Here is a 56,222-nt window from a genome sequence, read left to right on the forward strand (position 1 = left end):
GAGCTGGTCGCCCTGCAGCGCGCCAACATCACCGCCACCGCCGCCGGCATCGACGCCACGGCGCGCCGCGGCAACGCCATCATCGCCGGCCTGACCGCCGCCGCCGTGCTGCTGGGCGCCCTGTTCTCGTGGATGCTCACGCGCGGCATCACGCGCCCGATCCGCGAAGCGGTGCAGGCCGCCGAGACGGTGGCCGCCGGCGACCTGACGGTGCGCATCGGCGCCGGCCAGGATGCAAGCCGCCGCGACGAAACCGGCGCCCTGTTGCGCGCACTGGGCCACATGAACGACAGCCTGGCGAAGATCGTCAGCGAAGTGCGCAGCGGCACCGACACCATCGGCACCGCCTCCGGCGAGATCGCCGCGGGCAGCCTCGACCTGTCGAGCCGCACCGAACAGCAGGCCGCCTCGCTCGAAGAGACCGCGGCATCGATGGAAGAACTGACCGGCACCGTGCGCCAGAACGCGGACAACGCGCGCCAGGCCAACCAGCTGGCCATCACGGCATCGAGCGTGGCCACCCAGGCCGGCGACGTGGTCGGCCAGGTCATCGCGACCATGGGCTCGATCAACGAGTCCTCGCGCAAGATCGTCGACATCATCGGCGTCATCGACGGCATCGCCTTCCAGACCAACATCCTGGCGCTGAACGCCGCCGTGGAAGCGGCGCGCGCCGGCGAGCAGGGCCGCGGCTTCGCGGTGGTGGCGTCCGAGGTGCGCACCCTGGCCCAGCGCTCGGCCGCGGCAGCGAAAGAAATCAAGACCCTGATCGGCGACTCGGTCGCCAAGGTCGATGCCGGCACCAGGCTGGTGGACCAGACCGGCGAGACCATGGACCAGGTGGTGGCCTCGATCCGCCGCGTGACCGACATCGTGGCCGAGATCTCGTCGGCCAGCCAGGAGCAGATCCACGGCATCGACCAGGTCAACCAGGCGATCGGCCTGATGGACGAATCGACCCAGCAGAACGCCGCGCTGGTCGAGGAATCGGCCGCGGCGGCCGGCTCGCTGCAGGACCAGGCCTCGCGCCTGGCGCAGCTGGTGAACGTGTTCAAGCTCGACGCGCGCATGGCGGCGCAGAGCGCGCCGAGCGCACCTGCCCTGTCGCGCGCGCTGGCGGCGCCCGGCAAATCGGCAGCGCGCAAGCCGGCGGGCAAGCCGGCGCGTCCGGCAGCGGGCAAGCCGGCGGCGCCGGTAGCCGCCGGCGCGGATGAATGGGAAACCTTCTAAGCGTCGTGCAGAAATAGCAAGCGCGCCCGGTCCAGCAATGGCCCGGGCGTTTTTTTTGGCGCTGTGCCCGTTACGTGTGGAAGATACCCAACGCCGCTCGCAACAGTTGCTCTGGTGACGTGATGCGTTCCCCATCGAGCGCCCAGCGCCAACCCAGGTAGTTCGGCAGGTAGCGCGAGGCGACACCGTAAAAGCGCCCGAGCCACTGTCGGAAGCGCTGGTGGTAAGAATTGACGTTCTGCACGTGGACGATGCCGCGCACACGTTCTCCAAGTCGCAGGTTCACGAACGCATGTGCGATCCCGGCTTCGCGCGCGAAAGCCCGGTAGGCGGGATGCCCGTCGGTCACCAGCAGCACATCCTTGTCGAGCCTGGGACCGAGGTGTCGGTGCAGTTGCCGCTTGGTGACTGCAGCGCGGCCCGTGATGAAGTCGAGGGTTTGACCGATGCGGTCGCGCGCCACCAGGATGCAGACGTGTTCGTGCGTGATGCCTCGCGTAGAGGCGACCCCACTGCGCCGCCGCGCAGGCCGGTCCAGCGTGCGCGAGCCCTTCTGCGACTCCAGTAAAAACATTTCATCGGCTTCGGCAATGCCCGCCAGGCGCTTGGCCCGGTCGTGCTTCGTGAGCGCGAGAAAACGGTGGCGCCAGCGAAAGCTGGTGTTGCGGTGTACGCCGACTGCCTTGGCGGCTGCGCGCACGCTTTTGGTTTCGAGCATCTTGTCGAGGTAATCGAGCCACTTGGCGCGGTGACGCAAACGCGACAAGGGCGTGCCGCTCAGCGCACTGAAGGTTTTGCGGCAGGCCCGGCAGCGGTAACGCTGGATGCCGCGGCAAAAGCCATGACGATAGGGATTTTCAACCAGGCAAGCGGGGCAGCATGGCTTGGACCGGGCTCGCATAATTGCCTCACAGACGCGCTCGAACCCGATCGCCGGTCGCAAGACACCCAGCAGTTGCGCGCGTTGGCGGCGCGTGAGCATTGGTATTTTTCGTAACCACTTGGTAAAACCCGCACCGTTCATGCCATCGCCCCGAGCTTGCCCCAATGACGGTTGGACCAACGTGGAGCTCGACAGTTCAATTTCTACACGTTTCGATGACAGCGCCTTTTTTTGGCAGTCCCTGGTAGCGCCGCCTGCACCCCGCCGAAGCAAGCGGCGCTACCTTTCGTGTTCCGGATGCGTCTTCTGCGTTACGGCAGTACTATTCGCAGCGCGTTGCCACTGCACCGCGCTCCCGATCGACTCGACCGTATGAATATGACCACCTCCCGCCGTCCCCGCCTCCTTCTACGCCTTGCCCTGTTCGCCCTGCTGCTGCCCGCCGCCGGCGCGCCCGCCCACGCCGGCATCCTGGACGAGGTGCCGGACATCGGCGCGGTGACCGACTACCGGCCGAAGATTCCGCTGCGCGTCTACTCGGCCGACAAGGTCCTGATCGGCGAATTCGGCGCCGAGCGGCGCGACTTCGTCCCGATCGCGAACATCCCTCCCCTGATGAAGGCGGCGGTGCTGTCCATCGAGGACGCGCGCTTCTACGAGCACGGCGGCATCGACTGGATCCGCGCACTGGGCGCGGCCAAGGCCAACCTGGCCAGCCTGGGCGGCGGCTACCGCCAGGGCGGCTCAACCATCACCATGCAGGTGGCGCGCAACTTCTTCCTCTCGCGCGACAAGACCCTGCCGCGCAAACTCACCGAGGCCGCCCTGGCCTACAAGATCGAGCAGGCCTTGTCGAAGGACCAGATCCTCGAGGTCTACATGAACCAGATCTACCTGGGCCAGCGTTCCTACGGTTTTTCCAGCGCGGCGCGCACCTATTTCGGCAAGCCGCTGGAGAACCTGAGCCTGGCCGAAACCGCGATGCTGGCCGGGCTGCCGCAAAACCCGTCGCGCCACAACCCGGTCGCCAACCCGGAGCGCGCCCAGCAGCGCCAGCACACGGTGCTGCGGCGCATGTTCGAACTGAAGAAGATCACCGAGGCGCAGTACCGGCGCGCCCTGGCCGAGCCGCTGAAGGTGCGCCAGGACGGCGGCGGGCCGGGTGCGGGAGCGGAATATGTGGCCGAACTGGCGCGCCAGGCTGTCTTCACGCGCTATGGCCAGGCGGCCTACGAGCGCGGCTACAGCGTCACCACGACCATCATCGCGGCGGAACAAAGCGCCGCCTACGACGCCGTGCGGCGCAATGCCATCGCCTACGACAGGCGCCATGGGTACCGCGGCCCCGAAGCCCGCATCAAGCTGCCGGCCCCGAGCGAAGGCCGCGAGGAAGCCATCAATACGGCCCTGCAGGCGCGTCCCGCGATCGCGGGCTTCGTGCCGGCCGTGGTGCTGGCCGCCTCGCCCAAGCGGGTGCGCGTGGCGACCCGCGACGAGGACAGCATCGAGATCAGCGGCGCGGGCCTGGCCTTCGCCGCCCCTGCCCTGGCCTCCGGCGCGAAAGCGCCGCTGCGCCTGTCGCCGGGCGCCGTCGTGCGCATCAGCCGGGCCGGCAAGGGGAGCTGGTCGATCAGCCAGGTGCCGCAGGTGGCGTCGGCCTTCGTCGCGCTCGACGCCCAGACCGGCGCTTACCGCGCGCTGGTGGGCGGCTTCGACTACCAGCTGCAAAAGCTTAACCACGTCACGCAGGCATGGCGCCAGCCGGGGTCCAGCATCAAGCCCTTCGTGTATTCGGCCGGGCTGGAACAGGGCTTCTTCCCGGGCACGCCCATCCTCGACGAGCCGCTCGACCTCTCCAGCGACAAGGCCTACGCCAACTGGACGCCGCGCAACGACGACGGCCTGTACCAGGGGGCGATCACGGTGCGCCATGCGCTCACGCATTCGCGCAACGTGGCCACGGTGCGCATGCTGCGCGCGCTCGACATGAACGATACCCGCAGCCACCTTGCCCGCTTCGGCTTCGACATGGCGCGCCATCCCTCGAACCTCACCCTGGCGCTGGGCACGGGCGCGGTGACGCCGGCGCAGCTGGCCGGCGCCTACGCGGTGCTCGCCAACGGCGGCTACCGCGTCGATCCGCTGCTCATCACCACCATCCAGGACCGCGACGGCAAGGTCCTGTTCGAGGCCCCGCGCCCGCGGCCGCGCCAGGACAGCGCGCGCGTGCTCGACGCCCGCAATGCCTTCCTGGCCGACAGCATGCTGCGCGACGTGGCGCGCGCCGGCACCGGCGCACAAGCCTCGCGCCAGCTGCAGCGCACCGACCTGGCGGGCAAGACCGGCACCACCAGCAACGCCATCGACGGCTGGTTTGCCGGCTACGGCGGCAAGATCGTCGCGGTCGCCTGGATGGGCTACGACGAACCGCGTTCGCTGGGCGGCCGCGAATTCGGCTCGACGCTGGCGCTGCCGGTGTGGATCGACTACATGCGCGTGGCGCTGGCCAAGGTACCGGAGCGCGCGCCGTTGGCGCCCGAAGGCGTGGTGCGGGAGGGAGAGGACTGGATCTATGCGGAATTTGCGGGGCAGGCGCCGCAGCCGGTCGAGCAGGCAGTTGCCGCGCCGGTGACCGAGCCGACGATGTAGGCGTGAGAGGTTTGCGGCCAGTGGTAGCATTCACCGTTGGCGGACTTCTCCGCATTGCCACCCGGCTTTCCGAAGGAGAACAGCACGGACCAGTTTACCGGCGCTTGCCTATGCGGCGACGTGCGCATCGTGGCCTCGGGGCGGCCCTACAGGGTAGGCATCTGCCACTGCCTCGACTGCCGCAAGCATCATGGCGCGCTGTTTTATGCAGCCGCCATTTTCCCGCACGAGGCCGTAAGGGTCGAAGGCGAGCCGCGCGACTATGCGGGACGCTGCTTCTGTCCCCGCTGCGGCTCGTCCGTGTTCTCAAGAAGCGACGACGAAGTCGAAGTGCACCTGGGAGCGCTGGACCAACCGGGCCAGCTGGTGCCAACCTACGAAAGCTGGGTCATCCGGCGCGAATCCTGGTTGCCGCCTTTTCCGATCGCCAGGCAATACGAGCGCAATCGCGCGTCCACCGGCCGTAGCGAGGCGTAAACAATGCGCCCCCTGCCCGTCCGCCTTTTCCCGCAACAAGACCTGCGGGCTGCCAATGAATCACCGCTGCCGACGTCCTGGTGCAGGCTGCGTCTGTCTTGCAAGGCGCCGCCAAGCTGAGCGTGGCGAGACTGCGGCTTGTCGCTTTTCAAGCGCTCAGCTGGTCACCATACGGTGGTCCCTGGCCCATTCGCGCAACGCGTCATTGAGACGGGTTTGCCACCCCTCTCCGGTTTCCTTGAATGCTTCCACGAGGTCTCGATCCAGGCGGATGCGCGTCGCCACTTTGGTGCCGCTGCCTGCCGGCCGGCCACGGCCGCGTGTTGGCTTGGCTACTGCCCATGCTTCATCGGTATAGGGAATTGCGTCCGGGTCCCGCATCGCTGCCCTGGTGATGGCAGTGTCCTCCGCTGGAGTAGGAAGAACTGTCCCTGGTTTAAGCTTCGGCATATCGTTTCACCGCCCTCAAATTTGCTTTACGCAGCTGGCAATGCGGCGGAGGTCGTCACGCTGCTAGCCTTGTCTTTCGCGGTATCGAACGCGATCCCCTCGATAATAATTGCTGATATTTGTATCTACAAATATTTATTCTTCAGGCTGGCTAACGCCTGCTCCACCAGCATCCAAGGCGGGTCGCGTACGTCGAGCGTGACGCCGCATTCATCCGGCTGCAGCGGCTCCAGGTCATGCAGTTGGCTGTCGAGCAGTGTGAGAGGCATGAAGTGGCCGGCGCGCGCGGCCATGCGCTGCGCGATCAGCGCGCGCTCGCCGTGCAGGTGGACGAAACGGACAAGGCCCTGGTCGCCTCGCAGGACGTCGCGGTAGATGCGTTTCAGCGCGGAGCATGCGAGCACCACTTCGTCGCCCCGCGCCCATGCATGCTCGATTTCCGCACGCAGCGCCTGTAGCCAGCCATGCCGGTCCGCGTCGGACAGCGGCCGGCCGGCCGTCATCTTCGCAATGTTGGCCGGCGGATGGAAGCGGTCGCCTTCGATGAAGCGCGCCTTCAGCGCCTGTGCCAGCTGCGTGCCTACCGCACTCTTGCCGCAGCCGCTGACGCCCATCACGACCCAGGCGCCGGGCCGAGCACCGCCCGGCGCGGACGAGCCCGTCATTGAGACTGCTTGATCCAGCGGTCGACTTTACGTTCAAGCACGGCAAGTGGAAGCGCGCCCTCGCCGATCACGACGGCGTGGAAGGCCGGCAGCGAGAAACGCGCGCCAAGGGCATCCTCGGCGCGCTTGCGCAATTCCTGGATCTTCAGCGAACCGACCTTGTAGCCAAGCGCCTGGCCCGGCCATGCCATGTAGCGCTCGATGGCACTGGTCGCAACCTGGTCGGTATAGCCGTTGACGTCCTTGAGGTAGTCGATCGCCTTTTCCCGGCTCCAGCCCTTGGCGTGCACACCGGTGTCCACGACCAGGCGGGCCGCGCGCAGCAGTTCGCTGTTGAGGTGCCCGAAATACTGGTCGGGTTCCCCGTACAAGCCCATCTCGCTGCCCAGGGTCTCCGAGTACAGCGCCCAGCCTTCGATGAACGCGTTGTTGCCGCCGAAGCGGCGGAAATCCGGCAGGGACTTCTCGACCTGGAGCGCGATCTGGAAGTGGTGGCCAGGCCGGCCTTCGTGCAGGTACAGGCTGGTCATCTTGGTGCGGTCGTACTGCTGTGCGTCATTCACGACCGACCAGAAAATGCCCGGACGCTTTCCATCGGTGCTGGGGCCCGTGTAGTGATCCGACGCCGTCGCCCGCGTCAGCTCCGGCTCCAGGCGCTGCTCCAGCGGCGACTTCGGCACCAGCTTGAACAAGGCAGGCAGTTTGGCGGCCACCGCCACGTCGAGTTTGCGATACACCTCGAGCACTTCGCTGTCGTCCTTGAACGGCTTGTACCTGGCCTGGTTAGCTACCCATTTCGGCAAGCCGGCGGCTGGTCCCTGGTAGCCCATTTTCGGGCCCACCACGGCGAACTGCTGCTGGATCCGCGCCACCTCGGCCAGTCCCATCGCGTGGATCGCGTCCGGCGTCAATCGGGTGGTGGTCGCATAGACGATGCTCTGCTGGTACCACTTGGCGCCGTCGGGCAGGTCGGACAGGCCGGATGTGGCGCGTCCCGCCGGCAGGTATTCCTGCTCCAGGAACGCCGCCAGGCGGGCCAGCGCCGGCTGCAGCCGCTTGGTGATCTCGCCCTGGTAGGCCTGGGTGAACCTGGCCTTGTCGGCTTGCGAGAAATGCTGCGGCAGATGCTTGATGCCTGCATAGAAGGGATTTTTCTCGATATCGGTCGTGGCAAGGTCGCGGTACTGCGGAATGGCGGACACGATCAGCGACTTCGGCAGCACGACACCGGTCTTGATGCCCTCGCGCATATTGACGATGGCCTGGTCGATCCATGGCGTGAGCTGGACCAGGCGGCGCAGCAGATTGTCGTAGTGCTTCGGGGTCGCCAACGGGAGCGCGCCCTTGCCGTCCGCCACCACGGCGAGATCCATCGCAACTGAGCCCATCTGGTTGATGGGCAGCAGGTGATCGGGGAACGACGCCAGGTCCAGCGTGGTCTGGAGCTCGTCGGCCAGGATGTCGCGGCTGACCTGGTCGCTCGTGCCGAGCCGGCCGGCATCGATCGCCGCGAGCCGCTTGGCAAATCCGCGGTACGCAGCATCGCGCCGGGCGCGCTCGCTCGGCGCGATGCTCATGCCGAGCTGGTCGTCGAAGCGGTTATCCCCGAAGTAGGTCGCGTAGAGCGGATCGAAACGGGCCTTGAACTGGTAGTAATCGTCGGCCAGCTTCTTCAGCTGCTGCGTCGCCGCCGCGCTGCTGGCCGGCTGCGCCGCCTGAGGCGCGGGCTTCGGCGTCGCGGCAAGGAGGGACGGCGCGCTGCAGGTGAACAAGGCTGCGGCGGCGATCAGGCTGAATCGTTTCGTTGAAATCATGGCAGGTGTGGACCGTGGTAAGGGTGAACGAACAAACGCCGCTCTGTCGCTGTTAAAGTGGCAAGCTAGCTATCAAAACCATTACAAACGAACACATTGGTTTCGTCCATGTATTTCCAAATTGTCTATCTTTCGCCTTCTTTTTGTCGCAGCGTGGCAACAAGCGCCAGTCCCAGCAGCATTTGCCGAGCTGATTCTGCCGATTAAGTAACTTGAGCCTGATTGAACGCGATCCTGTTTTCAGATTTTCCTGTTGAGCGAGGATGCACATGACATGCAAGCGCGTGATCAAACTGATAGTGATTTCAGCATTCCTGAGCAGCTTGTCAGGTTTCATCCCTCAGAAAGTGATCGATGTCGTACCAGGATCTGAAGACTGCGCCACTGGATGCGTCGCTGCTGCGGCAGGATGGCCAGTTGCCTATATCGTCGATGGTCATGGACTTTCACCGCATGGTTCCGCTGATCTTGTCGGCGTCCTGCTTGGATTCGACCGGCTCGACTACCCACAAGCAGTACGCAACTGGCTGATATGGTTTTTCCTTGTCGCCGTCATGCTCGCTCAATTCAAGCGCTGGCGAGATCGCGGCAGGTAGCGGATCGATATCGCTTTCGGAACGGAAGCGGACAGTACAATTGATCTGCTACCGGCCAGCCGCACGCGCTATCCTTTCCGCCTCATTCACCTTCACCATCAATACGTCCTGTCATGAAGCGTCGATCCATCGCTATCGTTTTCTGCTCCGCTCTTATAACCGGGCCTGCCCTGGCCGATCCCTGCGTGAAGGTGCGCCAGGGAGATGCCTACGCTTGCATGAAGTTTTCCTCATCCGAAAAACGTGCTGCCGCACGCCATGGCTTGCACCTGGCTGCCCCATTCGCAGCCAACAGGCGTGCGCTATTGAAGCGTGGATGGAATCTGGATAAGCAATGGCTGAGCGAAAACGATACTGGGCCTGCAGGTGGAAACGAGATGCGCTGCGGAAGCGGTCTGGATGCCGTGTGCCAAACGGCTTTCCGGAAAAATGAGCGGGTGCTCGTATTGACCCTCAGCGCTGTCAACGAAGGAAATCCTCTCATTGCAGCCGAGGAGATCAAGCAGGATTCCGGAGCGGGAGGATTCGCGAGGACGCTGACCACCCCTTCATTCGTCGTCCAGATCAAGCTGAACTGCGCGGAAGGTAACGTCACGTGCGATGACGTCACTTATGTGGGCACCAGCAAAAAGACCGGAAAAAACATCCGCTTACGCGGCAAGACAAAACACAGCCTGTGTGCCGACCAGGTCACGCCTTGCAGATTCCTGGCCTACGAATTCTGGAATGGACGGACTTCCTATCAGGTCTTCGACGATGGCAGGCTCTCTGTCCGGCAACAGGACAAAACGCTGCTTGAAGAACAGGGCAGATGGAAATGAGCCCCGCCCGGCATCACGATGGCGGCATCAGCAGAAATCCCGGCTCTGCGACCTGAGCTTGCCCAGCAGGTGCGACATGTCCACCAGCCGCTTGGCCACCAGGTGGCGCACCTCGCCCTGCTTCTGCCAGATCCCGTATACGCCCAGCAGCGGTGCGTTAAGCACCTCGCGCCGCTGCTGTTCGACCAGGGTCGGCCAGATGATGACGTTGATGTTCCCGGTCTCGTCTTCGAGCGTCATGAACAGCACGCCCTTGGCGGTGCCGGGGCGCTGGCGCACCGTCACCAGGCCGCAGGCGCGCGCCAGCTGGCCGTCCTGGAAATCCATCAAGGTGGACGCCGGCAGGAAGCGCTTGGCCAGCAGAGCCTCGCGCAGCAGCGCCAGCGGGTGGCGGCCGAGCGTCAGCCCTTGCGCGCGGTAGTCGCCGACGATCTCGTCGGCTTCGGACGGCGCGGCCAGCACCGGCGCCTCTTCGAGCGGCGTGGTCGGGCGCAGCAAGTCCTTGTCGGGCACCGCGCCCACCGCCTGCCACAAGGCTTCGCGCCGGTGCCCGGCCAGCGACTGCAGGGCATTGGCGCCGGCCAGCACCTGCAAATCGCCCCGGTCGAGGTTCGCGCGGCGCGCCAGGTCGGCCACGCTGTCGAAAGGCCGGATCGCGCGCGCATCCTCGATGCGGGCGGCGACCTCCTGCTTCAGGCCGCGCTGTAGCGAGAGCCCCAGGCGCACTGCCGGCTGGCGTGAACGGTCGCGCGGGTCGAATTCCTCCAGTCTTGAGTCCCAGGTGCTGATGGCGACGTCCGCCGGCCGCACCTCGATGCCATGGCGGCGCGCGTCCTGCACCAGTTGCGAAGGGCTGTAGAAACCCATCGGCTGGCTGTTGAGCAGCGCGCAGAGAAAGGCGGCCGGCTCGTGGCACTTGAGCCAGGAGCTGGCATAGGCCAGCAGCGCGAAGCTGGCCGCGTGCGATTCGGGAAAGCCATACTCGCCGAAGCCCTGGATCTGGCTGAAGATCGACTCGGCGAATTCGAGCGTATAGCCGCGATCGAGCATGCCGTGCACGATGCGTTCGTAATACTGCTGCAGTCCGCCCTTGCGCTTCCAGGCCGCCATCGCGCGGCGCAGCTGGTCGGCTTCGCCCGGCGTGAAGCCGGCGCCCAGGATCGCCACCTGCATCACCTGCTCCTGGAAGATCGGCACGCCCAGGGTGCGCTCGAGCGCCACTTTCATTTCGGGACTCGGGTAAACCACCTTCTCGAAGCCCTGGCGGCGCCGCAGATACGGATGCACCATGCCGCCCTGAATCGGGCCGGGGCGCACCACCGCCACTTCGATCACCAGGTCGTAGAAGCGGCGCGGGCGCATGCGCGGCAGCATGCTCATTTGCGCGCGCGATTCGATCTGGAACACGCCCACGGTATCGGCCGCGCAGATCATGTCGTAGGTGGCGGTGTCGTCGCTCGGGATGTCCTGCATCTCGAACAGGTTGCCGTGGCGCTGGCCGACCAGTTCCAGTCCGCGCCGCAGCATCGACAGCATGCCCAGCGCCAGCACGTCGACCTTCATCAGGCCGAGTTCTTCCAGGTCGTTCTTGTCCCACTGGATCACGCTGCGGTCGTTCATCGTCGCATTCTCGATCGGCACCAGGCGCGAGAGCTTGCCGCGCGCGATGACGAAGCCGCCCGGATGCTGCGACAGGTGGCGCGGGAAGTTCAGCAGCTTGTCGGCGAGCGTCGCCCACTGTTTCGCCAGGCGCGATTCGGGGTCGAGCCCGGCCTCGGCCAGGCGCGCGAGCAGGTCGGCCCGGCCATCGAACCAGTGGTGGGTCTTGGCGACCTTCTCGACGATGGCCAGATCGATGCCGAGCGCGCGGCCGCTGTCGCGCAGCGCGCTTTTCGGGCGGTAGCTGATCACCACCGCCGCCAGCGCGGCCCGGTCGCGCCCGTATTTGCTGTAGATGTACTGGATGACTTCTTCGCGCCGCTGGTGCTCGAAGTCGACGTCGATGTCGGGCGGCTCGTTGCGCTCCTTCGAGATGAAGCGCTCGAACAGCAGGCTGGCGCGGGCCGGGTCGACTTCGGTGATGCCCAGGCAGTAGCACACCGCCGAGTTGGCGGCCGAGCCGCGCCCCTGGCAGAGGATGTGCTGCGAGCGCGCGAAGCGCACGATGTCATACACCGTCAGGAAGTAGTGCTCGTAGCGCATCTCGGCAATGAGCGTGAGCTCGTGCTCGATCTGGGCCTGTACCTTGGCCGGGATGCCGTCGCGGAAGCGCCGGTGCGCGCCGATATAGGTTTCCTCGCGCAGGAAGCTGCTGGCGTCGTGCCCGGGCGGGACCACTTCGTCCGGGTATTCGTAGCGCAGTTCGTCGAGCGAGAAGGTGCACAGGCGCGCGATGCGCACCGTTTCGTCGAGCGCCTCGCGCGCATAGATGTTCGACAGGCGCAGGCGCGAGCGCAGGTGCTGCTCGGCGTTCTGCGCCAGGCCATAGCCGCATTCGGCCACCGGTTTTTTCAGGCGGGTGGCGGTGAGCGTGTCCTGCAGCGGTTTGCGCGAGCGCACGTGCATCACCACGTGGCCCAGCGCCGTGATCGGCAGGCCGTGCTGCCAGCCCACCTCTTCCACCGTCATGCGGTGCGCCTCGTCGAAGGCGCGGTGCAGCAGCGTCAGGCCCAGCCAGGCGCGCCCCGGGAAGGTGGTGGCCATCCACGCGGCCTGCGTATGCAGGCGGTCGACGTCCTCGGCTTCGTGGCCCGGATACTGGGGCAGCAAAATCGCCAGGCAGTCGGGCAGGTGCTTCAGGTGCGCACAAGCCGGCGCCGGATCGGCCAGGTCGGCCGGCGTGAGGAAGTAGGTCCCCTTCTCGCTGCGCGTGCGCCCCAGCGTAATGAACTCGGCCAGGTTGCCGTAGCCATTGCGGTTCTTGGCCAGCAGTACCAGCGAAAGCGCCGGGCTGCCGTCCGGGTTCGTGAGGTGGAAGTGGGCGCCGATCACCAGCGGCAGGCCGGCCTTCTTGGCCTCGGCATGGGCCCGCACCACGCCGGCCAGCGAGCATTCGTCGGTCAGCGCCAGCGCAAAATAATCGAGCTGCACCGCCCGCGCCACCAGTTCTTCCGCATGCGATGCTCCCTCCAGAAAGGAGAAGTTCGACAGGCAGAACAGCTCTGCATACGTGGGCAAAGCCTGGGGCGGCGGTGAAAACAAATCGGTCATCGGCATGCGGTCATCGAGCAGGCTACAATGCTGGATAGACTGACAATACTGTATAAAAACACAGTATAACCGAGCCGGCCCCTGCTACAAGGAAATCTCATGCAAGTTCGTGCGTTGACGTGTTTTGGCGAAGCACCCGGCGGGGGGAATCCCGCCCTGGTGATCGAAGGCGATGGCCTGGACGAAGCGGGCCGCCGCGCCCTGGCCCACACGCGCAACACCACCTGCGTCTTCCTCGATGGCGAGGTGGTCGATTTTTATTATCCGCACATGCGCAGCCCGCTCTGCCTGCACGCGACGCTGGCCGTGGCCCATGTGCTGTTCGCGCGCCATCCGGAGGCATCCACGCTGGCGGTGACGACCGCGATGCGCGGCCAACGACTGGAGCTGATGCACCACGGGGCCGCGTATTTCGTACGCCTGCAGCCGCAGGATGCCGCGCAGCCGCCATTGGCGCCCGGACTGCTGGAGCATCTGCTGGCGGCGCCCGGGTTCGCACCGGCGTCGGCGCCGCGCGTGGCCTCGGTCGGCAGCCCCAAGCTGCTGGTGGAGGTGGCCGACAGCACGGCGCTGCACGCCCTGCAGCCCGACCTGGCGGCCATCACGCAGTGGGGAAAGGAAGCCGGGATCAATGGCATCTACGCCTGGTGCCGCCTGCCTGACGGCAGCTACGAGGGCCGCAACTTCAACCACCTCGATCCGCGGCTGGAAGACAGCGCCACGGGGGTGGCGGCCGGCGCGCTCACCGCCCTGCTCGGCCACGGCCTCACGCTGCGGCAAGGCCGCGTCGCCAAGCAGCCCTGTCTGATCACGACCCGCGTGGAGAACGGCGCGATCCTGGTCGGCGGCCGGGCCGAAGCGGCCGTCATCGCCGTCGCGTGAAACGCGTTATGCTGAGTTGGGCGGCCGCGCTCGGCCAGGAGCAGACACTACCCAACAAATGATCGGTGCTCTCGCGTCCTTTGATCGATAGAACCAAACTAATACTGGTCAGCAAAATCCATGGCGACCAAGAGCAGCTTTCAAATCATGTTTGAACTCGGAGTACTCCAAAGCCTTGCGCACGAACTCGACGGCACCGAGAGCCTCCGCACGGGTTCGGTCGACCTCAAGAACTGAATTGGAAAGAACGATTACCGGCGTGCTCGACAGGCTAGGCTGCTTGCGCATTTGCTCCAGCACTTCAAAGCCATCGACTTTCGGCATTTTCAGATCAAGGAGCACCACATCGAATTCTTGGGCTGTCAGCTGGTTCAAGCCCTCAAAACCATCACAAGCGGCAACGATCTGATGTTCGATACTACAGTCAGCCAAGGCTTGCCTGGTCAACGCGACGTCCAACATTTGGTCGTCGACTAAGAGAACTTTTTTTCGCATACCCAATTGTAACAAGCAGGCCAGGATCGCCACGACTGCACACCTCATCAGTACACGCGATCGTTGCAGGCATCCGACGTCTCGACATTGGAAGGTGTGCTTTGGCTCGAAAGCGGACGCCGCGATACAGGTAGACGAATTCGTCGCCCTCCGGATGCATCTCCCAGTTCGGCCAGTCGCCAGTAAAGGCGTATTCACTGATGACCCAGCCCTGGCCGAGCTGCGCCAGGTCGGCTTCGGGCAGCTGCCAGATACGGTTACCGGGGATTTCCTGCGCGCCGCCGCCGGGCGCAAGCTGGCCACCGCCACTCGCGGACTGCATGGATACCGCCCATCCACCAGGCCGCCTTCCAAATTGTTGATAACCATGACGACTCAACGATCAAACAAAATTTGGTAAATACACGCCTTTTTACTGAAACGTTTTGTAGCAATCCTTACCGGACTGGCGCACCTGTGGTCTCGGATGTGCGGTGTAATGGGTACATCGAGATTCCACCGTGCCACCAAGGAGAACCAGCATGAAAACGAAACTGATTGCATCCGCATTGCTTGCCTTGAGCGTGGCTGCCAGCGGCAGCGCATTCGCTCAACGCGGCGACCATGGCTACGACCGCGACAACCGCGACGGGTATGCGCAGCGCCAGGACAATGACTGCTACGAGCGCCACCGCAACGACCGCGAACGCTACGATGGCCAGCGCCGCGATTACCGCGGTGCCGATGGCCGCGATTACCGAAGCAGCGATGGCCGCGACTACCGCGGCGGCGACGCCCGCCACCACGATCGCAGCGATGCCCGCGCCTATTACCGCGACGACCGCCGCGGCGGCGGTCCGCGCCACGACCTGCGCCGCGGCCAGCGCCTGGGCCATGAATACCGCGGCAACCGCTACGTCGTCAGCGACTGGCGCGCACGCCGCCTGAGCGCGCCGCCCCATGGCCATCACTGGGTTCAGGCTGGCAACGACTACGTGCTGGCCGCCATCGCCACCGGCCTGATCGCCCAGGTCTTGCTGGGCAATTAAACCCTGCCTCGGCACACGGGCCGCACCTTGCAACAGGGTGCGGTTTTTTTTCGCCCTAGTCGGCAGCGGCTGTTCCGCAGGAGGCAAGCTGGTATACACTTCCGCGCACTCTCACCGAGCCACTTCATCCCGCGGACATGAAAAAACTATTTGCCTACGCCCTTCCCTTGTTCCTGCTCGGCGCCGCCGCCACCGCGCGCGCCGATGTCGACTACCAGCTGCGCATCACGAACGCGGCCCAGCACCTGGCCGAGGTGCGCGCCAGCTTCCCGGCCACGCCAGGGACCACGCTGGACGTGCAGATGCCCAACTGGCGCACCGGCCGCTACAACATGCTGAACCTGGCCAATGGCGTGCGCCTGTTCAAGGCCTTCGATGCCAAGGGCCAGCCGCTGGCGGTGGCCAAGACCGACAAGGGCACCTGGCGCGTCACGACCAAGCCGGGCGACGCGGTCACGGTGCAATACGAACTGTATGCCAACATGCTGGGCGAGCGCACCCGCCACATCGACGACACCCACGCCTACCTTGATGCCAGCGGTGTGTTCGTCTATGCCGCGCCCTTCCGCAAGGAGCCGGTCAAGGTCAAGCTGGACGTGCCGCAGGGCTGGCAGTCGCGCTCGGGCATGGATGCGGGCGGCTGCGGCCACTGCTTCGTCGCGCCGAACTACGACGTGCTGATCGATGCGCCGATCGAGACCGGCATCCACGAGTTCCATACCGCGCAGGTGGACGGCCGCACCATCGAGCTGGCGCTCTGGGGCCAGGGCAACCACGACGGCAAGCAGATGATGCTGGATTTGAAGAAGATCGTCGCGGAGACCGCGAAGCTCTACGGCGGCAAGTATCCGTTCCAGCGCTACCTCTTCATCGTCCACGCCACCGACGGCGTGGGCGGCGCGACCGAACACGCCAATTCCACCGTGATCCAGAAATCCCGCTGGACCTTCGCGCCGCGCAAGCAATACCAGGACTTCCTGCGCGTGGCCGCCCACGAGTTCTATCACACCTGGAACGTCAAGGCCTACCGCCCGAAAGAGATGGTGCCCTACGATTACCAGAACGAGAACTACAACCGCCTGCTGTGGATCGCCGAAGGCCACACTTCCTACTACGACGAGCTGATCGTGCTGCGAGCCGGCCTGCAGAAACGCGACGAGTTCCTCGAGGCTTACGCGAAAGTGGTCGACGACTACCTGCACCAGCCGGGCCGCTTCCAGCAAAGCGCGGCCGACGCCAGCTTCGACGAGTGGATCGCCGGCGGCGGCGAGCGCGCCCGCAATGCCTCGGTCAACATCTATTCCAAGGGCCAGGTGCTGGCCCTGATGATGGACATCGAGCTGCGCCGCCAGACCGGCGGCAAGCGCGGCCTGGAAGACATGCACCGCCTCCTGTTCGAGCAGCACCCGACCGCTCAGGGCGGCTATGACATCGCCAACGTGCAGGCCGCGCTGCGCACCGTCAGCGGCCAGGACTGGACCGGCTGGTGGAAGCAGTACGTGGACGGCACCGCCGAGATCCCGTTCGACGCGCTGCTGGCCCAGGTCGGGATGCAGAAGATCGTCGACGTGCCGAAGGACCAGGAGCAAAAGCAGGAATGGTGGGCCGGCTGGACCCTGCGCGAAGGCAGCGACCCGGCGGTGGTCACCGTCGTCGAGCGCGACAGCCCGGCGTGGAAGGCCGGCGTGGTCTCCGGCGACACCCTGGTGGCGGTGAACGGCCTGCGCGTGTCGGCCAAGGACATCGGCGACAAGATGTCGCTTGCCAAGGCGGGCCCGTTCAAGCTGCACCTGTTCCGCCGCGATGCGCTGGTGGAGATGCCGCTCACGCCCGTGCTGCAGCCGAAAGGCAAGGCCAAGATCAAGGCCCTGGACAAGGCGACTGTCGCGCAGCAGGCGATGAATGCGGCCTGGCTGGGCGTGGCCTGGCCGAAGGGAGAAACCGCCGCCACGGCAGAACCGGCAAAGGCTGGCGTACCCGCGAAATAAGCCAGCCGCACGCCCATTCGTTCGGTCACACCGCGGTCCCGGCATATCACCGGCACCGCGGTTTTTTATCCGCCATCCATAATCCGCAGTAATGAAGCTGCAATGTTGTGTTAATGGTACAGAGTCATTGGTTGCTCCACGGATAATTGATTAGTATTCAATTTTGCCCTCGGAGATGTCTGTGCTCACACTGAAACTGTTACCGCGTTCGGTCCTGCTCGCCCTGTACGGCGGCGCCGCGCTCGCCGCCCTGATCCCAGCCGCCCATGCCCAGAGCACGGCATCCACCACGCCGACGGCGCCGGTCGCCGCGCCCGAGGCCATGCAGAGCGTGACCATCGTCGGCTCGCGCCGCGTGGGCAACGCGTCGTCCACCGACACCGCGGTGCCGGTCGATTTCATCCCGATGACCAAGGCCACCGAGCAAGGCGGCCAGTTCGACCTGGCCCAGGTGCTGAACAACGTCTCGCCGTCGTTCAACTCGACCCGCCAGACCGGCGCGGACGGCGCCGACCTGGTCGATTCCGCCGCGCTGCGCGGCCTGGGCTCGGACCAGACCCTGGTGCTGGTCAACGGCAAGCGCCGCCACACGACGGCCCTGGTCAACCTGTTCGGTGCGCGCAACCGCGGCAACACCGGCACCGACATGAACGCCCTGCCCCTGATGGCCATTCGTAATGTGCAGGTGCTGCGCGACGGCGCCGCCGCGCAATACGGCTCGGACGCGATCGCCGGCGTGATCAACATCGAGATGAAGAAGTCGCTGGGCTGCGAATCGGTGCTGGGCTACGGCCAGTACAGCGAAGGCGACGGCGAGAACTGGCTGGCTTCGGCCTATTGCGGCGTGGCCGTGGCCGGCGGCGTGCTGGGCATCACCGGCGAATACTACGACCGCGGGCGCTCGAACCGCGCCGAAGAAGGCAACCCGCGCATCATCGGCGACACCAAGGCGCAAAATAAAACCCTGTACGTGAACGGCGAATTCCCGGCCGGTCCCGGCAAGCTGTATGTCACCGCGGGCGCGCAGACGCGCGACGCCTCGTCGGCGGCCTTTGCGCGCGGCGGCCTGGGTTCGGACGACATCCCGTCGCGCAATTCGGCGGCCATGTATCCGGACGGTTTCGTCCCCTTCATCAACGGCGACGTCGACGACCGCTGGGGCACCGTGGGCTACCGCTGGCGCGTGGGCGAATGGAATGCCGACCTGTCGCAGACCTACGGCTACAACCGCCTGATGTACAACATCGCGAACACGCTCAACGCGTCGATCGCGAACCTGGACCTGACCCGCGGCGGCAAGGGCATCAGCGCGTCGGCCTTCGATGCGGGCGGCTTCTCGTTCCGCCAGGCCACCACCAACTTCGACGTCAGCCGCTTCTACGGCGGCGTCATGAACGGCATGAACCTGGCCTTCGGCCTGGAGCACCGCCGCGAGAACTACAAGATCTTCGCAGGCGAGCTTGGCTCCTGGATCGATGCCGACGGCGTGGGCGAAGGCGGCAACGCCGGCAGCCAGGGCTTCCCCGGCTTCCAGCCGGGCGACGAAACCGACGCCGACCGCCACTCCAGCGCCGGCTATGTCGACATCGAAACCGACGTAACCGACCGCTTCAAGCTGCAGGCGGCGCTGCGCCACGAGCGCTATTCGGACTTCGGCTCGACCACCACCGGCAAGCTGGCCGGCGCCTACCGGATCAACCCGCAGGTGCTGCTGCGCGGCTCGGCCAGCACGGGCTTCCGCGCGCCGTCGCTGCAGCAGGTGTTCTTCTCGTCGACCTTCACCGACTTTGTGAGCGGCCAGCCGCTGGACGTGGTGCTGGCGCCGAACGGCGGCAAGGTGGCCAATGCCGCCGGCATCCCGCAGCTCAAGGACGAGCAGTCCAAGAGCTACACGCTGGGCCTGACCTGGGCGCCGACCCAGGCCACCTCGGTGACGATGGACCTGTACCGCATCAACATCGACGACCGCATCGTGCTGTCGGGCCGCTTCGATGCCGACAACTACCCTGCCCTGGGCGCCACCCTGCAGCAGCTGGGGGTGGGCCAGGCCCAGTTCTTCGTGAACTCGGTCGACACCAAGACCCAGGGCCTGGACGTGACGGTATCGAACCGCATGGACGTCGGCGCCGGCAAGCTCAATACCTTCCTGGCCCTGAACTTCGGCAAGACCGAAGTGACCGGCGTGCATGCCCCGAGCGCGCTGGCCGGCTTCGAGGACGTGCTGCTGTCCGAGCGCGAGCGCCTGTTCATCGAGGAAGGCGCGCCGCGCCGCAAGGCCACGCTGGGCTTCGAGTACGCGCTGGGCAAGCTGGAGACCTCGCTGCGCATCGTCCACTTCGGCCCGCAGACCCTGGGCACCTTCTCGGGCCCGCCGGTGCCGAACCAGTACTACGAAGCCAAGACCTCGGCCGACCTGTCGTTCACCTGGGCGTTCACCGACAAGACCAAGTTCACGGTGGGCGGCACCAATATCTTCAACGTCAAGCCGACGGTGCAGGATGCGAACGAGACCGACAACGGCTTCAAGTACGAGAGCGTGCAGTTCGGCCTGAACGGCGCGGCGCTGTTCGCGCGCCTGTCGCACAGGTTCTGATGCCGGGCTGAGCCGGGGTAGCACAACGAAGGGCCCCGAATGGGGCCCTTTTTTCTGGCGCGCCGCGCCTGCGGCCCAATGGATGAGCAGCGTTCGCTTGGGCACAGAGCGCGCGCGCCCGGATGCGTATAATGCCTTCAATAACGCTCGTTAACTGCAATGCAACATTTAATTCAGTCCCGCGCCTGGGCGCGGCACGGATAGGCCGTCCATGAATACCCCTGTGAACACCCGCATTTCCACCGGCATCGCCGGTCTTGACGACATCCTCGGCGGCGGACTGACGCCCCAGCGCGTCTACCTGGTCGAAGGTTCGCCCGGCGCCGGCAAGACCACGCTCGGCCTGCAGTTCCTGCTCGACGGGGCGGCCAGGCACGAGCGCGGGCTGTATATCACGCTGTCCGAGACCGCCGACGAACTGCGCGCGGTCGCGGCCACCCATGGCTGGAACCTGGATGCGCTGTCGCTGTTCGAACTGGCCGACGATTCCGAACTCGATCTCGATGCCCAGCAATCGGTATTCCATCCTTCCGAGGTCGAGCTAGGCGAGACCACGCGCAAGGTCATGCGCCACGTCGACCAGGTCAAGCCGGTGCGGGTGGTGTTCGACAGCCTGTCGGAAATGCGCCTGCTGGCGCAGAACTCGCTGCGCTACCGCCGCCAGATCCTGGCGCTCAAGCAGTTCTTCGCCTCGCGCGAATGCACCGTGGTGCTGCTCGACGATAAAACCAGCCAGTCCGACCAGCACCTGCACAGCATTGCGCACGGCGTCATCAGCCTGGAGCAGATCGCCAAGGAGTTCGGCAAGGAACGCCGCCGCGTGAACATCATCAAGATGCGCGGCATCCGCTTCCGCGGCGGTTATCACGACTACCTGCTCGACACTGGCGGCATCACGATGTACCCGCGCCTGGTCGCAGCCGAGCACAATGCCGCATTCGTGCCGGCGGTCAGCTCGACCGGCTCCGAGGGTTTCGATGCACTGCTTGGCGGCGGCCTTATCCGTGGCACCAATACCCTGGTCGTCGGCCCATCCGGTATCGGCAAGACCACCCTGGCCACGCGTTGCCTGCTGTCGGCGCTCGAGCGCGGCGAAAAAGCGGCGTTCTACCTGTTCGACGAGGGTCTCGGCACCTTCTTCGCGCGCAATGCCAACCTCGGGATGGACCTGCGCCCGTTCATGGACAAAGGACAGCTGCACATCCTTCATATCGACCCGGCCGAGCTCTCGCCCGGCGAATTCGCGCAGATGCTGCGCAACGCGGTCGAGGTACAGGGTGTCGGCTTCATCGCCATCGACAGCCTGAACGCCTACCTGCAGGCGATGCCGGGCGAGCAATACCTGATCCTGCAGATGCACGAATTGCTGTCCTACCTGAACCAGCAGGGCGTGACCACGGTACTGGTGCTGGGCCAGCACGGGATCATCGGCGAGGTGAAGTCCGACGTCGACCTGAGCTACCTGAGCGACAGCACGGTGCTGCTGCGCTTCTTCGAATCGAACGGCCGCCTGCGCCGTGCCCTCACGGTCATCAAAAGCCGCGCGGCGCAACATGCGCTCACCATCCACGAGCTGCAGCTGACCCACGACGGCGTGCGCATCGGCGAGCCGCTCGAAGGCTTCGATGGCGTCTTGAGCGGCCTGCCCAGCTATCGCGGCTCGACCCCGATGATGGCCACCCCGATACATGCAGACAGCTAGTCCGCAAGACGAACGAATCCTGCTTCTCGCCCCGCGTGGGCGCGATGCGGAAGTCATGTGCTCGGTGCTGGCGCAGGACGCGGCACGCTGCGAGATCGTGCACAGCTTCGCCGAGCTGAGCGCCGGCATCGAACAGGGCGCCGGCACCGCAATCGTGGCCGAAGAGGCGCTGCACGGCATCGACCTTGGTCCGCTGTACGCCTGGCTGGGCCGCCAGGAACCCTGGTCGGACTTTCCCTTCGTGATCCTGCTGGCCAAGGCCATCGGCCTGCCGCAGGAAAGCGCGCGCGAACGGGTGGAAGAGCTGGGCAACATCATCCTGCTCGAACGCCCGCTCAACGCCCAGACCCTGCGCAGCGCCGCCAACTCGGCGCTGCGCGCACGGCGCCGCCAGTACCAGGCGCGCGACCTGCTGGCCGACCGCGAACGCAGCGCGGCCAGCCTGCAGCAAAGCCAGCACGCCCTGCTCTCGCTGAACGAAACGCTCGAATCGCGCATCGAGGAACGCACCCGCGCGCTGGCCCAGGCCAATGACCGATTGATGAACGAAGTGATCGAGCGCGAGCGCGTGCAGCAGGCCATGGTGCAGTTCCAGAAGATGGAAGCGATCGGGCGCCTGACCGGCGGCATCGCCCACGACTTCAACAACCTGCTCAACGTGGTCCAGGGCAGCATGGACCTGATCCTGCTGCTGTCGAAAGACGAGGTCGCGAAGGCGCGCGCCGAGATCGCGCGGCGCGCCTGCCAGCGCGGCGGCAAGCTCACCAGCCAGCTGCTGGCCTTTGCCCGCAACCAGAACCTCGACCTGCGCCAGTCCGAAGTCGGCGCCCTGTTCGACAGCGTGCGCGAACTGGTGGTGACCTCGGTGGGCTCGGCGGTCAAGCTGCATTTCGAGGTGACGCAGCCCTGCGCCAGCGTGCTGGCGGACGCCAACCAGATGGAGATGGCCTTGCTCAACCTGGCCATCAATGCACGCGATGCGATGGACGGGCATGGCGAACTGTCCTTCCACGCGGGCGACGCGGCGCCGCCGGACGGCTTGCTGCCGCCTGGCGACTATGTCCGCATCGCGGTCACCGACAGCGGCCAGGGCATGTCGCCGGACGTCATCGCCAAGGTATTCGAGCCCTTCTTCACGACCAAGGCGGTCGGCAAGGGCACTGGCCTGGGCCTGTCCCAGGTGTACGGCATGGCGCGCCAGTCCGGCGGCGCCGCGCGCATCCTCAGCCAGCCGGGCGCCGGGACCACGGTCGAGATCTGGCTGCCGGCCGCGCGCGGCCTGCACGAACCCGAGCAGCCGCTGCCGGCCGCCCTGCCCGAGACCCGGCAGGGCGCGCGCATCCTGATCGTCGAGGACGACAACTTTGTACGCGAATCGATGGTGTCCTCGCTCGAGGCCTTCGGCCATGTGGTGACCCAGGCCGCCGATGGCGAAGCGGGCCTGCGCGAGCTGCAGCGCGCCCGCCCGGACCTGATCATCACCGACTACCTGATGCCGGGCATTACCGGGGCCGAACTGATGCTGCGAGCACGCGAGGTATTCCCGGGCATCCCGATGATCATCGCGACCGGCTATGCGGACATGCATGCGATCGACGAGGTGCTCGGCAACGACATCCTGCTGCGCAAGCCCTTCCAGCTGGCCGAACTGGCGGTCAGCGTCGAACGCGCGCTCGAGCGCGCGGCCCAGGAAACACTGGCCCGCTGAGCGGCCGCGGCGCGTGCCGGGCAGGCGGCGCCAAGGCGACCTGGACGCCGTGAAAAACCAGTCTGTGCCACACTGGTCCCCACTTCATTCACACGCATCGGGGAGCAGGACATGGGTAGCGAAACGCAGATGCAGGACCAGAAGCAGGAAGCGCGCGCGCAGGACGAGCAGGCGCGCGACACCAAAGCCGGGGCCGACGACGTCGACGGCCTGAAAAACAAGAAACCGGAAGACCTGACGCCGGAAGAATTACGCCTGATGGCCGATACGATGCCGGGCGAAGGACCGGGCGACTGACATGTTCCTCTTCTTCTCGAACAAACTCGGTTGCCTCGGTTCCATCCTGGTGTCGGTCGTGCTGACGCTGCTGGTGCTGTTCCTGCTGGGCGTCTTCTAAGCGCCAGCCAGGAGGGGCGCCACCCGGCGCCCCTTTTTTACTTGCCGCCCTTGAGCGTGCGCACGTGGGCCAGCACGGCTTCTTCGCCGCCGGCGGCCACCGCCTGCGCCGCGGATTGCCCGCCCAATGCATCCTGCGGCGCTTCCATCCAGGCGCTGGCCGCATCGTCGCTACCCAGTATGCCGCGCACCGCGTGCATCACCGTGTAGTACGCCTGCGCCTTGCGCGATTGCTGCCCGAAACGCTCGCGCAGCGCCGCAAAGGCGTCCGGATCGAGTGGCTTGTCGTCTGCCATGGCCTGTCCTTATTTGGTGACGGCCAGCAGCGAACGCTTGCCGCCCTTGAAGGTGTACAAGGTGATGGTGCCGTCGCGGATGTCGCCGTGCGCGTCGAAGGCGATGGGTCCGGTCACGCCCTTGTACTGGATCCTGGCCAGCACCGGCAGGTACTTGGCCGGCGCCGGCGAACCGGCTTTCACCATGGCCTCGGCCATCGTCATCACCGAATCGTAGGCATAGGGCGCGTTGATCTGCACGTCGATGCCGAAGCGCTTCTTGTAGTCGGCGCGGAACTTGTCCATGCCGGCCTTGGCTTCGCCCTGCACGCCACCCGCTTCCGCACACACCACCTGGCCATCGAGCATGGTGCCGCCGGAGAGCTTGTGGGTCTCGTCCGAGCAGATGCCGTCGCCGCCCATCATGCGCACGTTCATGCCGAGCTGCTTCATCTGGCGCAGCATCGGGCCGGCCGTCGCGCTCATGCCGCCGAAGAACACCAGGTCCGGCTTGGTCGCGCGGATGCGCGTGATGATGGCGCTGAACTCAAGCGCCTTGTCGTTGGTGAACTCGCGCGCCACCACGCTGCCACCCTGCTGTTGCAGGCTGCGGGAAAACTCCGTGACCAGGCCCTGGCCGTAGGCGGTGCGGTCGTCCACCACGGCGACGCGCGTGGCCTTCATGCTCGTGATGGCGTAGCGGCCCAGCGCCTGGCCCAGCTGCACGTCGTTGGCCACCACGCGGAAGGCGGTGCGGTAGCCCTGGCGCGTGTATTTCGGACTGGTGCTCGACGGCGAGATCTGGGCAATACCTGCTGCGTGGTAGATCTTCGAGGCCGGAATGGTCGTGCCCGAGGTTTCGTGGCCGACCATGCCGTGGATCTTCGCATCCACCAGTTTCTGCGCCACGCTGGTGGCCTGTTTCGGGTCGCCTGCGTCGTCTTCGGCCAGCAGCTCGAAACGTACCTTCTTGCCGCCGATCGACACGCCCCTGGCATTGAGCGCCTCGATCGCCATGCGCGCGCCATTTTCGGTGTCCTTGCCAAAATAGGCCACCGGGCCCGTGACCGCGGCCGCGTGGCCGATCCTGACTACCTCCTGGGCCAGGGCCGGGGGGCTCACGGCAGCGGATGCCGCCAGCGCCGCCAACAGGACTGCTTGCTTCTTCATCGATTCCTCGTCAATTGATCCGTCATGGCCGGCGCGTGCAGCCGGCCCCAAGGCGCATTTTAACGTCAGCGCGCAGGGCCTGCCGGCAAGCCCATGCGCACGGCCTTCCCAAGTGACAATTCGATAGAATTCAACATGGAAACTCTTGTATCCTGCCCAGCTTGCATAAGAGAGGACCGGCGCCGCCAGGAACCCTCCACGCTCGCGGAGACCACCATTCCTACCCCATCCATCCCTCGCCTTGCATCCCTTGCGGCAAGCGTCCTGCTATCCCTCGTCCTGGTGCCTGCCAAGGCCGGCCAGCCCTCCCCCAACCATCCACCCTACCGTTGCGACAGCGCGGGACGCGTGGTGGTGTCGGCGACACCCTGCCCGGGTGGGAAAAAGCCGGCCGGGCCGGTACGCCGCCTTGAGCCCGCCGCAAAGAGCGAATGCAGGCGCCTGCACACGGCCATCCTCGAGTCGGAAGCGGCCGAGCGCGGACCGCGCTCGCCCATGATCGAATCGGTGCAGCAGGACCTGTTCATCCTGCGCAAGCGCTACGACAAGCTGGGATGCCAGGTCTAGTCGGGTAGGATTGCAGTCATCGGGGCATGCAGGCGGTCCAACCCTCAGTTACCCAGGAGTGAACGTGACGATTCGAACGGCATCCTGCAGTTGCGGCCAGCTCTCGGCCGAGGTGAGCGGCGACCCTGTCGGCAATTCGGTCTGCCATTGCCTGGCTTGCCAGCGCCGTACCGGCAGCCCGTTTGCGCAGCAGGCACGCTTCGCACGCGAACAGGTCACCACCAGCGGCGTATCGACGCAATACGTGCGCACCGGCGACGAAGGCACGCGCGCCCGTTTCCACTTCTGTCCGCAATGCGGCTCCACGGTCTGGTATGAACCCGAGGCGCTCGAGGGCTTCATCAGCATTCCGGTGGGCGCGTTTGCCGACCCGGCTTTTCCGGCCCCGACGGTGTCGGTCTATGAAGAGCGCATGCACGCCTGGATCGTGCCGCCGCCGGATGCCGAGCACTACCCCTGAGCGGGAAGTAGAAAAACGGCGCCGGCATGTCGAATCCGGGCCGCGGCGTTCGTCGTCACTTGGAGGGCCGTCCTCTGCTTGAAACAAGGAAAACGATCATGTCCACGCATACCGTCGAACTGCACCGCGTCTTCACCTCCACTCCCGAGCGCGTGTACCGCGCCTTCACCACCCCGGATGCCTATGCAAAATGGCTGCCTCCGCATGGCTTCGTCGGCACTGTGCACGAGATGGACAGCCGGGTCGGCGGGCGCTACCGGATGTCGTTCACCAATTTCACCAGCGGGAACAGCCATGCCTTCGGCGGCGAATACCTGGAACTCGAGCCGGGCCAGCGCCTGCGCTATACCTCCGTGTTCGAGGACCCGAACCTGCCTGGCCAGATGCAGACCACGGTCACGCTGCGCGCGGTCTTGTGCGGCGTGGAAGTGAAGATCAGGCAGGAAGGCATTCCCGCGATGATCCCGGTGGAAGCCTGCTATCTCGGCTGGCAGGAGTCGCTCGAGTTATTGGGCAAGCTCGTGCAGGCCGAGGTCAAGGACTAGCCCCTAGGCGCTCCTGAAGGCCACGGTCGCCGACAGGCCGCCCAGGCGCTCGGACTGCCCCAGCACCAGGCTGGCGCCGTGCCGCTCGGCGATGGCCTTGATGATCGCCAGTCCCAGGCCGCTGCCGGCGGCTTCGCTGCCGGCCACGCGGTAGAAGCGGTCGAACACGCGCTCGCGCTCTTCCGGCGGGATGCCCGGGCCGCTGTCCTCGACCGTCACCACGACCTTGTCGGCTTCCTTGCGCACCGAGATGTCGGCCGTGCCGCCCCCGGGCGTGTACTTGATCGCATTGTCGACCAGGTTGCGCAGCAGGATCTGCAGCGCGTCCGGCTGTCCTTCGACGATGGCCGGGTCGGCCTCGGCCCCTGCCACCTCGACGCCCACGTCCACGCCCTTGGCCGCGGCCACGCCGGCCAGGTCGGCCACGGTGCGACGCGCCAGGTCCGCCAGGTCGACCGGGCGGCTGGCCGCGCCGGTGGCGGCGGTGGCTTCCTGGCGCGCCAGCACCAGCAGCTGCTCGACCAGGCGGGTGGCGCGGTCGATGCCGGCGGTCAGGCGCGACACCGCGACCTTGCGCGCTTCAGGCGACTCGGCGCGGTCCAGGCTCTGCGCCTGCAGCCGCAATGCCGCCAGCGGCGTGCGCAGTTCGTGGGCGGCGTCGGCCACGAAATTCTGCTGGGCGTCGAACGCGGTCTGCACGCGCCCGAACAGCAAATTGAGTTCCTGCACCAGCGGCCGCACTTCGTCGGGCAGGCCGGCTTCGGACACCGGCGACAAATCGTCGGCCTGGCGCGAAGCGACCTGCTTGCGCACGCGCGCGACCGGATCGAGCGAGCCGCTCACCACCCACCACACGACCAGCATCAGGATCGGCATCATCACCGCGATCGGCCCCAGGGTGCGCAAGGCCAGGTTGCCCGCCATGTTGCGGCGTACGGCCAGGTCTTGCGCCACCTGCACGGTCTGGTTTTCGGTCTGGATCGAGAACACCCGGTAGACCGTGTTGTTGGCCTTGACGTTGGAGAAGCCCAGCACCGCGCGCTGCGGCAGCTGGGCGCGGGAAACGCTGTGGAACATCTGCACGCCGTCGGGGGACCACATCTGCACCACCATGTCGTTGCTGCCGCCTTCGGCCTGCACGCGCGCTTGCGCCTCGGTGTTCGACAGGGGCGTGCCCGAGCGCAGCGACAGCGCCATCTGCTGCATGTGGTAGTCGAAGATCTGGTCGGCGTCGTGCAGCGCGGTGCGGTAGGCAATCGAGGCCTGCGCCAGCGCGGCGATGGTGATCGCCGCCAGCAGATACCACAACAGGCGCCCACGCAGCGAGTGGGTCACCTTCCTTGGGGTGAACTTCATGCCTTCGGCACCATGTAGCCGACACCGCGCACGTTCTGAATCACGTCGCTGCCCAGCTTCTTGCGCAGGCCGTGGATATAGACTTCGACCGCATTGCTCGAGACTTCGTCGCGCCAGCTGTAGAGCTTTTCCTCGAGCTGGGCGCGCGAGAGCACGGCGCCGGGCCGGGCCACGAGCGATTCGAGCACGGCCCATTCGCGCGCCGACAGCGAGACCGGGGCGCCGTCCACCAGCACTTCGCGGGTGGCGGGATTGACCGTGAGGTTCTTGTATTCGAAGATGGGTTCGGCGCGCCCGGCGGCGCGGCGCAGCAGGGCGCGGATGCGCGCCAGCATCTCGTCGAGGTCGTAGGGCTTGAGGACATAGTCGTCCGCGCCGGCATCTAACCCGGCGATGCGCTGGGCCACCGAGTCGCGCGCGGTGGCGACCAGTACCGGCGTGCGGTCCTTGCGGGCGCGCATGGTGCGCAGCACCTCGAGGCCGTCCTTGCGCGGCAGCCCCAGGTCGAGCAGCACCAGGTCATAGTTCTGGTTCTGCAGCAGGGCCGTGTCGGCCATTTCGCCGTCCTTGACCCAGTCGACGGCGTAGTGCTCGGCCCTGAGCAGGTCGAGCACTACTTCGCCGATCATCGTATCGTCTTCCACCAACAGTAGCCGCATGAATTCCCCGTTCTTGAAACGCCTGCGGGCAAAGGACGCTACGCTTCCTTAACCAATCCGCACAGGAATGAAGATTCTGTCACTCCCGCGCTGGATCAGCAAGGCCACTGACTTGGAAGCCTTCGCCACCACGTCGCGGACCTGGTCGAGCGAGTTGACCGCCCGGCCGTTAACTGAAATCAGTACATCGCCCGGCTCGACGCCGGCGATCGCCGCCGCCCCCGAGCTTTCCTCGATCACGAGGCCGGACGCGATACCGCTCTGGCGGCGCTCGATCGGCTCCAGCGGACGCAGGGCCAGGCCCAGTTTCGCGCTGTTGTCGGGCGTCGCCGCCAATTCTTCTTGCCCACGCTTGGCCTTCTCGGCGGCGTCGCCCAGGGTCGCATCGACCCGTACCAGCTTGCCGTCGCGCCAGACGTCCAGCGCCACGCGCTCGCCCGGACGCGCCAGGGCGATGATGCTCGGCAGGTCGCCCGAGGACACGATCGACTGGCCGTTCACGCGGCGGATCACGTCGCCCGACTTCAGGCCCGCCTTCTCCGCCGGGCCGCCGCGCTCGACGCTGGAAATCAATGCGCCTTCGGGCGACTCGAGGCGGAAGGAATCGGCAAAGGCCTGGCCGACTTCCTGCACGCTCACACCGAGCTTGGCATGCTGCACCTTGCCGGTGGCGACGATCTGGTCCTTGATCTTGACCGCCGCGTCGATCGGGATCGCGAACGACAGGCCCTGGTAGCCGCCGGTCTGGCTGTAGATCTGCGAATTGATGCCCACCACTTCGCCGCGGGTGTTGAACAGCGGACCGCCCGAGTTGCCGGGGTTGACCGCGACGTCGGTCTGGATGAAGGGCACCGCGCCGTCCTGCAGCGAGCGGCCGGTGGCGCTCACCACGCCGGCGGTGACGGTGCTTTCCAGGCCATAGGGCGAACCGATGGCCAGCACCCACTCGCCCGAGGCGAGGTTGCGCGATTTGCCCAGCGGCGCCACCGGCAGGTTCTTGGCGTCGATCTTCAGTACGGCCACGTCGGTGCGCGGGTCGGAGCCCAGGACCTTGGCGCGGAATTCGCGGCGGTCCTGCAGCTTGACGGTCACTTCGTCGGCGCCTTGCACGACGTGGGCGTTGGTCAGGATGACGCCGTCCGGGCTTACGATGAAGCCCGATCCGGCGCCGAAAACGGGAGCTCCGCGGCCGCTCGAGCGCGGATCCTGGAACTGTCGGAAGAAGTCGTAGAGCGGATGGCCCGGCGGCAGCTGAGGCATGTTGCCGCGCGCGGCCGTCTTGGTGCCCCCGACGACGCGGATGTTGACCACCGCCTTGCCGTTGGTGGCGGCGATGCGGGTGAAATCAGGAAGGGTGACCGTCGGCGCCGGGACGCCCGCGGCAACGGCGGGCGCAGGCAGGACGGCCGGCGCCGGTGCAGCCACGGCGGCTGGCGCGGTCTCGGCTGCAACGTTGTTGTGGTTGACGGCTAGCGCACCGACCGCTCCGCCGACGACGCCCGCGGCACACAAGGCCAGCGTGAGGCGTTTGGCAGTGATGACAGTGACGGCACCTTCGTTACGCATGTATGTGCTCCTGATGAAAATTGGTTGACCGATGATGGTGTCTATCGATGGGTGTATCTTCGCAAGGCTGGCTTAGACCATGCTTAAGCTGGCAAGCCTGGAGGCTTAGGGTGGCCTTAACAGGAGTCCCATCGTCAAAAAGGGCGCCCCGCGGGACGCCCTCTTTCAAACTACTGCCCTGCTTTATGCAGCGTCGCGCTGTTCCAGCGTCTGCACGTTGGACACCGCGCCGTTGGCGTCGCCAATCGCGATCTTGCGCGGCTTGAAGGCCTCGGGCACTTCGCGCACCAGTTCGATGGTGAGCATGCCGTTGTCGAAGGACGCGCTGGTGACCTTCACGTGGTTCGCCAGCTGGAAGCGCTGCTCGAAATCGCGGGCTGCGATGCCACGGTGCAGGAAGGTGCGCTGGGTCTCGTCCTTCTGCTTGCGGCCGGTGACGTGCAGGGTGTCGCGCTCGGTCACGATTTCCACTTCGTCGCGGGTGAAGCCGGCAAGGGCCATCACGATGCGGTATTGGTCTTCGCTCACCAGTTCGATGTTGTACGGCGGGTAGCTTGGCTCGCCGCGCTGCTCGAGCAGGTTGGCCAGGCGATCGAAACCGATGGCGGAACGGTAGAGGGGAGTCAGGTCGAAAGTACGCATGATCAGTATCCTTGTAAGTTAAGCGATAAGTTGCCGGACCTCATCGTGAGCATCCGGTGACTCCAATCTAGTGCCATGCCAAGCCACTTTCAAGGCTTACGAAATATGGATTTTTAAGCTATTTTGCAAATTTTATTTGCAACGCAATTTTTGACTTGAAATCGGCCTTCAGGCCCGCCGCACGCGCCGGCCGAATTTGCGCTACCGTGACGCCCTCGGCCCAACCACCCTCTATCCCATGTTCTCGATCGTCCTCAACATCATCGGCACCCTGCTGCACCTGTACGTCGCCGCACGCCTGTATTCGATCGACGCGGTCCGCAGCCGCATCCCCGTGCGCGCGTGGATGGCGGGCGCGCTCGTCGTCTGGCTAGTGTATTTCGCCGGCGTGCGCATCGGCGACGAGGCGCTCGACTGGCGCTGGTGGCCCGGGCAGTTCGCCCTCACCTGGCTCGGCATCCTGGTGGTGATGGCGCTGCCGCTCCTGGGGGCGGACCTGCTCACCGGCTTCGGGTTCTGGTGGCGTGCCAACGTCCGGACCGTGCGCGCCGTTGCCGCCGTCGCGGGCCTGCTGCTGTCGGCCTTCGCCATGTACCAGGGCATGCGCGCGCCAGTCATCGTCGAGCACGAGGTGGTGATGACCGGCCTGCCGCGCGCCCTGGACGGCACCGTGATCGTGGCGGTAAGCGACATCCACCTGGGCGCCCAGCGCCGTTCGGAATGGCTGGCGCGGCGCGTGGAGCAGATCAACGCGCTGCGGCCTGCGGCGGTGCTGATGCTGGGCGACCAGGTCGAGGACAACCCGGTGGGCGAAGCGCAGCTGGCGCCTACCCTGCGCGGCTTGAACGCGCCGCTGGGCGTGTGGGCGGTGACGGGCAACCACGAGTTCTACGGCGACGCCGAAACGACCGTGCGCGAGTTCGAGCAAGGGGGCGTGCGCTGGCTGCGCGACCGCAAGGTGGAGCTGGCCCCGGGCCTGGTGCTGGCCGGGATCGAGGATATCGGCGCGCGCATGCGCCGCGGCGGCGGCCTGATCAAGGGCCTGGCGCGCACCCTGCCCGAGCCTACCGAGACGGCGACGATCCTGATGTCGCACATCCCGGCCGGCGCCGTGGTCGACGAAGCGCAGGCGCGCGGGGTGGACCTGATGCTGTCCGGGCACACGCATGGCGGGCAAATCTGGCCCTTCAGCTATGCGGTGCGGCACCGCTTCCCGAAGTACGTGGGCGCCTACGACGTCGGCGGCATGACCCTGTACGTCACGCGCGGCGCCGGCAGCTGGGGACCGCGCATGCGCCTGTGGCGGCCGGGCGAGATCGTCAAGCTGACGCTGCGCGCGCCGCGGTCCTAGTCGGGCAGGCGCGCATCGCTGCAGACCATCTGCTGCAGCGTTTCCTGGCTCAGGGCCGGGCTGAAATAAAAGCCCTGCATCTCGTCGCAGTCGTGCTCGCGCAGGAAGGCCAGCTGCTCGCGCGTCTCGACGCCTTCGGCGATCACCTTCATCTTGAGATTGTGCCCGAGCGCGATGATGGCGCGGGTGATGACGGCATGCCCGTCGTTGAGCACGTCGCCCAGGAAGGAGCGGTCGATCTTGATGAAGTCGACCGGGAATTTCTGCAGGTGGCTCAGGCTCGAGTAGCCGGTGCCGAAGTCGTCGATCGACAGGCGCACGCCAAGCGCCTTGAGCTGGGCCAGCGCTTCCATGGCTTCGTTCGGCTGGTCCATCAACTGGCTTTCGGTCACTTCGAGCTCGAGGTTGCGCGGCGCGACGCCGTGGCGCGCCAGGGTATCGGACAGGCGCTCGGCAAAATTATGCTGGCGCAGCTGGCGCGCCGACAGGTTGACCGAGATGACGAAGTCGCCGATGCCCAGCGCGTCCAGCGTTTTCAGGGCCCGGCACGCCTCCGCGATCACCCACTCGCCCAGCGGCACGATCAGGCCGGTGTCCTCGGCCACCGGGATGAAACGGTCCGGTGCGATCAGGCCCTCGACCGGGTGGTTCCAGCGCACCAGCGCCTCGGCCCCCACCACCCTGCCGGTCTTCAGGTCGACCTTCGGCTGGTAGCCCAGCACCAGCTCATGGTCGCGGATCGCGCGCGCCAGGTTCGCCTCGAGCATCAGGTGCTCGTGCACGATCTGGTTCAGGCGCTCGGAATAGAACTGGAAGTTGTTCTTGCCGAGGGTTTTCGCGTGGTACATCGCGGCGTCCGCGGCGCGCATGACCTTCTCGGCCGTGTCCCCGTCTTCGGGGAACACGCTCACGCCGATGCTGGTGCCGGGGATGATTTGCTGGCCACCCCAGGTGATGGGCGCGTTCACGCTGCGGCGCACCCGCTCGACCAGGTCGGCGATGCGGTCGTGGCTGGGCTGGTTGGCGATGACCAGCACGAATTCATCGCCGCCCACGCGCGCCACGGTGTCGTCTTCGCGCATGCTTTCGCGCAGGCGCCCTGCCACTTCGCGCAGCACCAGGTCGCCCGCGTCATGGCCGAAGTTGTCGTTGATGTGCTTGAAGTTGTCCAGGTCGAGGAAGGCCAGCGCGCCCAGCGTACCGTTCTCGAGCGCGCTTTCCACGGCGTCCTTGAGGCGCTCCTGCAGCAGCGTGCGGTTGGCCAGGCCGGTAAGCGGGTCGTGGTGGGCCATGTAGTGCAGGCGCCGTTCATAATGGCGCGCCTCGGTGATGTCGTTGATCACCGCGACGAAATGCGTGACTTCGCCGTCGACATTGGCCACCGGGTCGATGCGCAGGTCGTTCCAGAAGATCTCGCCGTTCTTGCGCCGGTTGCGCAGCACCGAGCGCACGCTTTGCTTGCGCTTGAGTGCCTCGCTGATGCGCCGGTGCTCTTGCACGTCGCAATTCTCGATGCGCATGAAACGCGGGTCGCTGCCCTTGATCTCGGCCAGTGCGTAGCCGGTGAGCGCCTCGAAGGCCGGGTTGACGTATTCGATGCGGTGCTCGCCGTCCTCGCAATGGGTGATCACGATGGCGTTGATGCTCGAGTAAATGGCGCGCTCGCGTACCCGCAGTCCATGCTCGGCCTGCTTGCGCGCGGAAATGTCGAGCCCGGTGCCGACGATGCAGGGCAGGTTGCCCAGGCTGGTGCGCGCGCAATGGAACAGGAAGGTGGTGCGCTTGCCCTGCGCGCCGATCAGCTCGGCTTCGTGGGAGGACTGGCCGGCCTCGAAGGCGCTGAAGATCTTCTCGACGATCATGGGTCGGTCGTGTTCGGCAAAGAACTGCTGGATGTCGGAGGTCGGCAGGTCCTCGCTCGACATCTCCAGCGCTTCTTCCAGCTGGTGGTTCCACAGCAGCAGGTGGCCGCTCTGGTCGATGACGTAGAACACGCAGGGCAGGTCTTCGATCAGGTCGGCGACCGGCAGGTCCTGGATCAGCGCGTAGCGCGCCTGGGCCTGGCCGGCGCGCGGGATCACGATGACGCTGAAGGTGCCGGGCTGTCCGGGGTCGAAGGATTGCTCGGCCACCAGCACCCGCACCGCCAGCCTGCGGCCGTCGGCGCATGTGAGCGTGCCTTCGGTCTCGACATCGGCGCGTTCGGCGATCGTAGGCGCGGCCCCGGGCGGGTCGTTGAAGGCGAGGATCGAGTCGAGCGTGCCGCCATGGATGTCGGACGCGCAGTAGCCGGCCAGCTTTTCGCAGGCCTTGTTCCAGCCCGCCAGCTTGCCTGCCGCATCGACCACGAAGACTGCCAAGGGCATGGGGGAGAGGTTCACGGTTCCGCCTGTATCGCCGCGCCGGCGCTTCCGCCATGGAACCGTCGGCCGGCAGCACCATCATACCGCAGCCCGTAAATACAAGGGCTGGCGGCTGTCCCTGCCGTGCGCGGGGTATATTTTCAGCTCGTCAACTAGAATGCGGCATGGCGCCGCAGCCGGCGGGCCCGACAAACAAAGGTGGAATGATGGGGGCGGCAATCGATCCGGGGGAAGTCCAGTTCAGCGCCATCCGGGCCCAGGGGCCGGGCGGCCAGAACGTCAACAAGGTGTCCTGCGCGGTGCACGCGCGCTTCGACATCGGCGCCTCGTCCCTGCCCGACCATGTCAAGGCGCGCCTGCTGGAAATGCACGACAGCCGCATCACGCGCGACGGCGTGGTGGTGCTCAAGGCCCAGGCCTCGCGCAGCCTCGAGCAGAACAAGGAGGACGCCCTGCAGCGGCTGCAGGCCCTGGTGGACCAGGCCGCCACGGTTGCCGTGGTGCGCCGCCCTACCCGGCCGACGCGCGGCTCGCAGCGGCGCCGGCTCGACAGCAAGACACGCAGCGGGCTGGTCAAGGCGCTGCGCGGCAAGGTGACAGAGTAAGTTTCCCGGCGCCTCAGGCGGCCGGTGCGTCCTTGCCGGGTTCCGGAGGGGCGTTCGGCCCGGCTTTCGCCACCATCACGGCGACGTTGCGCAGTTCGCGCACGATGCCGATCACGGTCGGCTCGAAGCGCTCGAACATGTAGCGCGTGGCCGCCTCGGGCGAGAGGCCTTCGGGGGTCTCGTGCACCAGGCGCTTCATGGCCAGCTCGCGCACATGGTAGGCAAACAGCAGCTCGTTATAGTCCATCGCAGGCTCGTCGGGTCAATGCAGAAAGTGCAACAATAGCATGCGCCGCGACTGGCGCGCACGCTGGCTACGGTTCACAATACGGCCATCCAGCCCATCCCTATTCCACCCAGCATGGACAGCTTCGACCTCTCTCCCGCGATGCTTGCCGCGCTCGACCATCCGGTGTGGTCGGCGCTCGGCAGCGGCCACCGTGCGCTGGCAGTCGGCGCCGGCCTGGCGCGGCGCTATCCGCGCGAATACGGCCCCTTCGCCGCGCTGGCCGACGCCAGCCCGGCCGCCTGGGAAGCATTGGGCGCGCTGCTGGCGCCGGGCGAAGCGGCGATGCTGGTGACGGCCGCCGAGGTCGCTGCCGCGCCCGGCTTCACGGCCACGCCGCTCGACCCGGTCTGGCAGATGGTGGCCACGCGCGACCCCGGCCCGGCCAGGGCCCGCTTCGAGGTGCTGGGCGAAGCCGATGCGCCGGGGATGCTGGCCCTGGCCACCCTGACCAATCCGGGGCCGTTCGCGGCCCGCACCCACGAGCTGGGAGAATTCCTGGGCGTGCGCGAGAACGGCATGCTGGCGGCCATGACGGGCGAGCGCATGGCGCTGAGCGGCTTGCAGGAAGTCAGCGCCGTATGCGTGCACCCCGATCACCGCGGCAAGGCTTATGCGCGCGGCCTGCTGGTCGACAAGATGCGCCGCATCGTCGACCGCGGCAGCATCCCCTTCCTGCACGTCTACCCGAGCAACCGCGGCGCGGTGGCCTTGTACGCATCGCTGGGCTTCGCGGTGCGGCGCCAGCTGTACCTGGCACGGGTGGCGCAGGCCGGCTGAAATCCCCATCCGTGCGACAATTGCGGATGATGACACTCAGCGATTACCAGGCCCTGTTCCGCGCTTCTCCCTACCTTTATCTGGTGATGGCGCCGGACCTGACGATCATCGGCGCCAGCGGGGCCTACCTGCGCTCGATCCAGCGTACCGAGGAGGAGCTCGTCGGGCGCTATCTGTTCGAAGCCATACCGGCCGACCCCGACAATCCGGACTCGACCGACGTCAGCGAAATCAAGGCCTCGCTGCTGCGCGCCCTCGCCAAGGGCGAGCCGGACACGACGGCATTCGTGCGCTATGCGGTCGAGGTCGACACGCCCACCGGCAAGCAATTCGAGGAACGCTACTGGAGCACGGTGCACACGCCGGTGCTGGGCGAAGACGGCCGGCCGATCATGGTCGTGCAGAACCCGGTCGACGTGACCGAGCTGTACCGCTTCGACGAGCAGTCCCAGGTGGCCAGCCTCCAGCTCACGTCCCCGAGCAGCGACCATGCCGAGAATTTCAACCGCGCCCAGATGCACGAAGCCCTGTCGCGCATCCTGAACAACGAGCGCGAGCACCTGCGCAGCCTGTTCAACCAGGCGCCCGGCTTCGTCGCCGTGCTGATGGGCCCGAAGCATGTGTTCGAGATGGTCAACGAAGCCTATTACCAGCTGGTCGGGCACCGCGAGCTGATCGGCAAGGCCGTGTGGGAAGCGCTGCCGGAAGTGGCCGGCCAGGGCTTCGAGGAATTCCTCGACCGGGTATATACCACGGGCGAACCCTGGGTAACCCGCGCCATGCCGCTTGCGGTCCAGCGCGAGCGCGACGGCCCCATCCTCCAGCGCTATATCGACCTGGTGTACCAGCCCTACCGCGACCAGTACGGCACCACGATCGGCATCTTCGCCCAGGGCTATGACGTCACCGATACAGTCGAGGCCCAGGCCGCCCGGCGCGAAAGCGACCAGCGCCTGCGCGACGGCATGGATGCGACCAAGATGGTGGTGTGGGACTGGAACCTGGTCACGGACGAGCTGGTCTATTCGGAGAACACGCCCCTGGTGCTGGGATTCACGCCCTCCGCGATGGGCAAGGTCTCGCAATACATCCACGCGGAAGACCGCGCCAAGGTTGCCGCCGCCCACCAGCAGGCCCTGGAGGGCGGCGGCGCCTACGAGGTGGTGGTGCGCGTCATCCGTCCCGACGACGGGCGCCAGATCTGGGCCGACAGCCGCGGCAAGGTGCAGTACGACGCCGAAGGCCGCCCTGCGCGCATGCGCGGCGTGACGGTGGACGTGACCGAGCGCTACCAGGCCGAACTGGAGCTGCGCGACGCGAACCGCAAGAAGGACGAATTCCTGGCCATGCTGGCGCACGAGCTGCGCAATCCGCTGGCGCCGATCAGCACGGCGGCCGAAATGCTGCGCATGACGGCCGGCGGCGACGCCCGCACCCGCAAGGCGAGCGAAGTCATCAGCCGCCAGGTCAAGCACATGACCTCGCTGGTGGACGACCTGCTCGACGTCTCGCGCGTCACGCGCGGCCTGGTGCAGCTGGAAAAGGAAGCGGTCGACGTCAAGGCGGCGGTATCGAGCGCCGTCGAGCAGTCGCGCCCGCTCATCGAGACGCGCCACCATTCGCTGACGGTGCGCCTGGAGGCGGCGCATTCCACCGTCCATGGCGACCGCACCCGGCTGGTGCAAGTGATCGTCAACCTGCTCAACAATGCCGCGAAATACACGCCCCAGGGCGGCGCGATCCTGCTCACCGTGCAGGCCGAGGCGGGGATGGTCCGGATCAGCGTGGCGGACAACGGCATCGGCATCGACAGCCGCCTGCTGCCGCAAGTGTTCGACCTGTTCACCCAGGCCGAGCGCACGCCGGACCGCGCCCAGGGCGGGCTCGGCATCGGCCTGGCGCTGGTGAAAACCATGGTGACGCTGCACGGCGGAACGGTCACGGCGGACAGCCGCGGGCCGGGCCTGGGCAGCACCTTCACCATTGCGCTGCCGGCCTTGGCCACGGGCCGGGACGGGCAGCCGCTTGCCGCCGGCGGCGGGGATGCCGCCAGCGTCCTGCCGCGGCGCGTGTTGATCGTCGACGACAACGTGGACGCCGCCGAATCGCTGGCGGTGCTGCTCGAAGCGCAAGGACACCAGGTTGCCGTGCAGTCGCATCCGCACGACGCGATCGCCGCCGCAAGACAGGATCCGCCGCAGGTCTTCATCCTCGACATCGGCTTGCCGGAAATGGACGGCTATGAACTGGCGCGGCGCCTGCGCGCCGACCCGGCCACCGGCCAGGCCCTGTTCGTGGCCCTGACCGGTTATGGCCAGGCGCACGACCGGACCCTGTCGCGCGCGGTCGGCTTCGACCATCATTTCGTCAAACCGGTGGAACTGGAAAAGCTCAACGCCATCTTTGCAGCCGTGCGCGATTGAGGGCGGGAACTGCCCGTGGCTTGGCGCAGCATGCGCCGCTTCGGCTTCAGGTCTGCAGCAGCTTGATGAGCTGGTCGATGCGATAGGGCTTGGCGATGAATAACTGCTTCATGGCCTGGCTGTCGACCATGTTGGGCGCCATATAGCCCGAGGCCAGCACGATCTTGACTGCCGGGTAGCGCTGGCCGATCCGGTCCGCCAGTTCAAGGCCGTTCATGCCGGGCATCATGACGTCCGACACGACCGCATCGATGTCGGGATGCCGGGCAAGCAGCTCGAGTGCCTGCGCGGCGGAATAGGCAACCAGGGCATCGAGGCCGTGTGCCGACAACAGGATTTCGGCCAGGTCCGCGACGTCTGCCTCGTCGTCGACGACCAGTACCTTGCGGATGGCGCCGGTCTTGTTTCCTTCACCTTGCTGGGACGATTGCCCGCCCCAGGATGAGCTGGGCGGGGGCCCTGTGCCGCTCGACATGCGACTGTTCAGTGATCCAAGCACGCGACCTCCACTGATGTCTCGGTTGTCCGCACACGGTGTGCGAACACATGCCCCCAGTATCGGTCAATGCGGGTGATCGCGGCGCTCGCTTAGCGCTATGTTGAGCGGCAGCATTGAACAAAGCATCGATATGCGTGGCGCATCGAACGCTACCCGAACAAGCCATGCAGATACCAGCGCGGCTCGGCCTCCTCGCCGGCGCCCACCATGCGCTCGCGGTAGATCCAGTACAAGGCATGGTCTTTTCCTTCGGCGATGAAATAGTCGCGCGTTTGCGTCTCGCTCCACCAGCCGGCCTCGATGCGTTCGGGGGTCGAGGCGACCTTCAGGGGCGAGCCATAAAACGGGCGGTGGTCGCGCATCAGCAGGGCGATCGGCTTGGCCAGCAGCCAGCTCGGACGCGGCAGGCTGTGCACGTCCGGCGGCAGGCGCGCGGCGCGGTCGGCCGCGCGCACCTTTTGCTGCACCGGCACCCATTCGTTGGCGACCTCGGGGCGGTAGTCGGCCTGCGGCAGCGCCTGCAAGACATTGTCCGGGCCCAGGCGCGCCACCAGCAGTTCGAGCATGCGCATCCGGTCTTCCTCGGTGCCGCCCGGCTCGGGAAACAGCGACTCGGTCGGCGGCGCCATCGCCCTCACCTGCTGCGCTTCCAGCACCAGCCCGATGACCGGGGCCGGCAGTTCGAGCTTGGCCAGCCGTTCCTTGAGCAGGCGCACCAGGTGCTCGTCGCGCCAGGTCGGTTCGGCCAGCAGGATCTCGAGCGGAGTGGGCGCCATGGCCACCCGGCCGCGCTCGTGCTCGATCAGCAGGGTGATGCGCTCGACCGCGAGCTGGCGCGCACACAGCCAGCCGACCAGCTGCAGCACCAGGTGGTGGGCGCCGGCCAGCAGCAGGTCGGCCTGCTCGATGCGGTCGAACAATTCGAGCCGCGCGCGGAAGCTTTCGGGCGGCACGATCCATTCGAACAGCTCCGGACACATGCCGTAGGCCGCATCGAGGGTATCGAGCAGCGCCCGCCCGCAGCGCCGCTGCAGGCCGGGACGCGGCAGGCGCCGCAGCTCGCCCAGGCGCTCGCAGCCGATGCCGTCGAACCAGGCAAGATAAGGCCGGGCCGGGAGCAGCAGCGCCACCGGCAGGCGGTCGAGGCGGCGCTCGAGCGTGGCCATCTTGACCGTGCGGCAGCCCCGCCGGGCAGCGCCTGTCCTGGCGCCGCCATGACCACTGCCGCCATTGCCGCCGGCCCCGCTGCCGGCATGAGCACCCGCGCCAAGGCCACCGTGGCGCGCCAGCAGCCAGGCCGCCCGCGCCGTCGGCGCGCAGCTGACCGAAGCGGTAAAACCCAGCGCCCGCAAATTGGCGCGCACCCGCGCGCACAGGGCGCGGATGCCGCCGAACAGGCGCAGGCTGGCGCCGATGTCCATCAACAGCGTCGCCTCTTCGTCTTGCGCCACCTGCGGCGTGTATTGCAGCATCGCCAGCGCGACTGCATTCAGGGCCTCGGCTTCGCGCGCGGCGCTGCGCTCGTACAGGCGCGCTTCGGGCAGGAGCATGAGCACCCCGCCGCGACGCATGCCCGGCAACACGCCCGCCGCGCGCGCCGCAGGCGACAGCGCCAGCACGCGTTCTTGTTCCAGCACGACACTGCCCGGGTCACTGCACCAGTTGGGGCTGAAGACTTCGAGCGGTAACTGGGGCAGGGACAGGCCGATCCACAAACGCATGTCGTTGCAGTAAAGAAGGAGTGAGGGGCAGGAACAGCGGCGCGTCGCGCTGCGGTCCCCGGCGTTTGACGAAACCGATATTCATGCCGCCGGCCGCCGGGCGCAGCGCGAGGCGCAGAGGCGCAGGCGAAGCGTCTTGCGCCGCGGCCAGCGGGCGGAGCATGAAAAACAGGGTTTCGCCGCTTTGGGCCGCCATGTGCAGGCGGCGCAGGCTTTCGCCGCGCGCATGGCCGGCCCAGAACAGCAGCGCGCCGCAACTGCCGCTGCGCAGCACCTGCTCGGCCGCCCACAGCGCGTCGGCGCTGCGGGTGGTGCGGATCCAGAGCAGTTGCGAGGGCGGCAGGCCCAGCGCGGCCAGCGCCAGGGCTTGCGGTGCATGGGGCGGCTGCAGCAGGACGATACGGCGCTCGGCGCAGGCTTGCAGGGCCGGGCGCAGCAGGCGCATCTCGCCGATGCCGGGCTGTTGTTGCAGGAGCTCGACGAGCGTGCCGCTGGGCCAGCCGCCGCCGGGCAGCTGGGACGACAGCGCCGCATGCCCGGTATCGACGCAGCGCGTGCCGGCATGGGCCAGTTGCGATGCACGCCAGAGCGAAGGATGCAGGGACTCGGGCGCCGCCAAATGAGGTGAGCAGTTCATGATGATCTAACAAAGTACTGTATAAACGTACAGTACTCGTTCGTTCTGGATTTGGCAAGACGTATTCATTTTGGACATACCAGTCGGGCCACTGGTATTGACAAAACTTAAACGCATGCGGCCCTGCGAAAACCCGGCCGTGGCAGCGAAACATGAAATAATGGCGGCTCGTCCATTTACATCCAGACAATGATCAACCTGTCTTCCGGATTCCACGGAGTCCGCCCATGACCACGCTCCAGCTCGTCGGCGCGGTCCTGTTCGCGATCGCCCTGGTCCATACCTTTTCCACCAAATTGTTCCACTCGATGGCGCGGCGCCATCCGCGCCATGCCGGCCTGTTCCACCTGCTGGGCGAAGTCGAGGTGGTGTTCGGTTTCTGGGCCTTCGTGCTGGTGCTTGCCATGGCACTGCTGGCCGGCGCCGATGCGGCCATCGGCTACGCCGAAACCCGCCAGTACACCGAGCCGCTGTTCGTGTTCGTGGTGATGGTGATCGCCGCCTCGCAGCCGGTGCTCGACGCCGTGCGCGACCTGCTGGTCATGCTGGCCCGGCTCGCTCCCGTACGCACCGAAGTGGCCCTGTGCTGGCTCGGCCTGGCGCTGGTGCCCTTGACCGGATCCCTGATCACCGAGCCCGCGGCCATGACCCTGGCCGCCCTGATGCTGGCGCCCCAGGTGTTTCGTCAAGGGATTCCCGAGCCCCTCAAGTACAGCGCGCTGGGCGTGCTGTTCGTGAACGTCTCGATCGGCGGCACCCTCACTTCCTACGCCGCCCCGCCGGTGCTGATGGTGGCCGGCGCCTGGGGCTGGGACAGCGCCTTCATGGCCAGCACATTCGGCTGGCGCGCGGCGGTCGCGGTAATGTTCAACGCCACCGTCGTCACGCTGCTGCTGCGGCGCCATCTCACCCCGACCGACACGGTCGCCGACGTGCGCATGCCCTGGCTGGTGTCGGCCGTCCACCTGGCCCTGCTGGCCGGCGTGGTGCTGCTCGCGCACCACCCGGTGCTGTTCATCGGCCTGTTCCTGCTCTTCCTCGGCTATACCCAGGCCTACCCGAAACACCAGTCGCCGCTGATCCTCAAGGAAGGCTTGCTGGTGGGCTTCTTCCTGGCCGGGCTGGTGGTGCTGGGCGGGATGCAGCAATGGTGGCTGCAGCCGCTGGTGTCCAGCCTGGAGCCCACTGCCCTGTTCTTCGGCGCGCTGGCCCTGACGGCAATCACCGATAATGCAGCCCTGACCTATCTCGGCTCGCTGATCGAGGGATTGTCGGACCAGGCCAAGTACATGCTGGTGGCCGGCGCGGTCGGCGGCGGCGGGCTGACCGTGATCGCCAACGCCCCCAACCCGGCCGGCGCCGCCCTGCTGCGCGCCGGCTTCAATGACGGGTCGATCGGCATGGGTGGACTGTTCCTGGGGGCGTTGGGCCCCACCTGCGTGGCGGCGGCCATGTTCCTGATCTAGCCTGGGGGAGTAAGCAATGGACGACGACATCCTGGTCGGCAAGGCCGGCACCATCGAACGCTGCTGCCGGCGCGCGCGCGAGGAATACGAAAAGGACCCGACCACGTTTGTCACCGACCTGACGCGCCAGGATGCGGCCACCCTCAACGTGATCCGCGCCTGGGAAGCCGCCATCGAGATGGGCGACTACGTGATCGGCAACGCCAGGCTGGGCCTGCCCCACGACGAGCGCAAAGTCATCACCCTGCTGGCCGAGCACGGCTGGATCGAGGCGCTACTTGCCGAAGACCTCAAGCGCACCGGCGAATTCTGCCGCGCCGAATGGGATTACCAGGAAGCGCCGCTGCCGGCCCTGGTCACCATCATCAAGCGCGGGCTGGACGATTTCACGGTGTATGCGGCGGCGCTGGTGAGCGGCGCCACCACGGCCTAGGCGCCACTGCCAGCCGGGACGCGATGAACCTGCACGAGCCGCACTACGCCTTACAGGTCCTGCCCGGATGGCATCCGATGCGTGCCTGGCGGCGGCGTCTGGTGCGCAAGGGCCATCCCCTGCCCGTCGTGGTGAACGGCGACGCCCTTGACCTGCAACTGGCGATCGGCCCCTTTACCCTGCTGGCCACCAGCTACGATTATTTCGAAGGATGCCAGCACTGGCTCTACCTGCTGCGCTGGGACGGCACCCCGGTCGACCAGTTGCGCATGCCCGACCAGTTCGGCGATATCCAGGACGTGCTGGTCCTGAACGACAATGAACTGTCGCTCGGTTATTTCGGGACCAACGACCGCTGGCGTCTTACCATCAGCGAGCAGGGTTTTCGCTCGTTTGCGCCCCAGGCACTGCTGATGCGGCCGAACCGTTTCCTGTTCGCCCGGCGTCACCTTTCCACGCAGAAGACGGCGGGCATTCCCTGGTCCTGTCCGTCGCCCGGATTGCCTCCGGGCGCGTAACACACTGCTGTCCAGCTCCCGCAGGCTCCCTACGTCAAGCCTGGGGCTCGTGCACGTCGTCCACTTCCACATCCTCGGCGGCAATCTTTTCATCGGCCAGCGCGTGGTCTTCCTCGTCCGCCGCCAATCCCTCCTGCTCGGCGCCGCGCGCCATGTCGTAGGTGAGTTCGACCAGCATCGGGAAATGGTCCGAGCCGAAATAAGGAAGCCGCTGGATATGCGACAGGGTGAAATGCTCGCTGTGGAACAGGTGGTCGAGCGGCCAGCGGGCGAACCAGTAATCGGCATGGAAGGTATTGAACATGCCGCGCCCGATGCGCGGATCGAGCAGGCCGCTGATCTTGCGGAACAGCCGGGTGGTGGTCGACCACGCCACGTCGTTCAGGTCGCCGGCGACGATCACCGGGATATCATGCCCGGCCTCGTCCACGCTTTTCGCGACCACCAGCAATTCCGCATCGCGCTGGGTGGATTCCTCATGCTCGGTCGGGCTGGGCGGCGTCGGGTGCAGGAAATGCATGCGCACCTTTTTCCCGCAAGGCAGCACCACCAGGGTATGGATCGAGGGGATATCGTCCTCGACCAGGAATTGCAGGGCGCTGTCTTCCAGCGGAAAACGGGAATACACGTGCATGCCGTACAGGTTCTCGAGCGGGCACTTGACCGAATAGGGATAGTCCGGCTCCAGCACGTCCAGCTTTTCCTGCCACCATGCGTTCGTTTCCAGGGTGACGAAGATATCGGGCTGGTGCTCGCGGATCAGGGCGATCAGGCCATCGGTATTCCGGTTCGGCATCAACACATTCGCCGTCAAGATACGGAACTGGCGGCTGATGTCCGTCTTGACGGCCACCTTGACCTCGAGCGGGAACGCTTTGGTGTACGGAATGATCCACCAGGCCTGGTATGCCAGGCAGGCAGCGTTGACGACCAGCAGCAAGTGGTTGGCAGGGTCTTCCCAGCCAAGAAAGGCGAGCTGGCCGGCCAGCACGGCCAGCGACAGGATCGCCAGTTGCAGGCGGGGAAAATCCCAATCGCGAATCCACCACACTGGATTGCGTAGCAGCGGCAGCAGCGTCGCCAGGACGATCACGGCAACCAGGGTCGCGAAAATAGGTAGCATGGCAGTCTCGGAGGCAGTTAATCAGCTCATCACACAATGCGATGCGCCGAGTATGCGGCGTCCCGATACGGCAGTCTGTGCGCTAGCGTGCGTAAACGCATACGATTATTCAAATGCCAACTTGTTGGCCGCGCCCTGCTCCCGTCTGCTTACAGCTACTTACATAAACCACCCCAGCCTGCCTTCTCAAGAGTGCACCGGGCTTGTACCATAGGCGCGATCCGGTTTTTTTCCTCGAAAGATGTCCATGAACTTCAGCCATTTCTCCCGCGCGCTCTGCCTGGCAGCCTTCGCAGCCGCCTGCGCCATCCCGAGCCACGCCACCAGCTTCACCTCCTCGGCCTCCAGCGCGGGTTCGGCCTCGTCGGGCAGCATCTCCGATTCGATCGGCAGCTCCAGCAACAGCTCCGGCGACGACAACAAAGTGGCGGCCGGCGCATACCGCGTGATCGACGTCGCCCAGGCCCCGGGCAAGGTGGCCACGACCCGCATGACCCTGCGCGCCGTGGCCGGCCCGGCGCGCGAGTTTTACCTCGACGTGCCGAACCGCGCTCTGGCGCAGCGTACCGTCGCCACCGGCGAGCTGGTGCAGGTCAGCGAGCGCGTCTACGGCTATGAATTCGCCCACGCCGACACCAGGCGCTCCTTCTTCCTGGCCCTGCAGGACGACTGGTACCGCGACCTCGCCTCGCGCAAAGTCACGGGCTGATGCTGCTGCGCGCTGCCGCTGCTGCGCTCCTGCTGGCCGCGAGCGCAGGCGCAGCGGCCGGGCTGCCCACCTTCTGCGAGCGCTCGCTCGACATCAGCGCCGCCGACCAGGACCGGGTGCTGCGCTTTGCCGGCGCCGTCAAGGGCGAGCTCGAGCGCTCCGGCGCCGGCGTGGCGCTGATCGCACGCGCCGGCCTCGACCTGAGCCGCTTCGGCCAGCTGTATTCCCACGCCGGCATCGCCCTGCGCGACAATCCGGGCGGCCCCTGGGCCGTGCGCCAGCTGTACTACGCCTGCGACGAATCGCGCCCGCGCCTGTTCGACCAGGGCGTGGCCGGCTTCGCGCTCGGGGCCGATGCGCCCTCGCGCGGCCATATCGCGCTGCTGTTCCTCCCCGAACAAGACGGCGCCCTGCTGGAGGCCGCCGCGCTGGACAAGCGCCTGGGCCTGTCCCTGCTCTCGGGCCAGTACAGCGCCAATGCCTATGCCTACGGCACCCGCTACCAGAACTGCAACGGCTGGGTCGCCGAGCTGCTCGCCAGCGCCTGGGGCCGCCTCGACGGCCGGGAGCATGCGCGCGAGGGTGCGCAGGCCTGGCTGCGCACCCAGGGCTATACCGCCGGGCCGGTCAGGATTCCCTCGCACTGGATGATGTTTGCAGGGCAGTTCGTGCCGCTGGTGCACATGGACGACCACCCGGTAGAAGATGCGCACGCTCTCGCGCTGCACGTGAGCGTGCCGGCCTCGATCGAGGACTTCGTGCGCCGCCGGGCGCCGCAGACGCGGCGCGTGGAGCTGTGCCATGACAGCAACCGCATCGTCGTGCGCCGCGGCTGGGAGCCGATCGGCGCGCGCTGCGAGCCGCAGCCGGGCGATGAAGTGATCAGCCTGGCGCAATAAGGCCAGCCGGCGCGGCTGTTTATTTGCCGGCGAGATTCAGGATGTTGCCATCCGGGTCTTTCAGCCAGGCGACCTTCATCCCGCCGCCGATGTGGATGTCGCCTTCCCGCCGCATGCCTTCCATGTCGTAGTGCTCGAAGATCGCGCCCTTCGATTTCAGGTCGACCACGATTTCCTCGATCTGCTCGCCGACATCCCAGGTGATGGCGGTAGCCTGGTTGGTACCGGCGAATTCGGACCGGTAGACATAGATCCGGGAATTCCCGCTCTGGAAAGACAGGACCTCGCCCCCTGTGCAATCGGCCGCCTCGCCTTCCTGCAATCCCAGCACCGTCGTATAGAACTCCCTTGCCTTCGCAATATCGCGCACCCCGACCGTTGCAATGGCATCCGCAGTGGACAACATGATCGCCTCCCTTGGCAGTGGAGCGACCAGCCTACTGCGATCCGGCGGCGCTGAGCGCACTACTGAGAACGTTTAGACAAGAAAAAGCCCCGCATCAGGCGGGGCTACGGGATGCTCGTGGCGCAGCGATTACGCTGCGTTGTCGGCCAGCTTGCTCAGCACGGCAGGCGAGACCGAGTCGCGTCCGCGGCTCATGCTGTAGAGCGCCCAGATGTCGCCGGGTTCGGCGCGGCGCAGGGCGGCCGGCGTCGGGCGGCTGAACAGGCCCTGGATGAAGTCGAGGGCAACACTGGCGATATTGGTCGAAGCTGGCAAGGTAAGCGACATGATATTCCTCACGGGCAAAAATTTGGATACCTCCAGTATGCGCCGTTTAAGATAGAAATCAAATTGCCATCCATGATGATCGTCATTCATAAATCAACTATCTTCTCGGCGCCGCGCGTGCGCTGCAATTGGCTGAACTGGTATCATGCGCGTTTTCCGGACGTCGGCCCCGAGGCTGTCTGACAGCGCGCCCGTCCTTCACCCTACAGAAGATCAAGAATGAGCACACCATCCAATTTGCCCTCCTTCTGGAGCCGGCTCTCGATCGCTTTTGGCAGTTTCTTCAAGTCGCTGGGCGACGCCGAATTCGCCGCGCGCGTGCGCGATGGCGGGGTCGGTCCCGCGGCCGCTCCGGCTCCCGCACCGGCGCCAGCTCCCGCACCCGCTCCGGCGCCCGCCGCGCCGGTGCTGCGCGCGCCGACCGCCGAATCGGCCCTGCAGTTGCTGACCCTGTTCCAGCGCGAAGCGCGCCTGATCGACTTCGCCCACGAAAACCTGGCCGCCTATTCCGACGCCGATATCGGCGCCGCTGCGCGTGTCGTGCACGAAGGCTGCGCGCGCGTGCTGCGCGAGCACTTCACGATCGAGCCGGTGCGTTCGGAAGCGGAAGGAGCGCGCATCACGCTGGAAGAAGGCTTCGACGCCGCCAGCGTGCGCCTGACCGGCAACGTGGTCGGCTCGGCGCCGTTCAAGGGCACCCTGTCGCACCGCGGCTGGCGCGCCGCCAAGGTCCAGCTGCCGCAGCTGGCGGAAAAGCACGATGCGCGCGTGCTGGCCCCGGCGGAGGTGGAACTGTGAGCGACGCCCAGCACGCACGCTACGCGATCGGTATCGACCTGGGCACCACCCACAGCGCCCTGTCGTATGTCGACCTGGAAGCCAGCGACGGCGAAAAGACCCTCGATGGCGTATTGGCCATCCCGCAGCTGAGCGCACCGGGCACGGTCGAAGCGCTGCCGCTGCTGCCTTCTTTCCTCTACCTGCCGCACCCGGACGAACTGGCGCCGGGCGAACTGGCGCTGCCATGGAGTGCGGAGGGTGAAACCACCGTTGCCGGCGAGTTTGCGCGCAGCCGCGGCGCCACCACGCCGATCCGCCTGGTGTCCTCGGCCAAGAGCTGGCTGAGCCACCCGAGCGTGGACCGCCGCGCCGCCATCCTGCCGCACGATGCGCCGGACGAAGTCGCACGCGTCTCGCCTTTGGAGGCCTCGACGCGCTACCTGGCGCACCTGCGCCAGGCATGGAATGCGGCGCACCCGGAGGCGCCCTTCGACCAGCAGCAGGTCACCGTCACCATTCCCGCTTCCTTCGACCCGGGCGCGCGCGAACTCACCGCGGAAGCGGCGCGCGCCGCCGGCTTTGCGCCGACCCTGCTGGAAGAGCCGCAGGCCGCCCTGTATAGCTGGATCCAGGGCAGCGGCGGCGCCTGGCGCAAGCAGGTCAAGGCCGGCGACATCGTGCTGGTGGTCGACGTCGGCGGCGGCACCAGCGACTTCTCGCTGATCGCCATCCTCGAACGCGATGGCAAGCTCGAGCCGCACCGCGTGGCCGTGGGCGACCATATCCTGCTCGGCGGCGACAACATGGACCTGGCGCTGGCCCACCTGGTGGCGCGCAAGCTCCAGGCGAGTGGCACCCAGCTCGATGCCTGGCAGATGCGCGCCCTCACCTACGGCTGCCGCAGCGCCAAGGAACACCTGCTGGCCGATGCCAATGCCACCGCCTATCCGATCGTGGTGCCCAGCCGCGGCTCGAAGCTGATCGGCGGCTCGATCCGCACCGAACTCACGCGCGAGGAAGTCACCGCCTTCATTACCGATGGCTTCTTCCCGCGCGTGGAAGCGAGCGCCCGTCCCGCCGTGCGTACCCGCGCCGGCCTGACCCAGGTCGGCCTGCCCTATGCGCAGGACGCCGCCATCACCCGCCACCTGGCGGCCTTCCTGGCGCGCCAGGCCGGCGCCACCGCGGAACTCGAAGGCTTCGGCGTCAGCCAGAATAGTCCCGGAAGTACCGAGCACAGCTTCCTGCACCCGAGCGCGGTGCTGTTCAACGGCGGCGTGTTCAAGTCCGCCATCCTGTCCCAGCGCGTGATGGATACCATCAACGACTGGCTCTACATGGAAGGCTCCGAGCCGGCACGCATGCTCGAAGGCGCGGACCTCGACCTGGCGGTGGCGCGCGGCGCGGCCTATTACAGCTATGCGCGCCGCGGCGGCGGCGTGCGCATCCGCGGCGGCACGGTCCGTTCCTACTACGTGGGCGTCGAATCGTCCATGCCGGCCATCCCCGGCATGGAGCCGCCGATCGAGGCCTTGTGCGTGGCGCCCTTCGGCATGGAAGAAGGCAGCGAACTCGAACTCCCTGGCCAGGAATTCGGCCTGGTGGTCGGCGAGCCGGTCACCTTCCGCTTCTTCGGCTCCACCACGCGCCGCCAGGACCGCATCGGCGAGGTGCTGGAATTCTGGGGTCCGGACGAACTGCAGGAATTGAACGAAATCCAGGCGACCTTGCCGGCGGAAGGCCGCGTGGCGGGCGACGTGGTGCAGGTCAAGCTGCACGCGCTGGCAACCGACACCGGCACGCTGGAACTGGCCGCCGTCGCGCGCGACGGCCAGCGCTGGAAGATCGAGTTCGACGTCCGCAGCGCTCAGTAAGCAGCAGTGAAGCCCCACCTCGTCAGCATCGACCTGGGCACCACCAATACGGTGCTGGCCTATGCCGCCCCTGGCGGCGCGCAGGTCGAATTGCTGGCGATCGACCAGCTGGTGGCGCCCGGCGAAGTGGCCGCGGCGCCGCTGCTGCCGTCGATGCGCTACCACCCTGCTCCAGGAGAACTCGCTCCCGGCGAACTCCAGTTGCCATGGCATGCGCAAGACCCGGCCGGGGTCGAACGCGTGGCGCTCGGGCGCCTGGCCCGCGTGCTCGGCGCCCAGACGCCGGGACGGCAGGTCGCCAGCGCCAAGAGCTGGCTCTCGCACGCCGGCGTGGACCGCATGGCGCCCATCCTGCCCTGGGGCGCGGTCGACGCCGACGTGCCGAAAGTCTCGCCGGTCACCGCCAGCGCGAGCTATCTGGCGCACCTGCGCGCGGCATGGAACACCCGCTTCCCCAAGGCGCCGCTGGAACGCCAGCAGATCGTCCTCACGGTTCCCGCTTCTTTCGACGAGGGCGCGCGTGCGCTCACGCTCGAGGCGGCGCGCATGGCGGGCCTGCCGCAAGTGCGCCTGCTGGAAGAGCCGCAGGCGGCGCTGTATGACTGGCTGTACCGGCACCGCGCCACGCTGGCCCAGGATCTGGCACAGACGCGCCTGGTGCTGGTGGCCGACGTCGGCGGCGGCACCACCGACTTCAGCCTGGTCAAGGTGGAAGCAGGCGCGGACGGCGGACCCGGGCTCACCCGCATCGGCGTGGGCAACCACCTGATCCTGGGCGGCGACAACATGGACCTGGCGCTGGCGCACCTGGCCGAATCGCGCCTCGGCGGGGAGGCCCAGCCGACGCGTTTATCGGCCGGGCGCCTGGCCCAGCTCATGGAGCGCTGCCGCGCCGCCAAGGAACAGCTGCTGGCGCCGGACGCACCGGAACAGGTGAAGGTCACCCTGCTCGGCTCGGGCTCGCGCCTGGTCGGCGCCAGCCGCTCCGCCGGCATCACGCGCGAGGACGTGGCGCGCATCGTCCTCGACGGCTTCTTCCCGCCCAACGAAGCGCAGGAGCCGGCCAGGCGGGCGCGCGCCGGCATCGTCGAATTCGGCCTGCCCTACGCGAGCGACCCGGCCATCACCCGCCACCTGGCCGGCTTCCTGCGCCAGCATGCGCAGGCGGCGCGCGAAGCGCTCGGCCTGCCGGACGACGGCAGCCTGCCGGTGCCCGATACGCTGCTGCTCAACGGCGGCGTATTCCGCGGTGCGGCGCTGGCGCAGCGCCTGGGCGAAGTCTTGTCCGGCTGGCGCGGCGCACCCGTGCACGTACTGCACAACGAAGACCCGGACGTGGCCGTGGCGCGCGGCGGCGTCGCCTATTCGCTGGCGCGCGCGGGACAGGCGCCGAACATCGAAAGCGGCTCGGCGCGCAATTACTACCTGCTGCTCGATGCCGGGCATGCGGGCGACAGCTTGCGCGCCGTCTGCCTGCTGCCGCGCGGCGCGCCGGCCGGCGAGGAACTGCGCCTGGAAGGCCGCAGCTTCGCGCTGCGCCTGGGGCGGCCGGTGCGCTTCCATCTGGTCTCCTCCACAAGCGATCCGGGCGGACGGCAGCCGCAGCCGGGTGAACTGCTCGATCTCCCGGCCGCCGACATCGTGCGCCTGCCGGCCATCTCCACCGTCTTGCGCAGCGATGGCGTAACGCGCACGGCCGAGATTCCGGTGCAGCTGGCCGCGGCCTTGTCGGAAGTCGGCACGCTCGAGGTGTTCTGCGTGGCCGAAGACGATGCGTCGCGCCGCTGGCGCCTGGAGTTCCAGCTGCGCGGCGAAGAGGATGAAGCGCTTGAGGACGCGGCGCTGCCGCCCCAGCTCGACGAAGCGGTCCTGCGCATCGACCGCATCTTCGGCAACCGTTCGCAGCAGGTCGACCCGCGCGAAGTGCGCCAGCTGCGCGCCTCGCTCGAGCACCTGCTGGGCGCACGCGAGCGCTGGACCACGCCGCTGCTACGCCGCCTGTTCGATGCGCTGCTGGCGCGCGCCAGGGGGCGCCGCCGCTCGGCCGAGCACGAGCGCGCCTGGCTGAACCTGGCCGGCTACTGCCTGCGCCCCGGCTTCGGCCATCCGCTCGACGAATGGCGCATCGAGCAGCTCTGGGCGCTGTTCGACACGGGCGTGCAATACCGCAAGGACAGCCAGGTCCGCGCCGAGTGGTGGACGCTGTGGCGGCGCGTGGCGGGCGGCTTGTCCGTCGAAGCACAATTGCGGCTGCTGGACGATTTCGCCTTCAATTTGCAGGCCGACGACTCGGAACGCGGGCGCCGTCCCGTCACGCTGGTCGATGGCACCGAAGACGACATGCTGCGCGTGGGCGCCTCGCTCGAACGCATCCCGGCCGCCTACAAGGCCGAGATCGGCGAATGGCTGATCGAGCAGATCATGAAGATGCCGGGCGGCGCCAAGATCGACGCCAGGGCCGCGGCCCGGTATGCCCGCTACCTGTGGGCGCTGGGCCGCGTCGGCGCGCGCCAGTCCTTCCATGGCGCCGCGCATGAAGTCGCGCCCGCGGCGTCCGCCGAAGCCTGGCTGGCCCGGCTCCTGGCGCTCGACTGGAAGAAGATCGAGCCGGCCGGCTTTGCCGCCGCCCACATCGCGCGCATGACCGGCGACCGCTCGCGCGACATCGCCCAGCCGGTGCGCGACGAGGTGCTGCGCCGCCTGTCGTCCACCGGGGCGCCGCCCGCCTGGACGGCGATGGTGCGCGAGGTGGTGGAACTCGACCAGGCCGTCGAGACCCGCATGCTGGGCGATGCGCTGCCGCCGGGCCTCAAGCTGCTGCGCTGACCGCTACTTAACAGAACACGAAGTCCTCGTTCGACGCCGGCACGGCGCGCACCACGTCGCCGAACACCAGCCAGGCCGACCCGGCAACCCCGGCCACCGACAGGACCCACAACAAGAATGCAGACATGATCGACTCCTTGGCAATCAAGTTTCGCACAGGTGTGCGAAATTACGTCAAAAAAATGGACGGACCTGTCTTGTCCCGCCCGGTTAGGCAACCCTATTCCAGGTCGCTGAAACTCTTGTACGTCGATATCAGCCGGTTGTAAGCCCGCTGCGCCCGGCGCGTCACGACCACGTCGCGCAGGAACCTGGCGTCGTGCATGACGCCGATGACCAGGCTGTAGATCTCGAACACCAGCTGCTCGGCTTCGGTGTCGGGCCGCAGGTGCCCTGCTTCCACCGCCTGCAGCACCGTCTTGCGCAGCGAAGCGCGCCAGCGCACGATGCCTTCCTCGATGCGGTCGCGCAGGGGCCCGGGCACATCGTCGAATTCGAAAGCGCCCGCCGTGTAGAGGCAGCCGCCGCGCGTGGTCTCGTTGCCGATCTTCTTCAGCCACAGGCTCACGTGCATGTTCAGGCGCGGCAGCCCCCTGGGCAGCTGCAGCGCCGGCAGGAAGACCTCGTCGGCAAAGCGGCGGTCGTATTCGTCCAGCACCGCGCCCTGCAGGGATTCCAGCGAACCGACGCGCGAGAACACGCCGCTCTTGCTGATGCCGGTGCGCTTGGACAGCTCGCCCAGCGAGACCTTGCCGATGCCCTCCGCGGCCGCCATGTCGACTGCGGCGTCGAGGATGGCGGCATAGGTGGCTTCGCTCTTGGCGGTGATGGCGGCAGTAGACATGCACCTACTTTAGCACACCTGTGCGAAACAACAAGCGAAATCTCTGATTGCCCGGCAGCTACCGTATGCAGGCCTGTCCGCGTTCTCGCTACCATCGTTTTCCATTGCGGACGGGCTCGCCCGACCGCCGCCCTTTTCTCATGACCCCAGGAGTGAAGCATGGATCCAGACCAGAAAAACACCGACGAGCACGTAGAGCCGTCGCGGCGCCGTTTCGTCGGTACCGTCGCCACCGGTATCGCCGCTTCCGCCGCCGCCTCTGCCGCCGCCTTGCCGGCGATGGCCCAGCAGGCCGGCGCCGGCCCGGCCGCAGGCACGCAGCCGGCGCCCGGCCTGGCGCGCGCGGCTGCCGCGCGCTATCCGGCGCCGCCCTTCCCCAGCCAGTCGCAGCCCTGGCCGGGACTGGCCGGCAAGATGACGCCGCGGCCGGACCATGGCGAAACGACCTACCGCGGCAGCGGGCGCCTGGCGGGACGCAAGGCGCTGGTCACCGGCGGCGATTCGGGCATCGGGCGCGCGGCGGTGATCGCCTTCGCGCGCGAAGGCGCCGACGTGGCCATCAACTACCTGCCCGCGGAGGAAGACGATGCGCGTGAAGTGGTCAAGCTGATCCGGGATGCGGGACGCAAGGCGGTGGCCCTGCCGGGCGACATCCGGGACGAAGCGTTCTGCCGCAAGCTGGTGGCCGACGCCGTGCGCGAGCTTGGCGGCCTCGATATCCTGGTCAACAATGCGTCGCGCCAGAAATCGGCCGATTCGATCCTGGATATCTCGAACGCCGATTTCGACTGGACCATCAAGACCAACGTGTATGCGACCTTCTGGATCACGAAGGCCGCGGTACCGCACCTCAAGCCCGGCAGTGCGATCATCGTCACGGCCTCGCAGCAGGCCTACGGGCCGTCGGAGAACCTGCTCGATTACGCGGCAACCAAGGCGGCGCAGGTGGCGTTCACGAAATCGCTGGCCAAGCAGTTGGCGCCGAAGGGCATCCGCGTCAACGCGATGGCGCCGGGGCCGGTGTGGACGCCGCTACAGGTAGCGGGTGGGCAGACGCAGGAGAACCTGAAGAAATTCGGGGAGGACACGCCGATGAAACGGCCGGGCCAGCCGGCCGAACTGGCGTCGGCCTTCGTCACACTGGCGTCGGACGAATCGAGCTTTACCACCGGCCATGTGTACGGCGTCTCAGGCGGAGGCGGCCAGCCTTGATGGCGGGCTCTGAGATTGCGCGCAGGCTGGGGCCAGCCTGCGCGCGCAAGGCCCCTGGTTCAGCGGCGGCTGAGCCAGCTCAGGCGGGCGAAAAGGGAATCGAACAAGGAGACGACCGGACGGGTCGGGATCAGTTTGCCCAATGGGCCGGCGTAGTTGCAGCGCGAATTGACGGTCATTTGTTTTATCTCCGAAACATTACTTAGCACATTAACTACAGTGCAAATCATTTTCTGTGCGCTAACTCGCTTAGCGAAGCAACTCAGCCATATCTGTCGCGCGCGGCCCCACACGATTGAGCCATATCATGCGATTAGCAAGGTCGCACCCTACCCTTGGTGGATAGCTTTGCTGGCTTTGCCGGTAACTCAACGACCATGGAGGACATGATGAGCTACGCAGATCGTGATAAATATGGCATGTACACGGACACCCGCAGCAGCGGGCCCGGCCCGGCGCTGATGGGGGCGGACACCCTGATCGGAGACAGTGTAGTCAATGCCGCAGAGGAAGATCTCGGCAACATCAAGGAAATCATGCTCGACATGCAGACCGGCCAGGTGGCCTATGCCGTGCTGGCCTTCGGCGGCTTCCTGGGCATGGGCGAGAAGCTGTTCGCCGTGCCCTGGCAGGCGCTGCACCTCGACACCGTGAACAAGCGCATGGTGCTCAATGTCGAGAAAGAGCGCCTGCAAAACGCACCGGGCTTCGACAAGGATGCCTGGCCGGACATGAGCGACCTCACCTGGGCCACCGGCATCCACAGCTTCTACGGCACGGACATCAACCGTCCGGGCGCTCCGTCCATGGGGCCAGGCTCGTCGGTGCGCGGCATGACCGGCAGCACCGGCGCCGGGTCCGGCTCGGCGATGGGCAGCGGCATGGGCTCGAGCATGGGGGCGGGTTCGGCCGGCGGCGCCAGCAGCACGGGTGGCGCGGCCAGCGGCGCAGGCAGCAGCGTCGGTGTCAGCGTGGGTTCAGGCAGCGCACATGGCGATTCGTATGGGGTGGGCGGCAGCCCCGATCCGCGGCCGGGGCATGAGGGCGATGACAAGGACTTGAGCCGGATTCGCGGCAGCAATATCGGGTAGACCAAGCCTTCACAGGTGGGCTAATCGTCGATGGATATTGGTGTAGACGAAGACGATCGGCCTGCCTGCCTGCCTGCCTGCGTACCGAGCCTGACAGGCTGCAGATGCCGCGCATCGTCAGCTGCCTTCCCTTTTCCCTATACAGCATTTTCCGGACAAGGTTGCTCCAGCGCCGTGCACCAGGCCGATCCGCTTCGATCGGCGCTTTCTGCCTCTGCAAGA

General features: G+C 66.7%; 50 protein-coding genes (1 of these 50 cut by a window edge). 29 read left to right on the forward strand and 21 right to left on the reverse strand.

The window, feature by feature from the left end; all coding sequences use genetic code 11:
- Positions 1-1,230 carry the 3' portion of a methyl-accepting chemotaxis protein gene (locus AC3XQU_RS07485; RefSeq protein WP_489873515.1) on the forward strand. Its footprint begins 495 nt before the window's first position, so 1,230 of the gene's 1,725 nt are visible here — the last part of the coding sequence; its start codon lies beyond the left edge, outside the window; it ends in the stop codon at positions 1,228-1,230.
- Positions 1,231-1,300: 70 nt separating this feature from the next.
- Here AC3XQU_RS07485 and AC3XQU_RS07490 read toward each other — a convergent pair whose 3' ends face one another.
- A complete protein-coding gene (locus AC3XQU_RS07490) occupies positions 1,301-2,254 on the reverse strand; it encodes an IS1595 family transposase (RefSeq protein WP_489873516.1) in 954 nt (317 codons plus the stop codon).
- Positions 2,255-2,491: 237 nt separating this feature from the next.
- Here AC3XQU_RS07490 and AC3XQU_RS07495 point away from each other — a divergent pair, with 237 nt between their 5' ends.
- Together AC3XQU_RS07495 and AC3XQU_RS07500 are read left to right on the forward strand one after the other, a co-directional pair.
- Positions 2,492-4,762, forward strand: coding sequence for a penicillin-binding protein 1A (locus tag AC3XQU_RS07495; protein ID WP_489873517.1), 2,271 nt, complete (start codon positions 2,492-2,494; stop codon positions 4,760-4,762).
- 36 nt (positions 4,763-4,798) lie between these two features.
- Positions 4,799-5,239 carry a GFA family protein gene (locus AC3XQU_RS07500; RefSeq protein WP_489873518.1) on the forward strand — a complete coding sequence of 147 codons (441 nt, stop codon included), beginning with the start codon at positions 4,799-4,801 and terminating at the stop codon, positions 5,237-5,239.
- 156 nt (positions 5,240-5,395) lie between these two features.
- On the opposite strand, the gene AC3XQU_RS07505 is transcribed toward AC3XQU_RS07500, so the two are convergent.
- The 3 genes from AC3XQU_RS07505 to AC3XQU_RS07515 form a co-directional block, all read right to left on the reverse strand.
- Positions 5,396-5,689, reverse strand: coding sequence for a BrnA antitoxin family protein (locus AC3XQU_RS07505; protein ID WP_489873519.1), 294 nt, complete (start codon positions 5,687-5,689; stop codon positions 5,396-5,398).
- A gap of 125 nt (positions 5,690-5,814) precedes the next feature.
- Positions 5,815-6,354, reverse strand: a complete 540-nt coding sequence (locus AC3XQU_RS07510) for a gluconokinase (protein WP_489873520.1) — start codon at positions 6,352-6,354, stop codon at positions 5,815-5,817.
- Complete coding sequence (locus tag AC3XQU_RS07515) at positions 6,351-8,168, reverse strand: DUF885 domain-containing protein (protein ID WP_489873521.1); 1,818 nt, start codon at positions 8,166-8,168, stop codon at positions 6,351-6,353. The genes AC3XQU_RS07510 and AC3XQU_RS07515 overlap by 4 nt, the downstream gene beginning before the upstream one ends.
- Before the next feature lie 269 nt (positions 8,169-8,437).
- Between AC3XQU_RS07515 and AC3XQU_RS07520 the strand changes: the two genes are divergently transcribed.
- Both AC3XQU_RS07520 and AC3XQU_RS07525 read left to right on the forward strand, forming a co-directional pair.
- On the forward strand, positions 8,438-8,764 hold the full coding sequence (locus tag AC3XQU_RS07520) for a hypothetical protein (RefSeq protein ID WP_489873522.1): 327 nt from the start codon (positions 8,438-8,440) through the stop codon (positions 8,762-8,764).
- A 113-nt stretch (positions 8,765-8,877) separates the two neighbouring features.
- Complete coding sequence (locus tag AC3XQU_RS07525) at positions 8,878-9,585, forward strand: hypothetical protein (protein ID WP_489873523.1); 708 nt, start codon at positions 8,878-8,880, stop codon at positions 9,583-9,585.
- A gap of 27 nt (positions 9,586-9,612) precedes the next feature.
- Here AC3XQU_RS07525 and AC3XQU_RS07530 read toward each other — a convergent pair whose 3' ends face one another.
- A complete protein-coding gene (locus AC3XQU_RS07530) occupies positions 9,613-12,795 on the reverse strand; it encodes an error-prone DNA polymerase (protein WP_489873598.1) in 3,183 nt (1,060 codons plus the stop codon).
- Positions 12,796-12,894: 99 nt separating this feature from the next.
- Between AC3XQU_RS07530 and AC3XQU_RS07535 the strand changes: the two genes are divergently transcribed.
- Positions 12,895-13,677, forward strand: coding sequence for a PhzF family phenazine biosynthesis protein (locus AC3XQU_RS07535; RefSeq protein WP_489873524.1), 783 nt, complete (start codon positions 12,895-12,897; stop codon positions 13,675-13,677).
- 108 nt (positions 13,678-13,785) lie between these two features.
- On the opposite strand, the gene AC3XQU_RS07540 is transcribed toward AC3XQU_RS07535, so the two are convergent.
- Positions 13,786-14,205, reverse strand: a complete 420-nt coding sequence (locus AC3XQU_RS07540) for a response regulator (RefSeq protein WP_489873525.1) — start codon at positions 14,203-14,205, stop codon at positions 13,786-13,788.
- A 488-nt stretch (positions 14,206-14,693) separates the two neighbouring features.
- Between AC3XQU_RS07540 and AC3XQU_RS07545 the strand changes: the two genes are divergently transcribed.
- From AC3XQU_RS07545 to AC3XQU_RS07570, 6 genes are all read left to right on the forward strand, one after another.
- Positions 14,694-15,200, forward strand: coding sequence for an RcnB family protein (locus AC3XQU_RS07545; RefSeq protein WP_489873526.1), 507 nt, complete (start codon positions 14,694-14,696; stop codon positions 15,198-15,200).
- Positions 15,201-15,337: 137 nt separating this feature from the next.
- Complete coding sequence (locus AC3XQU_RS07550; RefSeq protein WP_489873527.1) at positions 15,338-17,188, forward strand: M61 family metallopeptidase; 1,851 nt, start codon at positions 15,338-15,340, stop codon at positions 17,186-17,188.
- Positions 17,189-17,363: 175 nt separating this feature from the next.
- Positions 17,364-19,781, forward strand: coding sequence for a TonB-dependent receptor plug domain-containing protein (locus AC3XQU_RS07555; RefSeq protein ID WP_489873528.1), 2,418 nt, complete (start codon positions 17,364-17,366; stop codon positions 19,779-19,781).
- Positions 19,782-19,992: 211 nt separating this feature from the next.
- Entirely contained in the window at positions 19,993-21,483 is a 1,491-nt protein-coding gene (locus AC3XQU_RS07560) for an ATPase domain-containing protein (protein ID WP_489873529.1), read from the forward strand.
- A complete protein-coding gene (locus tag AC3XQU_RS07565; RefSeq protein ID WP_489873530.1) occupies positions 21,470-23,191 on the forward strand; it encodes an ATP-binding protein in 1,722 nt (573 codons plus the stop codon). The genes AC3XQU_RS07560 and AC3XQU_RS07565 overlap by 14 nt, the downstream gene beginning before the upstream one ends.
- A 111-nt stretch (positions 23,192-23,302) precedes the next feature.
- Positions 23,303-23,488, forward strand: coding sequence for a hypothetical protein (locus AC3XQU_RS07570; protein ID WP_489873531.1), 186 nt, complete (start codon positions 23,303-23,305; stop codon positions 23,486-23,488).
- 137 nt (positions 23,489-23,625) lie between these two features.
- Here the strand turns inward: AC3XQU_RS07570 and AC3XQU_RS07575 are convergent, their stop codons facing one another.
- Both AC3XQU_RS07575 and AC3XQU_RS07580 read right to left on the reverse strand, forming a co-directional pair.
- Positions 23,626-23,883, reverse strand: coding sequence for an antitoxin Xre/MbcA/ParS toxin-binding domain-containing protein (locus AC3XQU_RS07575; protein WP_489873532.1), 258 nt, complete (start codon positions 23,881-23,883; stop codon positions 23,626-23,628).
- Positions 23,884-23,892: 9 nt separating this feature from the next.
- The gene (locus tag AC3XQU_RS07580; RefSeq protein ID WP_489873533.1) at positions 23,893-25,032 is read right to left on the reverse strand and encodes a branched-chain amino acid ABC transporter substrate-binding protein; all 1,140 of its coding nucleotides are present in this window, start codon (positions 25,030-25,032) and stop codon (positions 23,893-23,895) included.
- Between the two features lie 282 nt (positions 25,033-25,314).
- Here AC3XQU_RS07580 and AC3XQU_RS07585 point away from each other — a divergent pair, with 282 nt between their 5' ends.
- The 3 genes from AC3XQU_RS07585 (at position 25,315) to AC3XQU_RS07595 (ending at position 26,604) form a co-directional block, all read left to right on the forward strand.
- Entirely contained in the window at positions 25,315-25,599 is a 285-nt protein-coding gene (locus AC3XQU_RS07585; protein ID WP_489873534.1) for a hypothetical protein, read from the forward strand.
- A gap of 64 nt (positions 25,600-25,663) precedes the next feature.
- The gene (locus tag AC3XQU_RS07590) at positions 25,664-26,059 is read left to right on the forward strand and encodes a GFA family protein (protein WP_489873535.1); all 396 of its coding nucleotides are present in this window, start codon (positions 25,664-25,666) and stop codon (positions 26,057-26,059) included.
- 98 nt (positions 26,060-26,157) lie between these two features.
- Positions 26,158-26,604, forward strand: coding sequence for an SRPBCC family protein (locus AC3XQU_RS07595; protein WP_489873536.1), 447 nt, complete (start codon positions 26,158-26,160; stop codon positions 26,602-26,604).
- Positions 26,605-26,607: 3 nt separating this feature from the next.
- On the opposite strand, the gene AC3XQU_RS07600 is transcribed toward AC3XQU_RS07595, so the two are convergent.
- The 4 genes from AC3XQU_RS07600 to AC3XQU_RS07615 form a co-directional block, all read right to left on the reverse strand.
- A complete protein-coding gene (locus AC3XQU_RS07600) occupies positions 26,608-27,960 on the reverse strand; it encodes an ATP-binding protein (RefSeq protein WP_489873537.1) in 1,353 nt (450 codons plus the stop codon).
- A complete protein-coding gene (locus AC3XQU_RS07605; protein ID WP_489873538.1) occupies positions 27,957-28,619 on the reverse strand; it encodes a response regulator in 663 nt (220 codons plus the stop codon). The genes AC3XQU_RS07600 and AC3XQU_RS07605 overlap by 4 nt, the downstream gene beginning before the upstream one ends.
- Before the next feature lie 48 nt (positions 28,620-28,667).
- The gene (locus AC3XQU_RS07610) at positions 28,668-30,185 is read right to left on the reverse strand and encodes a Do family serine endopeptidase (RefSeq protein WP_489873539.1); all 1,518 of its coding nucleotides are present in this window, start codon (positions 30,183-30,185) and stop codon (positions 28,668-28,670) included.
- A gap of 183 nt (positions 30,186-30,368) precedes the next feature.
- Positions 30,369-30,827: an Hsp20 family protein gene (locus tag AC3XQU_RS07615; protein WP_489873540.1), complete on the reverse strand. Its 459-nt coding sequence runs from the start codon at positions 30,825-30,827 to the stop codon at positions 30,369-30,371.
- A 238-nt stretch (positions 30,828-31,065) separates the two neighbouring features.
- On the opposite strand from AC3XQU_RS07615, the gene AC3XQU_RS07620 reads away from it, so the two are divergent.
- Positions 31,066-32,178 carry a metallophosphoesterase gene (locus tag AC3XQU_RS07620; RefSeq protein ID WP_489873541.1) on the forward strand — a complete coding sequence of 371 codons (1,113 nt, stop codon included), beginning with the start codon at positions 31,066-31,068 and terminating at the stop codon, positions 32,176-32,178.
- Here AC3XQU_RS07620 and AC3XQU_RS07625 read toward each other — a convergent pair.
- Positions 32,175-34,559, reverse strand: coding sequence for a putative bifunctional diguanylate cyclase/phosphodiesterase (locus AC3XQU_RS07625; RefSeq protein WP_489873542.1), 2,385 nt, complete (start codon positions 34,557-34,559; stop codon positions 32,175-32,177). The genes AC3XQU_RS07620 and AC3XQU_RS07625 overlap by 4 nt on opposite strands.
- Positions 34,560-34,747: 188 nt before the next feature.
- On the opposite strand from AC3XQU_RS07625, the gene arfB reads away from it, so the two are divergent.
- Complete coding sequence (gene arfB, locus AC3XQU_RS07630) at positions 34,748-35,146, forward strand: alternative ribosome rescue aminoacyl-tRNA hydrolase ArfB (RefSeq protein ID WP_489873599.1); 399 nt, start codon at positions 34,748-34,750, stop codon at positions 35,144-35,146.
- A gap of 13 nt (positions 35,147-35,159) precedes the next feature.
- Here arfB and AC3XQU_RS07635 read toward each other — a convergent pair whose 3' ends face one another.
- A complete protein-coding gene (locus AC3XQU_RS07635; RefSeq protein ID WP_489873543.1) occupies positions 35,160-35,393 on the reverse strand; it encodes a hypothetical protein in 234 nt (77 codons plus the stop codon).
- A gap of 114 nt (positions 35,394-35,507) precedes the next feature.
- Between AC3XQU_RS07635 and AC3XQU_RS07640 the strand changes: the two genes are divergently transcribed.
- Together AC3XQU_RS07640 and AC3XQU_RS07645 are read left to right on the forward strand one after the other, a co-directional pair.
- On the forward strand, positions 35,508-36,212 hold the full coding sequence (locus AC3XQU_RS07640; protein WP_489873544.1) for a GNAT family N-acetyltransferase: 705 nt from the start codon (positions 35,508-35,510) through the stop codon (positions 36,210-36,212).
- Positions 36,213-36,238: 26 nt separating this feature from the next.
- Positions 36,239-38,635 (forward strand): PAS domain-containing hybrid sensor histidine kinase/response regulator, encoded by a 2,397-nt coding sequence (locus AC3XQU_RS07645; RefSeq protein WP_489873545.1) that lies wholly within the window; start codon positions 36,239-36,241, stop codon positions 38,633-38,635.
- A 46-nt stretch (positions 38,636-38,681) separates the two neighbouring features.
- On the opposite strand, the gene AC3XQU_RS07650 is transcribed toward AC3XQU_RS07645, so the two are convergent.
- The 3 genes from AC3XQU_RS07650 to imuA all read right to left on the reverse strand — a co-directional run bounded on the left by AC3XQU_RS07650 (position 38,682) and on the right by imuA (position 41,492).
- Positions 38,682-39,110: a response regulator gene (locus tag AC3XQU_RS07650; RefSeq protein ID WP_489873546.1), complete on the reverse strand. Its 429-nt coding sequence runs from the start codon at positions 39,108-39,110 to the stop codon at positions 38,682-38,684.
- 173 nt (positions 39,111-39,283) lie between these two features.
- A complete protein-coding gene (locus AC3XQU_RS07655; RefSeq protein ID WP_489873547.1) occupies positions 39,284-40,855 on the reverse strand; it encodes a Y-family DNA polymerase in 1,572 nt (523 codons plus the stop codon).
- Positions 40,785-41,492, reverse strand: a complete 708-nt coding sequence (gene imuA, locus AC3XQU_RS07660; RefSeq protein ID WP_489873548.1) for a translesion DNA synthesis-associated protein ImuA — start codon at positions 41,490-41,492, stop codon at positions 40,785-40,787. Before imuA ends, AC3XQU_RS07655 begins: the two co-directional genes overlap by 71 nt.
- A 227-nt stretch (positions 41,493-41,719) precedes the next feature.
- Here imuA and AC3XQU_RS07665 point away from each other — a divergent pair, with 227 nt between their 5' ends.
- The 3 genes from AC3XQU_RS07665 to AC3XQU_RS07675 are packed head-to-tail and all read left to right on the forward strand — an operon-like array spanning position 41,720 to position 43,909.
- On the forward strand, positions 41,720-42,958 hold the full coding sequence (locus tag AC3XQU_RS07665; protein ID WP_489873549.1) for a putative Na+/H+ antiporter: 1,239 nt from the start codon (positions 41,720-41,722) through the stop codon (positions 42,956-42,958).
- A gap of 16 nt (positions 42,959-42,974) precedes the next feature.
- Positions 42,975-43,391 carry a type VII toxin-antitoxin system HepT family RNase toxin gene (gene hepT / locus AC3XQU_RS07670; RefSeq protein ID WP_489873550.1) on the forward strand — a complete coding sequence of 139 codons (417 nt, stop codon included), beginning with the start codon at positions 42,975-42,977 and terminating at the stop codon, positions 43,389-43,391.
- A gap of 23 nt (positions 43,392-43,414) precedes the next feature.
- Positions 43,415-43,909 carry a hypothetical protein gene (locus AC3XQU_RS07675; protein WP_489873551.1) on the forward strand — a complete coding sequence of 165 codons (495 nt, stop codon included), beginning with the start codon at positions 43,415-43,417 and terminating at the stop codon, positions 43,907-43,909.
- 34 nt (positions 43,910-43,943) lie between these two features.
- On the opposite strand, the gene AC3XQU_RS07680 is transcribed toward AC3XQU_RS07675, so the two are convergent.
- Complete coding sequence (locus tag AC3XQU_RS07680) at positions 43,944-45,032, reverse strand: endonuclease/exonuclease/phosphatase family protein (RefSeq protein WP_489873552.1); 1,089 nt, start codon at positions 45,030-45,032, stop codon at positions 43,944-43,946.
- Positions 45,033-45,279: 247 nt separating this feature from the next.
- Between AC3XQU_RS07680 and AC3XQU_RS07685 the strand changes: the two genes are divergently transcribed.
- Positions 45,280-45,741 carry a hypothetical protein gene (locus AC3XQU_RS07685; protein ID WP_489873553.1) on the forward strand — a complete coding sequence of 154 codons (462 nt, stop codon included), beginning with the start codon at positions 45,280-45,282 and terminating at the stop codon, positions 45,739-45,741.
- Positions 45,741-46,640, forward strand: a complete 900-nt coding sequence (locus AC3XQU_RS07690) for a DUF2145 domain-containing protein (RefSeq protein WP_489873554.1) — start codon at positions 45,741-45,743, stop codon at positions 46,638-46,640. The genes AC3XQU_RS07685 and AC3XQU_RS07690 overlap by 1 nt, the downstream gene beginning before the upstream one ends.
- 19 nt (positions 46,641-46,659) lie before the next feature.
- Here AC3XQU_RS07690 and AC3XQU_RS07695 read toward each other — a convergent pair whose 3' ends face one another.
- The gene (locus AC3XQU_RS07695) at positions 46,660-47,046 is read right to left on the reverse strand and encodes a VOC family protein (RefSeq protein ID WP_489873555.1); all 387 of its coding nucleotides are present in this window, start codon (positions 47,044-47,046) and stop codon (positions 46,660-46,662) included.
- Positions 47,047-47,175: 129 nt separating this feature from the next.
- Positions 47,176-47,373 carry a hypothetical protein gene (locus AC3XQU_RS07700; RefSeq protein WP_489873556.1) on the reverse strand — a complete coding sequence of 66 codons (198 nt, stop codon included), beginning with the start codon at positions 47,371-47,373 and terminating at the stop codon, positions 47,176-47,178.
- Between the two features lie 219 nt (positions 47,374-47,592).
- Here AC3XQU_RS07700 and AC3XQU_RS07705 point away from each other — a divergent pair, with 219 nt between their 5' ends.
- Genes AC3XQU_RS07705 through AC3XQU_RS07715 form a run of 3 tightly spaced genes read left to right on the forward strand, consistent with a single transcriptional unit; the run spans position 47,593 to position 52,853 of the window.
- Entirely contained in the window at positions 47,593-48,171 is a 579-nt protein-coding gene (locus AC3XQU_RS07705; protein WP_489873557.1) for a DUF2760 domain-containing protein, read from the forward strand.
- Positions 48,168-50,027: an Hsp70 family protein gene (locus AC3XQU_RS07710; RefSeq protein WP_489873558.1), complete on the forward strand. Its 1,860-nt coding sequence runs from the start codon at positions 48,168-48,170 to the stop codon at positions 50,025-50,027. Before AC3XQU_RS07705 ends, AC3XQU_RS07710 begins: the two co-directional genes overlap by 4 nt.
- Positions 50,028-50,033: 6 nt before the next feature.
- Positions 50,034-52,853, forward strand: a complete 2,820-nt coding sequence (locus AC3XQU_RS07715; RefSeq protein WP_489873559.1) for an Hsp70 family protein — start codon at positions 50,034-50,036, stop codon at positions 52,851-52,853.
- Between the two features lie 220 nt (positions 52,854-53,073).
- On the opposite strand, the gene AC3XQU_RS07720 is transcribed toward AC3XQU_RS07715, so the two are convergent.
- On the reverse strand, positions 53,074-53,697 hold the full coding sequence (locus tag AC3XQU_RS07720) for a TetR/AcrR family transcriptional regulator (protein WP_489873560.1): 624 nt from the start codon (positions 53,695-53,697) through the stop codon (positions 53,074-53,076).
- Between the two features lie 159 nt (positions 53,698-53,856).
- Here AC3XQU_RS07720 and AC3XQU_RS07725 point away from each other — a divergent pair, with 159 nt between their 5' ends.
- Positions 53,857-54,909 carry an SDR family oxidoreductase gene (locus AC3XQU_RS07725; protein ID WP_489873561.1) on the forward strand — a complete coding sequence of 351 codons (1,053 nt, stop codon included), beginning with the start codon at positions 53,857-53,859 and terminating at the stop codon, positions 54,907-54,909.
- A gap of 389 nt (positions 54,910-55,298) precedes the next feature.
- Complete coding sequence (locus tag AC3XQU_RS07730; protein ID WP_489873562.1) at positions 55,299-56,000, forward strand: PRC-barrel domain-containing protein; 702 nt, start codon at positions 55,299-55,301, stop codon at positions 55,998-56,000.
- The last annotated feature ends 222 nt before the right edge of the window (positions 56,001-56,222 follow it).

The sequence above is a fragment of the Telluria sp. AZSoR62 genome (assembly GCF_058111565.1).

Coding starts and splice junctions, on each gene's coding strand:
- AC3XQU_RS07575 (WP_489873532.1), bottom strand. CDS start 23,883: ATGGCAGACGACAAGCCACTCGATCCGGACGCCTTTGCGGCGCTGCGC.
- AC3XQU_RS07730 (WP_489873562.1), top strand. CDS start 55,299: ATGAGCTACGCAGATCGTGATAAATATGGCATGTACACGGACACCCGC.
- AC3XQU_RS07655 (WP_489873547.1), bottom strand. CDS start 40,855: ATGCGTTTGTGGATCGGCCTGTCCCTGCCCCAGTTACCGCTCGAAGTC.
- AC3XQU_RS07555 (WP_489873528.1), top strand. CDS start 17,364: ATGTCTGTGCTCACACTGAAACTGTTACCGCGTTCGGTCCTGCTCGCC.
- AC3XQU_RS07490 (WP_489873516.1), bottom strand. CDS start 2,254: ATGAACGGTGCGGGTTTTACCAAGTGGTTACGAAAAATACCAATGCTC.
- AC3XQU_RS07505 (WP_489873519.1), bottom strand. CDS start 5,689: ATGCCGAAGCTTAAACCAGGGACAGTTCTTCCTACTCCAGCGGAGGAC.
- AC3XQU_RS07520 (WP_489873522.1), top strand. CDS start 8,438: ATGACATGCAAGCGCGTGATCAAACTGATAGTGATTTCAGCATTCCTG.
- AC3XQU_RS07680 (WP_489873552.1), bottom strand. CDS start 45,032: ATGCTACCTATTTTCGCGACCCTGGTTGCCGTGATCGTCCTGGCGACG.
- AC3XQU_RS07640 (WP_489873544.1), top strand. CDS start 35,508: ATGGACAGCTTCGACCTCTCTCCCGCGATGCTTGCCGCGCTCGACCAT.
- AC3XQU_RS07705 (WP_489873557.1), top strand. CDS start 47,593: ATGAGCACACCATCCAATTTGCCCTCCTTCTGGAGCCGGCTCTCGATC.
- AC3XQU_RS07525 (WP_489873523.1), top strand. CDS start 8,878: ATGAAGCGTCGATCCATCGCTATCGTTTTCTGCTCCGCTCTTATAACC.
- AC3XQU_RS07720 (WP_489873560.1), bottom strand. CDS start 53,697: ATGTCTACTGCCGCCATCACCGCCAAGAGCGAAGCCACCTATGCCGCC.
- AC3XQU_RS07615 (WP_489873540.1), bottom strand. CDS start 30,827: ATGCGTACTTTCGACCTGACTCCCCTCTACCGTTCCGCCATCGGTTTC.
- AC3XQU_RS07675 (WP_489873551.1), top strand. CDS start 43,415: ATGAACCTGCACGAGCCGCACTACGCCTTACAGGTCCTGCCCGGATGG.
- AC3XQU_RS07725 (WP_489873561.1), top strand. CDS start 53,857: ATGGATCCAGACCAGAAAAACACCGACGAGCACGTAGAGCCGTCGCGG.
- AC3XQU_RS07620 (WP_489873541.1), top strand. CDS start 31,066: ATGTTCTCGATCGTCCTCAACATCATCGGCACCCTGCTGCACCTGTAC.
- AC3XQU_RS07695 (WP_489873555.1), bottom strand. CDS start 47,046: ATGTTGTCCACTGCGGATGCCATTGCAACGGTCGGGGTGCGCGATATT.
- AC3XQU_RS07700 (WP_489873556.1), bottom strand. CDS start 47,373: ATGTCGCTTACCTTGCCAGCTTCGACCAATATCGCCAGTGTTGCCCTC.
- AC3XQU_RS07545 (WP_489873526.1), top strand. CDS start 14,694: ATGAAAACGAAACTGATTGCATCCGCATTGCTTGCCTTGAGCGTGGCT.
- imuA (WP_489873548.1), bottom strand. CDS start 41,492: ATGAACTGCTCACCTCATTTGGCGGCGCCCGAGTCCCTGCATCCTTCG.
- AC3XQU_RS07595 (WP_489873536.1), top strand. CDS start 26,158: ATGTCCACGCATACCGTCGAACTGCACCGCGTCTTCACCTCCACTCCC.
- hepT (WP_489873550.1), top strand. CDS start 42,975: ATGGACGACGACATCCTGGTCGGCAAGGCCGGCACCATCGAACGCTGC.
- AC3XQU_RS07550 (WP_489873527.1), top strand. CDS start 15,338: ATGAAAAAACTATTTGCCTACGCCCTTCCCTTGTTCCTGCTCGGCGCC.
- AC3XQU_RS07665 (WP_489873549.1), top strand. CDS start 41,720: ATGACCACGCTCCAGCTCGTCGGCGCGGTCCTGTTCGCGATCGCCCTG.
- AC3XQU_RS07645 (WP_489873545.1), top strand. CDS start 36,239: ATGATGACACTCAGCGATTACCAGGCCCTGTTCCGCGCTTCTCCCTAC.
- AC3XQU_RS07600 (WP_489873537.1), bottom strand. CDS start 27,960: ATGAAGTTCACCCCAAGGAAGGTGACCCACTCGCTGCGTGGGCGCCTG.
- AC3XQU_RS07650 (WP_489873546.1), bottom strand. CDS start 39,110: ATGTCGAGCGGCACAGGGCCCCCGCCCAGCTCATCCTGGGGCGGGCAA.
- AC3XQU_RS07565 (WP_489873530.1), top strand. CDS start 21,470: ATGCAGACAGCTAGTCCGCAAGACGAACGAATCCTGCTTCTCGCCCCG.
- AC3XQU_RS07570 (WP_489873531.1), top strand. CDS start 23,303: ATGGGTAGCGAAACGCAGATGCAGGACCAGAAGCAGGAAGCGCGCGCG.
- AC3XQU_RS07495 (WP_489873517.1), top strand. CDS start 2,492: ATGACCACCTCCCGCCGTCCCCGCCTCCTTCTACGCCTTGCCCTGTTC.
- AC3XQU_RS07530 (WP_489873598.1), bottom strand. CDS start 12,795: ATGACCGATTTGTTTTCACCGCCGCCCCAGGCTTTGCCCACGTATGCA.
- AC3XQU_RS07605 (WP_489873538.1), bottom strand. CDS start 28,619: ATGCGGCTACTGTTGGTGGAAGACGATACGATGATCGGCGAAGTAGTG.
- AC3XQU_RS07685 (WP_489873553.1), top strand. CDS start 45,280: ATGAACTTCAGCCATTTCTCCCGCGCGCTCTGCCTGGCAGCCTTCGCA.
- AC3XQU_RS07610 (WP_489873539.1), bottom strand. CDS start 30,185: ATGCGTAACGAAGGTGCCGTCACTGTCATCACTGCCAAACGCCTCACG.
- AC3XQU_RS07560 (WP_489873529.1), top strand. CDS start 19,993: ATGAATACCCCTGTGAACACCCGCATTTCCACCGGCATCGCCGGTCTT.
- AC3XQU_RS07535 (WP_489873524.1), top strand. CDS start 12,895: ATGCAAGTTCGTGCGTTGACGTGTTTTGGCGAAGCACCCGGCGGGGGG.
- AC3XQU_RS07515 (WP_489873521.1), bottom strand. CDS start 8,168: ATGATTTCAACGAAACGATTCAGCCTGATCGCCGCCGCAGCCTTGTTC.
- AC3XQU_RS07690 (WP_489873554.1), top strand. CDS start 45,741: ATGCTGCTGCGCGCTGCCGCTGCTGCGCTCCTGCTGGCCGCGAGCGCA.
- arfB (WP_489873599.1), top strand. CDS start 34,748: ATGGGGGCGGCAATCGATCCGGGGGAAGTCCAGTTCAGCGCCATCCGG.
- AC3XQU_RS07580 (WP_489873533.1), bottom strand. CDS start 25,032: ATGAAGAAGCAAGCAGTCCTGTTGGCGGCGCTGGCGGCATCCGCTGCC.
- AC3XQU_RS07510 (WP_489873520.1), bottom strand. CDS start 6,354: ATGACGGGCTCGTCCGCGCCGGGCGGTGCTCGGCCCGGCGCCTGGGTC.
- AC3XQU_RS07635 (WP_489873543.1), bottom strand. CDS start 35,393: ATGGACTATAACGAGCTGCTGTTTGCCTACCATGTGCGCGAGCTGGCC.